Raw genomic sequence first — 57,671 nt, 5'->3', positions numbered from 1 at the left:
TAGGTCAAGAAACCGAATTGATACTGTATATAATGGGTAAGAATATAGCCCGACAAGCCCAATGCGGCAGTTTAGAAGAAGTAAAAGAGTTTTTCGCTCATGTTGGCTGGGGTGAATTAAACCTCGTCCAAGAAAAGCGTAAACGGCTTATTTTTGAACTGGGCGGCGATATCATTCAAGCAAGACAGCAAACATTAGAACAGGTAGATTATGTCTTAGAGGCGGGTTTCTTGGCAGAGTCTGTGGTACAAATCAAAGAAGAAGCCAACGAGTGTGTAGTGGAAACAAAGAAAGATCAAATATTATTACATGTCATACAAAGCTAAAGAGCTGGGTGCAGCATGTAGTGGTTGAATAGAACTTTTCGCATCCATAATCCGGATTAAAAAAGAACAGCGGGACAGATCCACATTAGGACTGCCGCTATTCTTTTTATTCCCCTGTGTAAAGCCTAGCATTGCCCCAGATAAGCAGGAGGACCGTAAGTGCGGACTTTTATTACCTCCATCTGAGACTTCTCAGACATATCCGCTTAAAATCTAAAAGTCTCTTGAAATGAAGGCTGAGAATGACTGCCTCGCGCGATAACTCCCAAAGGCTACAAAATAATCATTTGTGGTAGCTCTATCTGCCCTGCTCCGTCATATTCCACTTTTTAACCAAGTTCACTTATTCCGATTCTTCCTCTTGTAATTGCTGGAGGATATTCTCTGCCACCGGTTTTGGTATGCCTAACCTGGTAATTTCCTCTACACTTGCCTGTTCGATCTCTGTTACTGATTTAAAATGGGTCAAAAGCAATCTCTTGCGCTGTGCACCGACTCCGTCAATCTCATCTAGTTTGGAATGAAAAACGCTTTTTCCCCGTAACTGCCGGTGAAAGGTGATCGCAAAACGGTGAACTTCCTCTTGAATGCGCTGAATTAAATAAAAAGATTGGGAGCGGCGGTCTAAGTCAATCATTACTGGCGGGTCACCATACAAGAGCTCACTTGTCTTATGTTTATCATCTTTTGCTAATCCACACAAAGGAATGTCTAATCCCAACTCATTCTCTAATACATCTAATGCGGCTGACATCTGGCCTTTACCACCATCTACGACAATTAAATCAGGTAAAGGATTATTCTCTTTCAGCACTCTTGTATATCGGCGGCGGATAACCTCTCGCATCGTCTCATAATCATCCGGTCCCTTGACTCCTTTAATCTTGTATTTTCGATATTCTTTTTTCGCTGGCTGGCCATCGATAAAGACCACCATCGCAGAAACTGGATCTGTTCCTTGAATATTGGAATTATCAAAAGCCTCAATTCGATGCGGTGTTTCAATATTTAGTGCTTCCCCTAACGTTTCCACCGCTTTAATAGTACGTTCTTCATTACGTTCAATTAAGCTGAATTTCTCTTGCAAAGCAATTTCCGCGTTTTTCATTGCCAATTCTACTAATTCCTTTTTTCGGCCGCGTAAAGGTATGTGTACATCCACATCTAATAACTCTTTCAATGATTCGATATTAGTTGCAATCGGTACAAGGATTTCTTTTGGTTTTGGATGGTGATGATGCAGATAAAAACTTCCTATGAAACTAAGAAATGCCTCCTCTGCCTCATCAAAAAAAGGAAATACAGATAGATCTCTTTCAATGAGTTTCCCTTGCCGGATAAAGAATACCTGTACACACATCCAGCCCTTATCGTAGCTATAATTAAAAATATCGCGATCAATTTGATCATTGATACTGATTTTCTGTTGTTCCATAACCGATTCAATATGTTCAATCAAATCACGAAATTCCTTGGCACGTTCAAAATTTAATTCTTCTGACGCAGCCAGCATTTTCTCTTTCAGCTCTTTTTTGATCTGATGGTAGCCGCCTTTTAAAAAACTGGCCACCTCTTGTGTGATCTGGCGATACTCTTCCACAGACGGTGGATTATCGGCACAAGCCAAACACTGATTCATATGATAATAGAGGCAATGGCGTCCTTTTGGGTTATTACATTTGCGCAACGGATAGAGCCTGTCTAATAGTTTTTTCGTTTCTCTAGCTGCCATCACATTGGGATAAGGTCCAAAATACTTGCCTTTATCTTTTTTGACTTTTCTCGTAATAATCAAGCGTGGATGCCGTTCATTGGTAATCTTCAAAAAAGGATACGATTTATCGTCTTTCAATAATACGTTATATTTCGGATCGTATTTCTTGATCAAATTCATTTCCAAAATAAGTGCTTCGACTTCTGAACCCGTCACAATGTATTCAAAATTATCAATTTCTTTTACTAATCGCTGTGTCTTCTGATCGTTAGCACCAATAAAATAAGAACGAACACGATTTCTTAACATTTTAGATTTCCCAACATATATAACAGTTCCATGTCTATCTTTCATAAGATAACATCCCGGCTGGGCCGGCAGTACCGCCAGTTTCTCTTTGATATGCGGATTCATGTCATCCCCCCTAACAAGCCGCTTTTTTATTGTCCTGTAATAGAGCAATCATTGAACATAAAGTACGTGTTCAAAAAGTTCGATAAAAAGGACCATCATCGGTTAAGTTCGCAACGTCCTGGGACTGCGGTTACTCGCCCCACCGAAACCATTTGTTGCAGCACCGATACTAGCAAATCGTGTGTGCCGGCAGGCTAAAACCGTGACGTCCTGTCACAACGCCTGCACTAGCACATCCTGTACGTCGAAAGTTCAAGGCGGCGCCGTTTTGAGTAATGGAGTGTATGCCTTTAATACATGAGCAACGGACTTGCACAGGATGTGTTGACTTCTGCGTTACCCACACGATGTGGGTGCTCTTAGCAGAAGTTTCACTATCGCCAACTCCAACATTCGCCGTGCCATTTTTATTGGACTTTTTGAACATTCTTATAAAGGAATTGGGGGAAGACCCATCCTTAGCTGTCCCCCAGTCCCTTTATTATACCACTGCTAAAAAACAATCCCCTATGAGGTTATCATAAGGGATTGTAAAGGTCGTTACGCATGTTTATTGATTAACTCAACAAGTGCTTCTTTTGGTTGGTATCCTACTACTTGATCCACTACTTCTCCATCTTTGAAAAGAAGAAGTGTAGGGATACTCATTACTCCAAATTTACCTGCCGTTTCTTGATTTTCATCTACATCAAGTTTAACGATTTTCACGGTATCGCTTAATTCGCCATCTATTTCTTCAAGTACTGGTGCAATCATTTTACAAGGTCCACACCAAGTTGCCCAGAAATCTGCTAAAACTAAGCCTTTACTTGTTTCATCTGCAAACGTGCTATCAGTTGCTGCTACAATTGCCATTATTATTTCCTCCTTCATCAATCCATTTACCTCATGATTATAGCATCCTTCATAAGATCATCCTAATAGTTTGCTTAAACCGTCATGACATAATAAATACCTACAGCCACAAAGATCACAGCAATAACGATTAAGACATATGCCAAAGTTTTCATGCATCCACTCCTCGGTTAGATACTAGAGCCAATTACATAGGACAGCCCAACAGAAATAATCAGTGAGATAAAGCCTACTGCCCGATTATCATTTGCAAGTTCCTGATCAATTTTATATGTTGGTGTCAAGAATTCAAAAATAAAATAACCAAATAAAAGCAAGAGAAAACCAAATCCGCCCCATGCAATGCTTTCTAAAATGGTATCATTGTGTTCATTCGAATAGCGCAAGATATTGGCAATTCCAAAGATCTTGCCCCCTGTAGCCATGGCCACACTGAGATTTCCTCTTCTAATTTCATCCCAATTCTTATAAGAGGTTACCAGTTCAAAAATAACTAAAAATACGATTAAACATAATATCGCCACACTATACCTTGCCGCAGTTTCTACATAAATGTTTGCCCAAAACTCAGCCATAACGTAGATTCCTCCCTATTTTAATTCAAAGACAGTTACTCCAAGGCCGCCTTCCCCCATCTCCCCATCACGGGCATTGGCAATCTTAGAATGTTTGCGTGCAAAGTCTTTTACACCTTTTCTTAAAGCGCCGGTTCCCTTCCCATGAATAACCGACACTTTATTATAACCAGCCAGGAGGGCATCGTCTATATATTTCTCAAGCCGGCCCATGGCCTCCTCATAGCGTTCCCCGCGTAAATCGAGTTCTGGCTTAACGTGGTATTGTGAACCGCGGATAGTTGCCAGCGGCTTCTCTGTCTGTTGTTCTTCTCTGCGAATAAATAACAGATCTTTTCGTTTGGCCTTTAATTTCATGATTCCAACTTGTACTTGAAATTCCTGTTTACCTGTCTGTTCTATAATCGTTCCTTTTTGATCAAGCGTTAATAGTTTTACTTCGTCACCTGGCTTCAACGTCTTCGCTTTGTCTTCATCCAGCGGACGTTGTGCCTGCTTCTCTTTCTTTGTCAATTCTGGGTTAGCAGCAGACAGCCGTTTCTTCGCTTCAATCCATTCATGTTCTTTCAATTCTGACTGAGTCTCTGTCTGACGGAGTTTCTCAACAATTGCTTCAGCCTCTTCACGCGCCTTGACAACAGCCTTCTCTGCCTTCTCTTCCGCCTTCTTATACAATGTCTCGCGTTCTTGCTCAAATTGCCGCCATTGTTTCTCTATATCCTGTTTTACTTGTGCGGCTTCTTCTAACAAACGATGTGCATCATCATAGTCAAGTTCTGCCCTGCGGCGGGAATCCTCTAAAGAAGCAATCATATTCTCTACATCTTTTGAATCAGCACCGATCAGCTCTTTCGCTTCTTCAATAATCGCCTCCTGCAGTCCCAAACGGCGGGAAATCTCAAAGGCATTACTCCTTCCAGGCACCCCAATCAATAAGCGATAGGTAGGCTGCAAGGTTTGAATATCAAATTCCACTGAGGCATTGATAACACCTTCACGATTATATCCATATGCCTTCAACTCTGGATAATGGGTAGTGGCGATCACTCGAGCCTGTTTAGCTATCACATGATCCAAAATTGACATAGCCAGTGCCGCTCCTTCTTGCGGGTCTGTACCTGCACCCAGCTCATCAAATAGCAGTAATGAATTAGTATCAAATTGGTCTAGAATATCTACAATATTGGTCATATGAGAAGAAAAGGTACTTAAGCTCTGTTCAATCGACTGTTCATCCCCAATATCAGCAAACACATTTGAAAAAACAGCCAATTCACAGCCGTCTAATGCTGGAACATGCAAGCCTGATTGTGCCATCAATGTACAAAGACCTACCATTTTCAAGGTAACGGTTTTTCCGCCTGTGTTAGGGCCTGTAATAACAATCGCCGTGAAGTCCTCGCCCAATTCGACATCATTCGCCACTACTTCCTCTCTTGCAATCAAGGGGTGTCGGGCTTGCTTCATCTTGATAATACCTTCGTTATTCATTTTCGGGCGGCTTGCTTTCATTTTATGGCTCAACTTGGCCCTGGCAAAAATAAAATCTATTTTTGCTAATACCTCGACATTTTGCATTATAAAAGCCTCGTCTTCGGCAATCCGCTCCGTCAACTCTTTTAATATCCGGTCGATCTCACGCTTTTCTTCTACCCTTGCCTCCTGCAGCTGATTATTAAGCTCTACCACTGCTTGCGGCTCCATAAATAAAGTTTGGCCGGAAGAAGATTGATCATGGACAATACCGCCAATCGCCCCGCGATATTCTTGCTTCACCGGGAGTACATAACGGTCATTTCGAATCGTAATAATCGCATCAGATAACATTTTTGCCTTGGTTCGTGTGTATTGATCTAACCGATCCCGGAGTCGATTTTCACTTGTACGAATTTTTGTCCGTAAGCCTCGGAGTTTGTCAGAGGCACCGTCCATAATGTGGCCATGATCGTCAATACAATTCTTAATCTCTCGTTCCAATTCATTCAACGGTACAATCTCTTCTATTAATTCCTCTAGAATTGGCATGTCTATATCTTCTAAATTAGTGATAAAATATTTTAACTGTTTCCCGCCATAAATCGTACTGGCCACATCCAGACATTCATGAGCATTTAATGTACTGCCAATAACTGCTCGCTTAACACTTGGTTTAATATCAAAAATCCCGCCCAAAGGTACATTGCCTTTTAGACGAATAATATGATAGGCTTCATCTGTTTCATCCTGCCATCGGACTACCTGATCAAGGTCACTTGATGGCTTTAATGCATGTACTTTCTCAGAGCCTAATGATGAAGCGGTCTGTTCGATTAATTGCTCCATAATTTTCTTGAATTCCAGCACCTTGAGAATTCGTTCATTCATAGGTCAGGCCCCCTTATTTCTTTCGGTTAAAAAACTGTTCGATCTCTTCCTTTGTCATGGTGTTGATCACTGTTTCTTTGCGAATGTGTCCTCGTCTTGCTGTTCCTACACCGGCAGCCATATCCTCCAGCATTTGATAGCTATGGGCGTCCGTATTAATTGCTAACTTGACACCTGCTGCTTGCGCCTTTTTTACCCATTCTGCCGACAGATCCAATCGATTCGGGTTAGCGTTCAATTCCAACACTGTATTGGTTTGTTTCGCTTTGTCAATTAACCAATCCACATCTACATCATATCCATCACGTCTGCCGAGTAACCTTCCTGTTGGATGGGCAATCATATCTACGTGTGGATTCTCTAATGCCGTTAACAGCCGTTCATGGATTTTTTCTTGAGACTGAGAAAAGCTGGAATGGATTGAAGCAATAACGAAATCCAATCCTTCTAATACATCATCATTGAAATCTAGCCGTCCATCTGGGAGGATGTCCATTTCAATCCCTTTAAAAATACGAATATCGGGATGTTTCTCACTTACCCTGGCAATTTCCTCAGCCTGTTTCTTCAGCCGGGTCTCATTTAATCCATTAGCTACTTGTAAAAACTTCGAATGATCAGTAATCACGAGATATTGATAGCCTTTTTCTTTGGCGCGGATCACCATCTCTTCAATCGTTTGGGCGCCATCACTCCAAGTAGAGTGCATATGCAAATCTCCGCGAATATCTTCTAGCTGAATAAGTTCGATCGGAGCGGCAGCTTGTTCTATTTCATCTGTACCTTCACGGATTTCCGGCGGAATATAATGTAAACCAAAATATTGATAAAAGGCCGCTTCAGAATCAAACGTCTCCACTATCCCTGTCTCGATATCTTCCACACCATATTCACTGATCTTCTTTCCTTGTGATTTAGCTAATTGACGCATCCGCACGTTATGATCCTTGGAACCTGTAAAATGATGCAGAGTACTAGCAAATTCTGGATTGGTTACCAGACGAAAATCAACACTGACAGGATACTCTCCCTGCAATACAATGGACACCTTGGTATCTCCAGAGGCAACCGTTTCCAAGCGTCCTTCTATGGCCAATAATGCTTCTTTTACTTGTTGCGGCTGTTCTGTCGCAATAATAAAATCTAAATCTTTAACCGTTTCACGAAACCGCCGCATACTGCCGGCTAGTGAGTATTGCTGAATCTCTTGGATCGTTTCCAAATAAGCCTCTATTTGCTTTACAAGCTGTGTCACACTGGATACTGGCAGCCGCTCCGGTCTTGCTCCTATATTATTTAGGGCTTCGAGTATTTTTTCTTCTGTTTTCTTTCCAAATCCTTTTAACACCCGGACTTCTCCCTGTTCACACGCTGTACGCAAGGTGGCCTCGTCTACTACACCTAGTTCATGATACAGTCTTGCCAGCTTCTTACCGCCCAGCCCCTGCAAATCAAGTAATGGGATTAAACCAGCAGGCACCTCTTGTTCTAATTGCTGAAGGGTTTCTGAACGGCCTGTTTCTACATATTCATTTATTACAGTTGCTGTCCCTTTACCGACTCCTTGCAGTTTGGTAAAATCATCGATTTCGGTAATGGAGCGATGATCACGTTCCAATGCTTGTGCCGCTTTGCGGTAGGCAGAGATCTTAAAGGGATTTTCCCCCTTCAATTCCATATAGACAGCAATCTGTTCTAATAATTTGATTACATCTTTCTTATTCATATCATTACCTCTTTCCATCATAACTATTGCAAAAAAAATTCATTCTCCTAAAGCTTAGGCTTTTTTCCTACCGTATATGGTTCCATGAATAGCTCAGACCAAAAAAATTTCTTCAAGTACGTGTTCAACAAGTTCGATAAAAAGAACCAGCATTGGCATGATATAACAACAGAACTACCCTTGCTTATGTCTGGCAAGGGTAGATAAGCTAGTCATTATTCAGTGGATCATTCTCAAATAGATATGTCGTCACTTTATCCGTTAACACCGGAGTATGCTCGACAATTCTTTTCGCAATACCAGATTGATCAATATAGTCCTGTACATAAGATACCGGGGCCAATGCAAATATATAAAGCAGAATGAAGACAACCAAATATACTTCCAAGAACCCTAAAACTGCTCCAAGGATATTATTTATGGAGCGAAGGATTGGAATATCGGCTACAAAATCCAGCATAGTAGCCACAATCTGGAGAACAATTTTGGTAACAATAAATAATCCGCCAAATGCAATCGCATTATAATAGGCAGCCTCCAAAGAGATCATGTCACCAAAAATCGCCCAAGTCGAACCAGACATCATCTCTGGATACGGAATCCATAATTCTAATTTTGATGCTACATTGTCATAGTACCTCGCTGCTACTATAAAGGCGATAATAAAGCTTGTTAAGTGCAGAAATTGCAAGATGAGACCTCGTCGCAATCCTACAAGGATCCCAATTAAAAATAAAATAATCAATATTAAATTTACCATGTCAACTTTATTCCTCTTTCTCGTCTAGTAATGATTGCAAGGCTTCAAATTCCGCCTGCAGTTTTATGTAATCGTTCATTGTATTAACTGCCGTTAAAACAGCTAAATTGGTTGTATCTAATGATTTATTAAATTCATGTATCTGACGCATTTTCTCATCGACAAGATTGGCAACATGGCGGATTTGTTCTGCCTTTTCATTACCTTTTATATGATAAGAACGTCCATATATATCAACGGTAGTCCGAGATTTATCTGATTGGGACACCATGATTCCTCCTCTGTGAAAATTACCTTAAGATCCATATTAACATGAAGCATGCAATTAGAAAACTATTTGACTATAAGAGGATGTTCACGCACTATAACATTCTCTGTTATACTATGAGTATGTCATCGATAAGTGAAACCTTCATTACTAATTTTTTCCCTTCCAGGAGGTTTATGAAACTTCTAATGTGTCAACTTCCCTTATCCCCACCTCATTTCTTTGATCTTACAGGAACTTTAAATGGGGGTTTATGGGCATATTAATAAAGTAAGATTGATCGCGTCCGTTTCCTATATCACCAGGATAACAAAAGCAGATGACCTTGATCATTTTCAGTTAGGTTTTACTAATCATATATAGGAAGGAAGAGTTGCTTGTCAAATATCGTTCTGCAATTTTCATTGGATCAAATACATAAGATAAAAAATTACTATCAAGAATATATTATCAAAATTCCGTCAAATAGTCTTTTCCTGGCTAAAAAAAATAATACAACGATTACAGCTTATAAATCAGGAAAAGTTATGTTTCAAGGAGAAGCGGCTCAGACAGAGGCAGACAAATGGGCAAAAACTGCTGTGAATAGGCCAGAAAAGTCGAGAATAAAAACAGTGAATGACCATGATTATGCACCTCCTGCTGCCCTTTTTCAACAAGCACATATCGGAACAGACGAGGCTGGTACAGGAGATTACTTCGGACCAGTTACGGTGAGTGCGGTCTTTCTGACAGAAGACAAGGTGGAGCCACTTCAAGCAATGGGTATTACCGATTCCAAAACAATTAACGATCAGAATATCGATCGCCTTGCCAAAGAGCTGGTCCAATTAAAAATACCTTACACCTTATTAACCTTGGACAACACCAAATACAACAAGTTGCAGCAAAAGGGATGGAATCAAGGCAAGATGAAGGCCATGCTCCATCAGCATGCGATTAATAAGCTGATGAATAAAATCAACCCAGCAGACGTGAAGGGCATTATCATCGATCAATTCTGCCAGCCTGTTTCCTTTATTAAACACATCCGGCAAGAAAATCTCCAACTTGCCAAAGGGACATATTTTATGACTAAGGCAGAGAGCCATTCTACAGCTGTGGCAGCAGCTTCAATTATTGCACGCTCTCGTTTTGTCAAAGCAATGGATCAATTATCAGGGCAATATGGTATTACTATTCCTAAAGGAGCTTCCAGCCGCGTCGATGAAACGGCCGCTTACTTGATTAAAAAAAATGGCTTAGAAAGCTTACATGCTATTGCAAAGATGCATTTTGCCAATACAGACAAAGCATTGCGGTTGGTGAAATAAGGAATGATAGGTTTAATAAAAAGGGCACCAACTAGTGATGATGTACCTTGTCTTGTCGATTGATAAACCAAGACTGTCATTTCACACGTCCCCTACTAATCAATAGCCGAGACTTATCAAAATGTTAGCCATGCTTTCTTATCTTCCTTTTGGTTTGACCCATTCGTATGAGGCCAAAGCTTTATACGAATGGAACGTAATCACACACAAACATATCCATTTATTATAGTTTCTGGATTGGACATGAGGTTTTTGAATACGTACAAAAAATCATTTCATCTCTAAAAAGAACTTATAAAAAAATATTGATCAAGTTTACAGCTAAGAATTTACGTGAATAAAAAAACTATTATATAAATTCAATAGTTTTACTTGTGCTCTCAGCAACAGATTTACCCATAATTCACTCAACAAGATACAGTGCCATATTAATTCCTGAAGATACCCTGCCAGACGATATGATATTACCATCATGTACAACTTTATGTTCTGATAACACGCGAATTTCAGGATACTTTTCTTGCAATATTTTTAAAGCTAAATGGTGGGTAGTCGCTTTCTTTCCATCCAACAATCCCGTTTCGCCTAAAATATAAGCTCCCGTACAGACGGTACATATGTATTCAATATGCTTGTGTTTGACTATCCAATCCTTTATCTTAAGGTTTTTAGAAATATACAGGTAAGCTCTAAGTGTATTGAATACATCGTAATCCATTAATATCAACGTTTTGGGAATTGTTATATGGATAAAAATGTATGGAAAAGGATTATAAATAACATTACTTGAATCAATTTGAACCAGCATGATAGATGTTAGTTGAATACCGAGCTATTCGTTAAATGCACTACCTGAGACATTGACCCTCTTTGATATAAAGAAGTTTACAAATACATAAACAAATAAAGTTCCAATTACAAGAGAGAATATTTTTGAAGTAGAAGTATGGATGAACATTGCGAAATATAGAATAAAAAATTGTATATATAATATAACCGAGACAAACTTTAAGAAAGAATCCTTTCTCTGGGATTTAGAAACAGGATAAAGTAAAATAGTTTGTTTCATCTCATATTGCAAGGGAATTACTTGAAATCCTGTCATAAATAGAATTAGGAGATTAAAAACCCACCCACTTGTTGGCATTGCATAATTAACAAATATGCCAATTACAGTCAGTCTTAAATAAAGGTAAAAGTAATCATTGTATCTTACAAACAAGTGTGAGTATAAATATATGAGTGTACTACTCTGACTATATGGGATACACCTTTTCAGAATCATTGAGAACATTCGTCTACTCCGAAAAGAACGTTTAAGATTAGGGACATCCATGAAAAAGTTAATAAATTTAAAATTTCTTAATAAGGCTCTTTCTTCTTCATCTATTAGCCACTGCCAATTCAAATTTCTTTTTTTTCCTATAAAGTAAATTAAATAGACGAAATTTATACTCATTAAAGTAAGTTCAAAAATCCAGCCATTTTTAAACAAAAAATAACACATTAAATATATTGAAAAAAACTTATTCAACCTATGTAACAAAAGTTGTACATGATTCTCTAACCATTGTTCAATCCACTTCATTAAAATGTTATAAGAAACAATCCCCATTATAACAAAGAAGATTGGAAGACTTATATTCGTTGTGTGTAAAAATAGGGATATTAAAATGATAATTAAACTAAGCGATTTAATTACATCAATAACAATACTATATACAAGTGATTTAATAAAATACGACTTCAATTTCACTTCTAATGGTAACAAAAAGATTATATCTGCCCTTTTGATAAATGTACGAACTTTTGGCTGTATTAAAATAAAGGTTATAAATAATGATAAGATTACTTCAACAGATATTTGAGGAGGTATCCACTGAAGAAATAAATTAAAATAATAGATAAAGATACTACTAATGATTAGAAAAAAATAAACAACACTTTGGCCAATTATTGAATAGTACCTAAACATCTTTCTATAAAATTCCTGAACCCTTAAACCCCATAATGTTTTTATATCGATTAATACCCCATACTTTCTTTGAAAAATATTCTAATGGCACACGAAGATTGTATTCTTTAACATTATTGTTTTTAAAGAATTGAATTGCATACTCGCATAAATGGGGACCAATGGTATGAACCTACTCCATTTTTCTCCGACCTTATTTGAGTTTATACTCCTTATATTCGCTACAAAGAACAAATAATCCTTCATTGACACCTACCCGTTGAACAAGCTTAAAGGAATTTATTGAATAAAAATATCTCAATATGCAATATATCCATACATTTACCCTAATAATACCGAAATCTACATTTATTAAACGGCAAAACAATTATATCTTGAAGAAAAAAAGGGAGTTATTTCTCCCTAAATATTATCTCTGTATCTTCTTCATCGTATATTCGATGTCCATTTTGTTGTCTTTTTACATAAGGAAGCAGGCCGATCTTTTCATAATAACGGATTGCATCATCGGTTAATCCGGTTTTCTCGGTAACTTGCTTGATAGAATAAGTACCCAAATCATCACCCATTAACTTGATTTTTATTGCATTTAAGATTTCTATACGTAGTATGTTATGCAACCTACAAATAGATTTTAATTAAAATCTAATCGAGAAACTCATTTTTGTAAATATCATACAGTCGATTAAGCACCGTCGCCTCATGCTCCGAGAATATGATCGCAGTTTCTTTGCCCTTGTTTATAAAAACCCCTGTAACTTCATTCTTGAAATCGAAAGCAGCATCGTATAGGCGGGATGCCCCTTTGCTTGCGGGACCAAAAATAAGGTTCCTTATTGGAAGGATAAGCCAAACAATATCAGCATAAGCAAGCAGCTGCCTAATAAGCTGGCAGCTAATTTATTCCACAATAAATGCCGACCTTTTTTAGATGCATAAATAACCAGCTGGCTTTTATGATCATATTCATAATTAGCGATTAATACAGTCAATAAAGTAACAAGCAAAGTTCCTTGTAAAGCAATTGTTTTGATCAATGTTCGGAATAATTCACTATGCATGTGATAATTACCGAGAAAAAACCATTGCTTATATTCATTCGTTTCCACAATTTCTGTATAACGTGTCTGCCATCGATTAAATTGGTCTGTCATATAATCAGCCAGCCAATTTGGCAGCTGATGTGATTGCAGGAATTCATCACGTAATTCCGCGATAGAGATGCTTAAATAGTCAGATTCCATCGCTCGTCCCGCTTGGATGTAATTAGTAAGCAGAGCAGTCTCATGACGCCGCTGCTGGTCCGTTTCTGAGACCTGTTCACCATCTCCGGCCGCCAGCTCTTCCAGCAATGATTCGATCTCTGAATAGCCAAGTAACCGAAGTTGGTCTGTTACATCCTGCTCCAACTCCTTTAGTGTCTCCTCTTGGACAAGAACTCCGTATTGCTGGACAATCTTATTAGCTACTTTCAGATCATCCCTTTGATAAGCTTGATCCATAATTGTTAATATATTGACAGCTAAACATAACAGCAGCAAACCAATCATTACAGGTGAAAATAATGCTTTCTTCATCTCTAACCCAGTAATAGCCATTTATTCATCCTCTGGGCTCTCATCAGGATAAGAAACAAGAAAGACATCTTCCAATTGCGGAGATACAGGCTGCCAATCAGCTGCCGGCTCTCTGTCTGCCATAAAACGAACCAGCATTTGACCATTTTCCTGTTTTTCAGCTATCGTCAGATATTGTTTCCGAAAACTTGTTAATTGTTCAGGTCAATACAGTTTCAAACACTTTCTGATCCAATGTACTGCAAATCGAAGCTGGGTCTGCTTTATGCAAGATTCGCTTATTTTTCAGCATAATAATTTGGTTGGCAACTGACTCAATATCCGAGACAATATGTGTAGAAATAATGATAATCCGCTCACGAGACAAATCTGCCAGCAGATGGCGAAACCGCGCCCGTTCTTTTGGATCTAATCCAGCTGTTGGTTCATCCAAAATCAGAATATTTGGATCTGCCAGCAATGCTTGAGCTATATCTACCCGCTGGATCATCCCGCCAGCGAATTGCCGCATTTTTTTATGTTTGACCTCTGTCAAGGCAACCATTTGTAATACTTCGTCAATCCTTTGATCCGCTATCCGCTTGTCCATTCCCTTTAATGCGGCCAAATAGCGTAAATATTTCTTTGGCGAATAATGTTTATAATAACCAAATTGCTGCGGCAGATAGCCAATTTGCTCACGATAGGACTCACCTAATGAGGTGATCATTTTTTGATTATATAGAATTGTGCCAGTAGTTGGTTCCATTAATGTAACCAGCATTTTCATCAGTGTTGTTTTGCCCGCACCATTAGGGGCAAGCAAGCCATCACACCCTTCCTCTGTATATTCGAAATATGCCTCAGAAAAGTTTTAAATTTTTTTCAAGTGGGTTCAAAACCAATATATCCTGATAGACATCGCTGCCCATGAGTCGCCCTACTAATTTGGATCAGAGTTTTCATATAAAATGTTTGGCAAAAAGAATACCTCTCCATAACAAAAAGCCCTGTACACATTATTAGTATACAAGGCTTTTCATTCATAGAATATACCAAAACTTACCTTTTGATATCATTCACTTCTTTAATTTTCTCCATCGCTATTTTCGGTTCACGGTTTTCATACAGCAAACCGTTGACTTCCTGCTGGACATCAGTAGTTTGTGTATAGCAATAACCAGAGATATAAGGAATTGCTTTGATCGCATTGGTAATGTCACGATATCGGTTCAAAAATGCCTCTTCTGAGCTTACTTGATTCCCATAACCCCAGCCGCTTTCATGCTGAAAGGCAATTCCACCGTATTCGGTTAATATCACCGGCTGGCCTTGATAAGAATAACCTTCTGCAAAGGCATATTTACCATTATTATGCGGAATCTTGTTGCCTAATATCTGTTCCTTTTCTTGGTAACGTTTGATAAATTCCTCACCAAATTCCTCATAATCATGTAAGGCGATAATATCGGAAATCGTATGCTCCCATCCGTCATTTACAATGACCGGCCGTTCCGCATCGATCGACTTCGTCAAATAATAGATCGCCTCTGTAAAGGCCTGTTGCTTCTTGTCTGTAAAAATATTCGCAACACCCCACGATTCATTAAATGGCACCCATGTGATAATAGACGGGTGATTAAACCGCTGTTGGACAATATCAAGCCATTCCCTGGTGAAATTATCAACTGCCTCATCCGAGTATTCATAAGTAGCTGCCATTTCTGACCACACAAGGACACCTTTCTTATCACACCAATACATAAAGCGATCATCTTCAATCTTTTGATGCTTCCTGACACCATTAAAGCCCATTGCCAATGTTTTATCAATATCCTCAATAATCGCTGCCTCAGAAGGTGGTGTAATCGAACTTTCCGGCCAATACCCCTGATCTAATAATAGTTTCTGATAAATAGGAATGTTATTTAATAATACTTGACCATCCTTGATCGATACTTTACGCATACCAAAATAGGATTCCACCTCATCAACCAGCTGATCTCCTACATAAAGCTGGAAAGTAACGTCATATAAATGAGGATGTGCCGGTGACCACAGCATCAATTTCCATTCATGGAATTCAGCCAATACATCTACTTCCAGTCTCGCTTGATTACGCTGCGGGAAAACAGACGCTTTTTTTATCAGCTGACCATCAAAGGAAATTACACTGTCGATCCGCCAATCATCGCCTGCCTCACCCGCTAATTGATAAGTAAAGGAGATCGAATGTGTATCAATATTCGGTTCCATCTTCACATGTTCTATACGTTGTTTCGGTACACATTCAATCCAGACCGTTTGCCAGATGCCTGTGGTTTGTACATACCAGCAGCCAAAATTCTCTTTGATCCAGCGCTGCTTACCGCGTGGTTGATAACAGCTGTCGCTGTCCTCTACCTTGACGACGATTTGATTGGTTTGACCTGTTTTGACCTGATTGGTAATATCAAATGAAAAGGCCGCATTTCCTCCTCGATGCTCTCCAACATAGCTTTCATTAATCCAGACCTTTGTCAGATAATCAGAAGCTTGGAAACGAAGAATGACATTCTTATCTGTTTGCTCTGGAATATCAAAATTACGTTTATACCAGATATAAGGATGAAATGTCTCTTCACCAATACCGCTGGCCTTTGTTTCATAAGTAAATGGCACCTGAATCTGTTGATCAAAGGTTTTGTCTTTAAACCATTGTTGTGTTTCCCCTTGATTCTTATCATCAAAGGCAAATTCCCAAGAGCCATTTAAATTAATCCAATCTTCTCTTTGAAATTGTGGTCTTGGATAATCAGTTCGTTGAAATACTTCTTGTTTTGTCATAATGAATAGCTCCTCCTTTTATCCCTTAATTCCTGTAAAACTTATTCCTTTTACAATTTGCTTTTCAAATAGTAAAAAGGCAACAATGACTGGTAATGATGCTATAGCATTGGCAGTCATTGGTAATACATAGGCTTGTGAATAAGCAGAGTTAAAAACAGGTAACCCTACTGGTAAAGTATACAGTGTCTCTGAAAGAATCGACAGATACGGCCATAAGAAATTGTTCCAAGAACCAATAAAGGTAAAGATACCGATAGCCGCCAATGCCGGTTTAGCCAATGGGAGCACAATTTTGTAATAAAGCTTAAAATAGGAACAGCCATCTATCCTTGCGCTTTCCACCACTTCCTTCGGAACACCGTCAAAGAAACTTTTCAGGATGATGACACCAATTGGTGAGGCCACCATCGGCAAAATCAACCCCTCGTAAGTGTCAATCATATTCATCGCTTTTACAATCTCATATAATGGTATAATGGTCGCTTCTCCCGGTATCATTAATCCTAGTAAGAAAAAGATAAAAATAAACCGTTTGAAGCGGAATTTCATCTGTGAAATAGCAAAAGCAGCCAGTGACGTAATAATTAATGTAATAACCGTTGTAAGAATTCCTACAATAAAACTATTCAATACCCACTGCAATATCATACTGTTCCAAATAAGATCAATATAATTAGCTATGGTAAAAGGCGGTGCAAACCAATCCAACGGATTCGATGTGGCAAATCCATTCGGCTTGATCGATACAAATAACATCCAGATAATGGGGACGATAAAAAGAATCGACACTAGCACACCAATTGCTACCTTTAATCCACGATAAGGGTCACGGTTTCTTAACAGCAACTTGGAATTACTCATTTAGTTCTCCTCCGATCTTTGATAACGAAGTTGAATTATCGAAAGGATTAGCAAGATAAAAAACAAGGCATAAGACATGGTAGCTGCATATCCTAAATTATTCTGTGTAAAACCAGCTTCATAGATATATTGAATCAATGGCCTGGTTGCCCCGCCAGGTCCACCGCCAGTAATCAGCAAGATTTGGGCAAATACTTTGTAAGAAGCCAGAACTTGCAGTAATAAAATGACTTTGCTAATAGGTGTTAATTGTGGAAGCGTAATATATTTAAATTGTTCCCACCTTGTCGCACCATCTATTTCACTTGCCTCATATAAGGCCTCCGGTATATCTTGCAAACTAGCTAAAAATAAAATCATATTGAAGCCGACCGTCCACCACAATGTCACTACTACGATAGAAACCCAAGCTAAGACAGGATCGGCCATCCAAAAAGGTTCTGCCTCAATACCGAACGATTGAATAATATTGTTGATGAAACCATTGTAAGGCTGAAGCATAAATATCGCCAAGAAAGAAATAACCGACACACTTAAAATACTTGGTAAAAAGAACGAACTTCGAAAAAATGTTTTCAATTTTGTATTCAAATTAGCTAATAAGGCTAACACAAGCGCTAAAATCACCATTGTTGGTGTAGTTAATATTACGAACAATGTCGTGTTTCCCAGCGTACGCCAGAATCTGTTGTCCATCACCATTTCTGTATAGTTAGCTAATCCGACAAAATCTAATTTACCGACCAAGTTCCAGTCATATAAACTCATTTCCAAACCTTTAAAAATTGGTAAAATAGTGAACGTAAAATATGCGATAAAAAACGGAAGGAGAAATGGTACTGCCTTTAAATCTTGTTTCCATGGTTTTTTCATACCTATACCCCTCTCTTTCAATTCTCCAATCATTTACAAAGCGAGATTTCAGTTGATCACGCCCAACTGCCCCACTGCAAGCAACATATTACAAGGTTTCAATCCACCAAGAGGTGTTCATCTCTTAGTACGTCAGCATGAGGCACAACGAGTTGCTAACAATGCGCCAAAAGAAGCTATTCAATTAAATCTTGTACATCTCTTTCTATCCTCTCTATCGCTTCTTCTGGAGTTATATCGCCAGACCAAACTCTATCAAGGCTCTCCTGTACAACGGTTTGTAAACCTCGGGTATAAATAGTCTGATCTAAGAAATTTACATAATCAGCCACTTCGGCATATTGACTTCTATATGGCATCTCTTGAAAGGCTTGCGATTCTATAACTGTATCTTTAGAAGGAATATGTCCTGCCTGAGCCCACATTTCGCCATGATCTGCAGCAAATTCCATAAATTCAAGAGCACCTGTCAATACCTCTTCATTTGGGTGGTTTGAAGCTGGCAGGATAAATGTGTGAGAACTTGCCCATACACCATCCTCATCAAAGACAGTCGGAACCGGCAGCGGGGTAAAGTCAAGTCCATCGGTTGTTTCCCATATTCCAGTTGCCCATACACCAGTCTTAATAACAGCTGCTTCTCCCGACTGAAAGTTTCCATAGAAATCGGCTTGATTAAGTGGAATTACTTCATATTCATGATATAAACCGCGTACAAACTCAGCTGCTTCGATTGCTTTTTCTTCATCAAGCATATAATGGGTTTCATCCAAACTTTCTTCCGATAAGATATGTTCTCCACCTAATTGTGTATAGAAAGCCCACCATAACCAAAATGGATCACTTCCAGCTGTAGAGAAGGCAAATGGGATATGGTTTTCATCCAATTCTTCCTTTAAGGTGACAAAGAAATCGACATAACCTTCTGGTGACATGTCCATTGCTATCGAGCCATCACCATTGAGTAATCCAGCCTCTTCTACAAGTTCATTATTTACATACATAATCATCGCATGGGTATCCATCGGTACGGCAAAGTGTTGTCCCTCAAATATGGTAGCCTGCAGTATATTCTCGTTAAAGTCCTCCCAATGCATAATCCCTGTTGTATCTAACTCACCAATATCAAAGAGCAAATCTTGATGAATAAACTCGGGCAGGACGTAATCGTGTGCAATCGCAATATCTGGAGCCCTTCCCGCTCCCATACTAGTCAATAATTTCGTGTAATATTCATCGAATTCCTGCATAATATTGTTTACATAATACTCAGACTGACTCTCGTTAAATGCATCGACGATTTCTTGCATAAACTCAGCATCTCCACCACCAAACAAATTCCACATGACAATTTCAGTTGCTCCGTCATCTGTTTTGTTCACACCATCTGAGGATAGACTGCTAAAAAGCCAAGAATGAGAACAAGCTGTTAATAATACTAAGCTGCTTACCATAAGACAAATCAATATAAACCGACTTTTCAAAGGTGTTCCCCCCTCTTTTATTACAACTTTTTGGTATTAATATATAAATACAAGAACTTTCACATTGAGTATACGCTTTCAAAACCATTATGTCAATTTAATTTTCAAAAAATACTTATTTAATACAAAAATCTTGTTCTTTATCAGAATATTTTAGATAAAGCAGAATTTTGCCGAACATTCCCCTATTTCTTTTTCCTGCACAGGAAGAAAAGCGCAAAGCGCCCGTTCAGCAACGTACGAACTGGACTGAAGTACAGGAGATAAAGGAAACACCGTGACATTAAGAACCGATGTTGCATGTTGACTTATCGTATGGAGTTGGACGTGACTATCCTTCGACAAATAGGTATCCACCAGCAAGGATTCTATAATTTCTGGCAGTAAAAAAGCACAAAAAGAGCCAGCAGACTCTTTTTGTGCTTATCTATTTCATCCTTATGATAATTATTTATATTGTACCTTCAGTTTAATATCCTGGTTATGATCCCCAAATTGCTTACCAAAAATATTAAAGCCGCCTTTATGAATGGCGTCTTCTTTGATTCCCACACGAAAAGTTACAAAATCGCGATCCATTAAATGCAAATTAGCAACCGCAACATCAGACAGACGAATTTCATCGAGCATTGTTTGCTCCTGTGTTACTTTCCATGTCTTCAAACTGCCATATTGTGTACTGGTAGTCTCCGCCCAATTTTTCGGGTTTAATTTACCTGGACGGTCACCGAAATCACCCGGGCTGGTCCATGTACCAATATCTACTCCATTAATCCAAACCGTAATGTCAGATGGCCAATTATGGTCGTAATTAGGGGCTTCCGAACAAATTTCCAGCGAAAATTGGATATTTTCAATCGTAGCTTGCTTATCAATAATGATAGGAAAGCGATATTCCAAAAAACCCTTTCGCGTCCAAATAATTTGCGCTTCACTTTTAAGCGGGCTGTAAAAATAGACAGGTTCATCTTCCGGAAAGAGGACACCAGTTTGATTCGCCATCCCACATGTAGGTGCTACTTGAAAATCGAAGAATTGACCAATCGGCATCTCCATTTCATAAGATTGTTTCTGATCTAATGATTTAAACTGCTGGTTTAAAATAATATGGATATCATCGAAATTTCGTGTACACACCTTCATCGCCCCGCGACTGGCTGGTCGAAGCTCCGTTTCAATTAAAGCCGACTCTTCAAGCACCTTTACATGAGAGGCAGCAGTAGAAACAGGTATCTCCAACGCCTCAGATAATTGGTGTACATTTAAATTATCCTTGTTCAATAGTTCAATCATTTGAATTCTCACTTTAGAAGATAAGGCATGGGATACCTTTTGTAGTTGTTCTGGATTATTAATTGACAGCTCAAGCACAAGCAACACCTCACCTTTTTAACCGAATTCCCATTCCTTTTTTTGTATTAATATAAATATTTTATATGAAAAGGCTCTATTATACAAGAAATGAAGAGCAAAACAAGAGACCACAGTTCTGACGACTGCGGTCTCTCCACTCAGACTGTACCTTTTACCCCAGCACACCCCACTGATGGCAGTCTCCTTTATGGTAATTCCCTACCCTCGAATAACCGCCTGGTGCCTCTCTTTCACAGCCTCTAAGATGGCTTGATAAGAAGCCTCTACTTCTTCATCTTTCAGTGTTCTGGCTGGATCTTGGTAGAACAAGCTAAAGGCGACAGATTTCTTACCAGCCTCTAAATGCTCCCCTTGGTAAACATCAAAAACTTGAATATCTTTAATTAGTTCACCACCGGCTTGCAAAATGGTTTCTTGCAGCACACCAGCAGGTACAGATTCCTCGATCACTAAAGCAATATCTCTCGTCACACTTGGGAAACGAGGAATTTTCACAAAGCTGGGATCATTCTGATGGATATCTAATATATACTCTAAATCAATATCAAAAACAAAGGTTTCTTTTAGATCGTAGTTCTTTTGAAGCTGTGGATGTATCTGTCCAATAAAACCGATCGGACGCTCTCCAATAAACAGCTGTGCTGTTCTGCCAGGATGCATATCCATTAAACTGGCCTGCTGATAAGTTACCTCCAGATTCAATGTATCAAATAGTGCCTCTAGAATTCCCTTTGCAACAAAGAAGTCGACTGCCTTCTTCTCTTGCTGCCATGGATGCGTGGTCCACTCTCCAGTTAACAAACCTGACAATCGGAGCTTCTCTTCCGGCTGTTTTGTTATTTGTTCTTCTTTTGCAATAAACACACTGCCTATCTCATAATAAGCGAGATTAGCTTGTTTACGAGCTAAGTTATAGGCAGCAGAACTTAACATTTCAGGCAAGCTGCTTAAACGAAGCGTACTGTGTTCTTCGCTCATTGGCATCGCTAGGGGAACCGTAGATACCACCTCATCAGCCACTTCTGGACTCACCAATTGGCTGGCACGTTCTTTACTAGTTAAAGAGTAAGTTACTGTTTCAGACAAACCTGCCCCTTCTAAAAATTTGCGAATATCTCGTTTTAACTGCTGACGTTTAGTTAACCCGCCTGCCTGAACGGCTCCTGTTGGCAAGGTATATGGTAAGTTATCATATCCGTAAATACGAGCAATCTCTTCCAGCATATCTTCAAAAATAACGATATCCTGACGGCGGGTCGGGGCATACACGTTAAATGTCTCGCCATCCTGATCGTAGCTAAAATGAAGCCTGCGTAAAATATCGGCAATTTCTTCATTACTAATCGTTGTTCCTAAACGATCATTAATCGTAGAAGTCCAAATTGTCACTACTTTCTCCGAATAATCAAATGAATCGAACTCGGCCACACCTGACAGCACAGTAGCTCCTGCATACTCCTGAAGCAATTGACAGGCTCGCTGGCCCGCTAAAACTACACGGTTGGGATCGATCCCTTTTTCAAAACGGGTACTTGCTTCACTACGCAGATCAAAATCTTTAGAAGCTTTACGTACTGCCTGACCGTCAAAGTAAGCTGCTTCCAATAAAACGGTTGTTGTTTGGTCTGATACTTCTGAATCAGCACCACCCATTACACCTGCTAAGGCAACGGGGTCTTTTCCATTAGTGATCACTAAATGTTCTGCACTTAGTGTTCGTTTTTGATCGTCAAGTGTGGTAAGTATTTCACCCTCTTGAGCCATTCGTACCACAACTTCACTAGAACCAAACTTATCATAATCAAAGGCATGTAATGGCTGCCCATATTCTAATAAGACATAGTTTGTAATATCAACCACATTATTTATCGGACGGGTACCGGCTGCCATTAAATAATTTTGCATCCATAATGGTGATGGCCCGACTTGAACATCCTTGAGCAAGAAGGCGCCGTAATATGGATTTTGTTGCTTTGCTTCTACCTTTACGGAAACGATATCTTCTGCATATGCATCACTTGTCTGATAATTAGATTGCGGCAAGCGGATCGGCACATCTAAGATAGCTGCCACTTCATAAGCTACACCTAGCATACTGAATGCATCAGCACGGTTTGGTGTAATATCCAACTCAATAATTACATCATCAAGGTTTAAGAGCTTAGTAACATTTGTCCCCACTTCGACATCATTCGGAAATACAAAGATTCCTTCGGCAAATTCTTTCTGAACAAAGCGTTCCTCTACACCAAGTTCCTGCAGCGAACAAATCATCCCATTTGATTCCACTCCGCGAAGCTTAGCTTTTTTGATCTTGAAATTCCCCGGCAGGACGGCACCTGGTTTGGCCACTGCAACCTTCTGACCTTGAGCAATATTAGGAGCCCCACATATGATTTGTAACGTTTCCTCGCCGATATTTACTTGACAAAGGTTTAATTTATCGGCATTGGGATGCTTTTCGCAAGATTCAACATAGCCGACAACTACATTCTCTGCCGGCTTTGCGAAATATTCCAGACCGTCTACTTCAATTCCTGTCTTGGTAATTCGTTCCGCTAAATCTTCGGCAGATATTTGATCTATATCTACATATTCTTTCAACCAGTTTAATGATACTAACATCCTTTTTCCTCCTTACTGCTTATGGTATTGTTTTAAGAACCGGATATCATTGGTATAGAAATGACGAATATCATCGACACCATATTTCAGCATAGCAATCCGCTCTGGTCCCATCCCGAAAGCAAAGCCGCTGTATTCCGTAGGATCATAACCAGCCATTTCTAATACACGCGGATGTACCATTCCAGCTCCTAAAATCTCAATCCAGCCGGTTTTCTTACACACACTGCAGCCTTTACCATTACACACTTTACAGGAGATATCCATCTCCACAGATGGCTCTGTAAACGGGAAAAAACTGGGACGCAAACGAATTTCACGATCTTCCCCAAACATTTGCTTCGCAAAATGGTCCAGCACACCTTTTAAATCACTCATACGTACGTTCTTATCGACTAACAGCCCTTCAATTTGGGTAAACTGGTGTGAATGTGTTGCGTCATCGGTATCACGGCGATACACCTTACCTGGACAAATCATTTTTACTGGACGTTTGTCTTTAATGGCTGTCATCGTCCGCGCCTGAACAGGTGACGTATGTGTTCTCATCAAAATCTCTTCCGTGATATAGAAAGAATCCTGCATATCACGAGCAGGGTGTTCCTTAGGTAAATTTAATGCCTCAAAATTAAAATAATCTGTTTCCACTTCTGGACCTTCTTTTACTTCAAAGCCCATCCCGATAAACAAATCTTCAATCTCTTCTACAATAGTTGTAAGCAAGTGAGCGCCTCCGGTCGGCACTGGGCGTCCCGGTAATGTTACATCAATGGTTTCTGCTGCTAGTTGTTTCTCTAGTTCGGCTGCCTCGATCACAGCCTGTTTATGATTGATGGCCTCAGCAATTGCTCCGCGCACCGTATTGGCAAGCTCACCAATCACCGGCCGTTCTTCCTTCGATAATTTCCCCATCCCTCGTAATACTTCAGTGATAGGACCTTTTTTTCCCAGATAGGCTACTCTGACATCTTGCAATTCTTTTCTTGACGAAGCTTGTGTGACTTTTTCTAATGCTTCTGTTTGTAAAGCTTGTAGTTGCTCTTTCATTCATCACTACCTCCTTTAAAATGTTGGCTGTTTCACCGTTTATGGCTTTCTTTGATTAGCTGCAAACAAAACAAAAGCGCAGAGCGCTCTTACAGATTAAAATCGCGACATCGTGTCGCAACACCTGCATTAACACATCCTGTACGTCACAGCAACGTACGAACTGGACTAAAGCGTAGGAGATAAAGGCAACACGGCGACGTAAGGAGCCGATGTTAACTTTCACCCAAGGGCACGACGAACAAGAGGTTCTAGTATCGGCGTTGGTCACAGGACGTGACCGCCTTTAGCCGATGAAAGGGCGACTAAGCCTCTGACTTCGTCAATCAGCAAGTCTTCTTTATCGTACGAAGCTGAGGGAAGTTGCGCTAGTTGCTGAGCGCTCGGAGCTAGACGTGGCTATTCGTTTGCAAATAGTTATCCACAAGCGAGTATTTTATAACTTCCTAGACAATAAAAAAACCCCCTCCCTCAAAAAAGGGACGAGATGATTATATCGCGGTACCACCCTTGTTGATATAGCACATACTATATCCACTCAAGCAATCAAAATAACGGTATAAACCGGAACACCTTTACTGCTTTACAGCAAGGTCCAAGTGTCAGCTCCAGAGTGAAACTTCGATATGTGATCGTTAGAAACACTCGCAATCCAAGGTGTTTCTTTCCTGTAAACGATAAGCCACATATGTACTAGCTCTTTCACAGCTATTCATCATATTAACCTGTATCTAGTATAAGCAACTGTTCCCTTTGTTGCAAGTTTATTTTCAGAAAAATTTGCCGCTTTACCATATAGAGCGATATTGCATTCTAAAATTAACATCTTTGCAAATGACTGGCTATTTTTTCACCGCTTCATACATAAGAATAGCAGCGGCTATTGAGACATTTAAGGATTCTGCTTGACCATAAATCGGGATCTTTATATGCTGATCAGCCAATTCCATTAGCTGGGGGCTTACTCCAGCTCCTTCATTCCCTACAATAATGGCAAGCTTATCTGGTATGGGAATATCATGATAGTAACGAGCATTATCTAGACCAGTTGACCAGATGGCAACACCTGCCTGTTTAAGCCTGGTCACTTCCGCTAATAAATCGGCTTCTGTAATTTGCAGATGAAAGAGCGATCCCTGGGTAGAACGGATAACCTTATCATTAAATAGGTCAACCGTGCCATTTCCTAATATCACGGTATCAAATCCTGCCGCATCGGCCGTGCGAATCATCGTTCCTAAATTACCCGGGTCTTGTACTTGATCCACTAATAAGGCCCGCTTCACTTCTAAATTGCTGGCGTCTTTCTTTGCAACAACGGCCATTATACCTTGAGGTGCCTTCGTTTCGCTGATCGCCTCCATCACATGGTCACTTACTTGATAATGTGGATAGCAAAGCCATTCTTCGTTTACCTCAACGTCAGCCTGATAGATAATTTCGAGTATTTCCCAATTACTGCAGTGTGCTTCTTCGATTAGATGAAAGCCTTCGATCAGAAAGGCCTGTGCTTGATCTCTCGTCTTCTTCTTATGCAGTTTACGCCAATTTTTTACTTTTTCGTTTTTTACGGATGTTAACATTCTGCTCATTCCCCTTATTTGATATACCTATCATACATATTATGCCCTGTTTCGGTCAAACTAGAAAAAAGTGAAGGTAGGTGAATTTCATGGATTTAAATTTACGTAAAGCAATTATTGCAAATATAAGCGGAAATACAGCAAATGATTTGGAGGCCACTATTGTGGATGCCATTCAAAGCGGTGAAGAGAAAATGCTGCCAGGGCTGGGTGTCTTATTTGAGTTATACTGGAAAGAAGCTGATGAAGCAGATAAGACAGAGGTATTAAAAACGATAGAACACGCTATCCAATAAGGAGTTATTTATGAAACAACGTATCATGATGATACGTTGTTCTTATATTCAAGGTATTATTCATACGATCATTGCTTTTTTTACGAAAAATGGTATATTAGACATAGATAATCTCTATAAAAGGAGTTAAGATCGTGAATATTGACTCAACCAATTTTTTGATGCAGACCCAAGCTATGTCAGCTTTAACACATACACCAGCTACACCAAACACAGGTGAATTTTCAGCTGATTTTGGACAGACGATTCGTCAGATAATGCAGCATAACGCCGGCTTATCAACCATTGATCAGCCTATGTTCCCTACATATATGCCAGCGAATAGTATGATGGAAACCGGCATGTCCATCAGAGACAGGCTTGGCAGTTTCGACACACCAGCTCTTATACAGCAAACAATGCCGGCTGCTCAAACAGCTTCCTTTGAAACCAGGCCAACTCATGCCAGCAATAACAGCCTTGCGGATATGATAGAAAAAGTGGTGGCGCAATTTAATATCGATGCTAAATTAATTGATGCGGTGATTCAAACAGAATCTAATTATAATCCAAATGCAGTCAGTCATGCCGGGGCACAAGGGCTGATGCAATTAATGCCAGCGACCGCTCGCGGACTTGGTGTAACCAACCCATTTAATCCATTAGAAAATATTACTGGCGGCGCCAAGTATTTGAAACAAATGCTAGATCGTTATCAAGGGGATAAGACCCTTGCCTTAGCTGCTTATAATGCCGGACCAGGTAATGTGGACAAATATAATGGCATTCCACCGTTTTCCGAAACACAAGCTTATGTAAAGAAGGTATTAGGTACCTATTTAGGATAGTATAAAAATAATAATTAAAACCAATCTTCTCATAACAACCTGTTTTTTACTACAACACTTCACGAGCAATCCCTCTTTTTCATTGTGCGCTAAAAAATGAGAAGATGAAAGTAAAACCGAAGAGACGTTACTCTTCGGTTTTACTGTTGCTATCTTTGATTCACTTATTATACTATTCCCTAACCTCTTTTCAACCAATTAAGCAAATGTAATCTGCTCTACCGTATCTTTATCTAATTGTTTAATAACCTCCACAATTAGTTGTGCAGCATGTTCAAAATCATCTTGATGTAAGATCGCTGCATGAGTATGAATATAACGGGTCGCGATTGTAATGGACAAGGTAGGCACCCCACTTGCCGTTACGTGAATAGAACCAGAATCTGTTCCACCACCTGGCATAGACGTATATTGATAAGGGATATTATGCTTATCTGCCGTCTCGATCACCAAATCTCTCAGACCTTTATGCGATACCATGCTTGCATCATATAGTACGATCTGAGGACCATCACCGATCTTGCTGTCGGCTTCTTTCGCTGATACACCTGGTGTATCCCCTGCAATACCTACATCTACCCCAAAACCAATATCCGGTTCAATTGTATGAGCAGATGTTTTTGCTCCTCTTAGACCTACTTCTTCTTGAGCAGTGGCAACACCATACACACGGTTAGGGTGTTTCTCGCCATCCAAACGACGTAACACCTCAATTGCGATTGCACAGCCAATGCGATTGTCCCAAGCTTTTGCCAATAAAAGTTTTTCGTTTTTGAGCGGTGTAAATTCAAAATAAGGAACAACCGAATCACCTGGCTTCACCCCAAATTCAGCGGCTTCCTCTTTACTGGTCGCACCGATATCAATAAACATATCTTTAATTTCGACTGGTTTTTTTCTTGCTTCTGCCGAAAGAATATGTGGTGGTTTGGATCCAATAATTCCTGTTACATCTCCTTTTTTTGTTAAAACAGTCACACGCTGAGCAAGCATAACCTGGTTCCACCAGCCGCCAACAGTTTGGAAATAGACAAATCCTTTATCATCGATACGCGTCACCATGAAACCAACTTCATCTAAGTGGCCAGCTACCATGATCTTTGGACCGTTCTCATCTCCTGTTTTCTCCGCAATCAAACTGCCTAGGTGATCATTGTACACTTTATCGGCATAAGGAGTAATCCATTTTTTCATTACCTCACGTGCTTCTTTTTCATCACCAGGAATGGAACGTGCATCCGTTAGTTCTTTTAACATCTTTAATTGTTCGTTATTTGCCATTTTCCTTCCTCCAATCGATTATTAGTAACCTTGATTCTGCCTCTCAAAGTTAACCTTATTCTTATCCATATAGGCCTTTTTTATATCCTCAGGTGAAAAACCAAGCACCTGGCCTAAACTCACATATGTATCAAACAATTCTTGATAAGCTTCCAATGATTGCTTTGCTTTTAACTGAGTAATCGATTGGAAGATTTGATGGAATAATACGGTTTCATCTTGATCGGTGTCCCATTCTTTTGATTGATAGGCCTCTACACCGAGATCTAATCCCAATGACAGAATAAAATGAATACCGTCTACATATTCCTCTGCGATGACTGATTTCTCGCTGGCAGGTTTAAGGCTCCAATACTTGAAACATCTTGTTTCATTAGCAAGCTCTCCTACCTCAACGAGTAATGCTAATACCTTTTTATCAAAAACATTTTCATTTTGCAAATCGTGTTGTGTTACAATATACTGGTCGAGTTCTTTTTGCATCTCAAATAATGGTTGCCAATTCATAATATTCTGTTACTCCTTTACAGCTTAACAAGTTATAAATACAATACTTTTTCATTATAACATGTTTCTTTTATTTTTTTGAAACCTATGCTTGTTTGAATACGTAAATAAACTAACGAGTCCTTTTCTTGTGAGGAGTGTGAAAAATGATTATCATTCTTTTTCGGTTATTAATCTTAGCAGCTATTATTATACTCATTTATACTGTTTATAAATATTTTGGGAGCGCTAATCGTAAATTAGCGATAGCACAAAAAAAACATCAGTTTTATTTTCTGGATCATAACGACGATGTCAAACATAATTTCTTCATTACCTACAAAGGTTATCAATTTGAAGGAGAGAAATATTTAGGGGCAACAGATGAGGCATTTGAAGTGATTAATATTGTGATGCATGTAAAAAACCCTGACAATCTTCAGGGTTTTGACCGGCAGGATATGTACTTTTTAGAAGAAGAGATTTTAATTCGTTATCCTCATGCCAAAATTGAATGGAGATATCCAATGAACAAACTGCTGCTCAAATAACACTAAGTAGCAGTTTCAGAGAAAAATTGTTGCCATTTGATGATGGCTTGTTTTCTTCTGACAAGATAGGTCAGCAGGAGCATAAAAGCTACAATTGGGATGGCGTAATAGATCGATACGGTTTGAATCGACTGCCCTAATAAGGTATAGATAATGGCAACTGGAATGACTGATATAAGCGTTGTGCGCAAATAGCAGGCAAAATTAGTTGATTTCTTATAGATGCAAAAAGAAAGCAAATGAAAATGTACAAATGGCAGCATTCTTAGAATCATAATTTGAAACGTATTCAAATTTATTTGGTTTTTCAGCCATTTCTCTTCAATCTTTTTACAATGTTTCTCTAACATCGGCAAAAGTTTGATCAGAAAATAGAAACTAATGCTGGAAACCATTAAACCAATGATGGAATAAATACTTCCTGCCAAGAAACCAAATAACATCCCTCCTGTTACACAAACCATTAATACCGGAACAAACAGGATTGGACGCAACAGATGTACGAGAATAAATAAAATAGGTGCCACTAACACATAACTCTCCTTCACCTGTAATTGACTGATAAGTTCCACCGCCATTTCCATCACCCCTTCCCTTTATTCTATGAGGAGGGAGAAGCTATTATACCACATGATGCTTGTCTGCTCATCTTAGATGGGATAACTTCTAGCCAAGAAAGACACTCGTTACCCTTCATTTAAAAAAGTAAATAATCAATCCTATTTGCAAGATAGTTAACAACGGTAAGCCGATGCGAAACTGCACATGTTTCGTCTTATGCCTGAATTGAAACATGGCTAAGGTTGCACCAAATGCACCGCCAATCAGTGCAACAAGCCACAAGTTTTTTTCTGGTATACGTCTTTTTTGTTTTTGTGCATTTCGTTTGTCTCTTTTCATCATAAAAAATGCAATATAATTAATTAATGCTAAATATATAATCATGTTTCGCCATCCTTATGGTTCATTATTGCTTGATAGATCGCTTCTGCCTCATGCTCTGATGATCGGTTAAAAATAATCGTACCCTTCTCTGTTTCCAAATAAATATATGGTGCCTGATCTCCGCTAATAAATAAGGTAACCGTTGAATCAAATTCTTCAACTAGGAACCTGCCCTTTAAATGATTAGTCATAGCAAAACCATTTGTCTTAACCGTAACAGTAGGAGGCTGATCAGATACCTCTGCTGCATGGACTTCATCCCAGCTAAGTTGCTCTCCATACATTCCATCTATTTGGATCCCTTGATCATCTAGCGTGATATCTGTAGTTACATAGCCATAACCAAATACTCCACCAGTAAATAGGAGAGTAGCCAACGATATACTGCCCGTTATCCAATAGTTTTTCTTACGTTTAGCAGGCACTTCATAGCGATTGATCCAAACGATTCCGATCAATACTACTAATAGAAACAATCCCAAGCCAACAGAAAGGCCATATGGAACTTGGAATATGCCTAATATATAGCTAATTAAAAACAAGAAAAAGCTATATGTTAACAATTTACCTAATGCCTCTACATAACCATTCTCAATCAAGTATTTCTGTTCTTCTTCTGATCGGTTAGAAAAACCATTAATTAAGGAAAGTTCCTTTTTCTTGGCAACTAAAAAGGTAAGTCCTCCATAAATGAGCACACCCCACCCCATTAAAATAATAAAGATAATTTGGCCTTTATCCATCATACTCCCCCGCTTTCTTTCTGTTCCTTATTATACGATTAAGAATACGGTTGGGTTTCATTTCCGCTTTAGATCGATTCTTATGGACTAAGGAGCTTGCCTTTTCGCTTTTCTGTCCATTAGAATCTATCCAGAGAGCCCTGTTCACAAACTTTTGCCTCTACAGCATGGAATGTTACTGTTTAAGCTTATTCCGTTTCTGTCTTCTATGTACAAGAAAAAAAGATAGCCCTAGTTATGAGGCTATCCTTTTCAGCTATTATTTTAAAGCTGCTTTTGCTTGTTCTGCTAATTGAGCAAATGCTTTTTCGTCGTTAATGGCTAAATCTGCTAGCATTTTACGGTTAACTTCTACATTCGCAAGTTTTAAACCATGCATGAAGCGGCTGTAAGAAAGATCATTCAAACGAGCAGCTGCATTAATACGTGCGATCCATAATTTACGGAAATCACGTTTTTTCTGACGACGGTCACGATATGCATACTGACCTGATTTCATTACTTGTTGTTTAGCTGTTTTAAACAGCGCATGTTTCGAACCATAATATCCTTTAGCTAACTTTAATATACGTTTACGACGCTTACGTGTAACTGTTCCACCTTTAACACGTGCCATGTTAAACCCCTCCTATATAAATCAACGAATCTGTTGTAAATGGTCTGTTGTTAATAATGCACCTTATTTAGGCAGCATTTGTTTAATACGTTTGTAGTCTCCTGCAGAGATGATCGCTGCTTTACGTAATTTACGCTTCTGCTTTTGAGACTTGTTTGCGAACATATGGCTTGTATAGGCATGGGAACGTTTTAACTTCCCAGAAGCTGTTCTTTTCATTCTTTTAGCTGTACCGCTATGTGTTTTCATTTTTGGCATGATAACTTCCTCCTTGAAACTAAAATCTATTTAACTAACGCTAATAGCGAGTTATTTTTTTTCGGTTACAGGTGCAAGCATAAGGAACATACTGCGCCCTTCCATCTTCGCCTTTTGCTCCACTGTAGAAATATCTTTACATGCTTCGGCCATACGCTCTAGCACTTTTTGACCTAGCTCCTTGTGCATAATGGCACGTCCACGGAAACGAATAGAGACTTTTACTTTGTCACCTTTTTCCAGGAATTTTCGTGCATTACGAAGCTTTGTATTGAAATCATGTTCTTCAATACTTGGGCTTAAACGCACTTCTTTCACATTAATAATTTTTTGTTTCTTGCGTGCTTCTTTTTCTTTCTTTTGCTGCTCAAAGCGATATTTACCATAATCCATGATACGACACACTGGCGGTTTTGCCTTTGGCGCCACCATCACTAAATCAAGGTTTCTTGTTTGAGCAATGTCTAAAGCTTCTTGACGAGATTTTACCCCTAATTGATCCCCGTTAGAATCAATGAGACGAACTTCACGTGCACGAATATTCTCATTGACGTTCATATCTTTGCTAATAATCAGCCACCTCCGAAATATAATAAAAACGTAATGAAACATGATCAATGTCACTAGACAAGTTCCATTTTTCCATAAAAAAAGCGTCGGTACACATACTGCACCCACACGTCCTCATTTCATTACTAAATGCTCGGATCTGATACCTGTCAACTGCTCAAGCGTCAATCAGGTGAGAAGCGGGCGCTTCTACTTGTCTCTTTAGTGATCATATTTAATTTACCTAAACTAGCTTATCATGCAGATACTTTCTTGTCAACCTTTTTTAAACACCCTGTGCTTTTTTCTTTCTATATGTCCAATGTGCCAGCGGAATCACTGCCATGTTAACAGCAAAGACATAGGCAGGAAAGAATAAAATAAAAGGAATTAACAGGAGACCCATTCCTGGACTGGGGATTTCCCCTGGGTTTGTCATCGGAAATAAGTTTGCTGTTATATAGATAAATAATATAAAATAAGGCAGCCAAAGAAGGATAGTCCAAAACTTGATATAACCTTGTTTGAACCATCTATATGTTAAAATCAATATTAAGATCGTGCTTATTACGATAACAGTAATGGAAGAAATGATTAAAGATATATATGCTTCTCTGTCATCCCAAGCCATTAAACTGCTTATTCTGTGGATGTTGACCAGCAATTCATGGGAATAAATAATAATATAGCGTATAACATACTCACCACATTCAAACGTAAGAATGACTTCAATGTAACCATCCTTCCTAATGTAATTTCATTTTACTGTAAAAAAAGATAAACGCTATTTTTCTGTATAAAATGCAGAAGTCAGATTTTTTTCAATTAATCTAAGCCCGCTACATGCCCTGTGTTATTTATAGTGTCAAAGATAGTGTATACTAAAATATATACCAGAGGGGAGAGTGGTATATTGCGTACAAGCAAATGGATTATGCTGGCATTTTTCTTTTCACAATTTGCTGGAACCATGTATTTTGTGATTATCACTTGGCTATTATATCAAATCACCAATGATTCGCTGTATACAGGACTTTTAGTTGGGTTTGGATTTCTGCCTTCACTTGGATTAAATTTATTCTTTGGTGTCTTAGTTGATCGATGGGATCGGAAAGTCCTCGTTATTCTAGCAACAGGTTCCAGTATGATAGTGATGGCAAGTTTACTCCTTTTATTCCTATTTAACCAAATCGAACCATGGTACATCATTGTAGCGCATATGCTCTTACAAGCAGCAGGATCATTATTTCGTCCGGCCTTTCAAGCACTAATTGCCGAATGCTTTGATAAAGAACAACTGCCAAAATTGTTTTCGCGTTCTTCATCGGCCTCCATTGTGGGCGGGCTGTTAGGTGCTGCCACAGGTGGAATGATAGTAAGTGTTACTTCAGAGATAGGCACATTAAGTTTAGTAATCATTAGTTATATCATTGCTTTCATCGCGGTATTACAAATTAAATATGAGAGAAAGCTAAGGAAAAATCACCATGAACGTAAATCTGTTATTACTGATTTATTGGATGGTTTTGTCTATGTTCAAAGAAATCGTTATTTAATTGGGCTGTTTATTCTGATGTTTACCGGACAGCTTGTTTTTCACTCAAGCTTAGGTTTCCTGTCTGTTTACACTGTTGATTATCTGCTTGCTTCTGCAACCATTTATGGTTTATTAGACGCAACCATTTCAATTGGTGGTGTAACAGCTGGCATATTAGGAACATGGTGGTGGAAACGAAGTAAACAGTATGTTGCTCTATACTCACTTTGTTTAGTATTAGTTGGTCTTTTAATAGCTGGCAAAGCTTCAAGTATCTTTCTCGCATTTTTAGGTGTATTCTTAATTGGACTTGGCACTACATGGATTAGAGTGTTACTTCAAGCTGTACAACAAATGGTGACAGCGTCTAACTATCATGGAAGAATGGCTAGTTTCAGGATGGTTTGTAATCAGGGTTCTGTTGTAGTAAGTGCACCTATTCTTGGTTGGATAGCTACCACTTACGGAGCTAACATGGTTTACTTAACTCTACTGTTACCAGTTATTATTTGTATTGTATTTGCAAGCTTTCAGTTGAAACAGGAACCATTCAAAATGGTCATGACAGAGAAACATTCCTTATAGAATATAAAAATATGTACCCGAACGAAACAGCCGCATACTTCTATGTTTCTTTTATGAACATTAGCACAGGCGCTAGGTTCTCGCAATATCACTGTGAATTCCGTTATGCCTGGAATTATAGATACAGATTCTACGGCACACTGGCTGCACACACCTGAGGGTCAAAAAAATGCACAAGAGATGAGTGCCTTGCAGAGGGAAGGAAAACCAGAAGAAGTGGCCGGTGCTGTCTCTTATCTTGTCAACAGCAAGGCAGACTTCGTTACTGGACATCATTTGGATGTTACCGGCGGTGCAAAGCTGTAATAATAATAACTGTACCTATCTTAATTTTTTTAAGCAATGAGTGAGAACCAACATACTTAGTTCTATGATATTTTCCTCAAACCAAATATAACTAAAATTCCGCTGTATCTTATAACGACACAGCGGAATTTTCCTTTACTTTTTACGCAATACTTTATTTTGAATCTCGTCGGTAATCAACGCTTGGAAGTCATTTAATGGCATAGTTTCTGAATTTTGTTCTCCATAACGACGCACATTAACGGCTTGGCTTTCCATTTCTTTATCTCCTACAACTAAGGCAAATGGAATTTTGGCTGTCTGGGCTTCACGGATCTTGTAGCCGATTTTCTCATCACGATGATCCACTTCAACTCTTACCCCTGCTTCACGTAATTGAGCTTCTACCTCTTTGGCATAATCAGCATGAGCTTCTGCTGAAACTGGGATAATACGTGCTTGAATTGGTGCCAGCCATGTTGGGAAGGCTCCTTTGTATTCTTCCAATAAGAAAGCAACAAAGCGTTCCATAGTAGATACAACACCGCGGTGGATAACCACTGGCCGATGCTCTTTACCATCTTCACCGATATAAGTCAGATCAAACTTCTCTGGTGAGTTAAAATCAAGCTGAACAGTGGAAAGTGTTTCATCTTTACCAAGTGCTGTCTTCACCTGCACATCCAACTTTGGACCATAAAAGGCAGCCTCTCCTTCTGCTTCCACATATTCTAAATTCATATCGTCCATCGTTTCTTTCAATAGGCCTTGCGCCTTTTCCCACATTTCATCATTATCGATATATTTCTCTGTATCCTTTGGATCACGATAAGATAGGCGGAAATAGTATTCATCAATACCAAAGTCCTTGTAAACGTGTTCCACAAGTTGTACAACACGAATAAATTCTTCTTTCAATTGATCTGGGCGTACAAAGATATGGGCATCATTAAGTGTCATCGCACGAACACGCTGCAGACCGGCCAAGGCACCTGACATCTCATGGCGATGCATCATACCCAGCTCCGCAATACGGACAGGCAGGTTACGATAGCTGTGCAATTCATTTTTATAGATCATCATATGGTGCGGACAGTTCATTGGACGAAGAATTAATTCTTCATTATCCATTTTCATTGGCGGAAAGTTATCTTCACTGTAATGTTCCCAGTGTCCGCTGGTCACATATAATTCCTTGCTGCCCAATATTGGTGTATAAACATGATCATAGCCTAATCGTTCCTCTAAATCTACAATATAGCGTTCAATAATACGGCGTACAGTTGCCCCCTTCGGAAGCCATAACGGTAATCCTTGCCCAACTTTCTGGGATACAGTAAAAATCCCCAGTTCTTTTCCAAGTTTACGGTGGTCGCGTTCTTTCGCTTCCTCCCGCATCCGCAAGTATTCATCTAATTGGGCTTGCTTTTCAAAAGCAGTTCCATAAATACGCTGCAGCATTTTATTATTGCTGTCCCCGCGCCAATAAGCGCCAGAGATGCTCAATAACTTAAAGATCTTAATCTTGCTTGTCTGTGGAACATGTACCCCGCGGCAAAGATCGAAGAATTCACCTTGACGGTAAATAGTCACTTTTTCATCTTCGGGAATGGCATCCAACAATTCTAATTTCAAGTGGTCGCCAATCTCTTCAAATAAAGCCCTTGCCTCCGCACGAGTAACTTCTTCCCTGACTACTTCTAAATTCTCATCAACAATACGTTTCATTTCCTTTTCAATACGTGGTAAATCTTCTGGTGTAAGGCTTTCTTCCATATCGATATCATAGTAAAAGCCATTTTCAATGGTAGGCCCTACACCTAATTGGACATTGTCATACAAGCGTTTAATCGCCTGTGCCATTAAGTGAGCAGTAGAGTGGCGTAATATATCCAAGCCTTCCTCTGTTTTAGGTGTAATAATCTCTATCGCACCATCGATTTCTAACGGGGTGCGTAAATCATATAATTCTCCATCTATTTTTACTGCTAACGCCTGCTTCTTCAATCCCGGCGAGATAGAAGCAGCGATGTCTTCACCAGTGGTACCTTGATCAAAGGCCTTGATTGTTCCATCTGGAAATGTAATATGAATTTGACTCATCTTTAAGACACTCCTTCTTTTCATTTCAAATTAGTTAAACAAAGAAAAATTCTCGCTAGGACAGGTGCCGCTGTTTTTCATACAAACAAAAAACACCCATCCCAATACGCGTGTGTAATGGGACGAGTGTATAACCCGTGGTTCCACCCAAATTCCTGTACTATGTACAGCTCATTGAATAATCGATAACGATGATCAGTCGCTGCTAAATACTAGTTAGTTCACGTTCCTTAACAGTGCTCCGAGGTGGTAATAGACTGCGGTCATATAGGAAGCTTTCAGCGGGTACTTCCTTCTCTTTTCATATGCCATACAACCTATCTTGTCCTCTTCGTTGCCATTGATGTATTAATCATAACATATATTATAGCTAGAATGGTGAAAAAAATCAAGAATCTTTCACCAATGGAAAAGGGAAATACTCCCTGTCATAGAATGAGGTCTTTTCCTGGAAGATATTCATAATGGTATGTGTACGCGGTTCATAAGGGTCTTCACCATAAATAAAGATTTGATTCGGGCTAAGCATAATTAATGGCGAAATATCCCATTCCTCCTGTTCCAAACCAAAAATAAATAAGGGAAATAATGATTGCAGCTGTTGAAAATCCTCACGAGTGTATCTCTCTCCATTATCTTGATAAATTTGAAACTGCTCCCCTTGCAACACATGGACTGCCTCTACCTCCGGGATCTTTCTGCTGATAAAATCCCGAATCGACTGAATAAAGTCCTGATACTCCTCTTCTCGTTTAAATTCATCAATGGCAAGTCCTACTAAATCTGTCAGCTGTTCATAATAGTAATATAATCGAAACTGAACAATCGAATCAAACAGGATTTTTTCTTGATTAACCTGTAGTTGAAAAATAGCTGTTAACGAATCACGCAATTCATGACGGTGAACTTTATCCTCATAAAAGGCTTCATCCTTTTCCAATAACGAGACAGCTATCGACGTGATTTTATCTATCTCTGCCTCCATTGAAAAATGATACTTTTTTTGAAGTACATGCTGAATCATGCCCATCTCCCGACATTCAATGAATACCTGAGTTAATAATCGAGCAATAAGATTTCTTTGATCCTCTCCTTCCATTTCAGCGGCTGGCACAGCCCTTATCGTATTCTTTTTATTTCGTTTGCGTAAAGCTGTCCACTGGTCTGCTTCTTTTACAAGCCGATAAAACAAAGCGGCCTCTTGCTCTTCTAAGAAATTGACCTCAAATACCATTCTCTCATCACCCTTATCACCTTCAAACTGGTATATTATATGGGCGGAAAGGTAAAAAAATAACTTCTGTCCTTCGATTAGACAGAAGTTATTGCAATATGCGCTTTTTCTAGGCAGCTTCACCTTTTATTTACGGTAACGCTGTTTTAACTCAAGCGGCTGGCTAAGCTGGTTAATCCGTTCCATAATCCGTCCAGCCTTAATGGTCTCCACATCACCCCGGTTGCTAGTAGCTAGATGTTCCTCTAATTGTTGTAAATTATAATTGGAGGAAAAAAAGACAGGCAGTTCTTCCATCATACGGTACTGTAAGATCGCCCCTAATACCTCATCACGAAACCATGGTGAAATCGATTCGGCTCCAATATCATCAAACATCAAGACAGGCACTTGTTTAAAGCGCTCAATCTTAGACTGCAGGCTAGAATCTCCAATCGAGGCCTTTATCTCCCGCACGAATTCCGGCATATAAATCAAGTCTGTTCGGACATTATGCTGCTTTAATTCATTGGCTACCACACCTAAAATATACGATTTGCCGGTTCCGAACGGACCGTGGATATACAAGCCCGGCTGATAAGTCCCCTGAGAAGCCGCCTGCACAAAGGAAATAATATGCTTCATTATATCCTTACGTTCAAAGGAGGAAAAGTCCATATCTGACAATTTAGCCTGTTTAATCTGCTTCGGAATATACAAACTGCGAACAAGTGATTCTTTCTGCGTTTGCTCTTCCTCTTGCCGTTTATTAGGACATTTCTCATACCTCAGTGAAATATCACTGCCAGCCGCATCTAAATGTGGTGTATATCCCTTGAGGATATTAATGCAGCCATCTAAATTCGGACAATCTTTACAATTCTTAGACGCTTGCTGGTATTCATATAATTTCATCAGATGTCGATTGATGTCCGTTTCATCAATCTCGACATTCTCACTCAACAATTCTTTAATTTCCGGGTCATTTAGCACCTGGTTACGCAGAGCTGTAAATTGATCTTTTACCTTTTTGTTTTCATTCATCCATCTGTTCATGGCGGATTGGATAGGTTCCATGATTATCACCTTTATTCTTGGTTAGCTTGTTGCGCCAAATATTTCGCTAACATCTCATCTGCTTCCTTGGCAATTCGTTCTTTATCTTCATCACTCAACGCCTGTTTGGTTTGTTGTTCTTGTTCTTCTTTCTGCTTCTTATACCAATCAGGCACTATATCTTTCCTGTTACTTTTAGCGTTATAACGCTGATTGTTTCTTGTATTGGTTGACCACTGCTGATATTTCTTATTTTCCGATTTGGCCAAAGTCATTGCTTGACGCACCGTTTTCACATTTTTCCGGGCCCAGTGACTGGCAATGGTTTCTAAATAATTTTTCGATAATTTCATGTCTGTCTTTAATAGTACATAGTGAATTAGCACATTCATAACACCCGGATTTAACCCTTGACTAGTCATCACATCACTAATAATCCGTAAATCATGTTGTGTAGCTTGACCACCATCTGATAAATCTTCTAACAATTTCTTAGGTGAAATATGCTCCAGCATATCAATAAATTGTTCCTCTTTGGTCTGAAGTTTCGGCTTAGCAGCAGACGGAGCCACTTTCTCTTGGTCTGTTATCTTGGCTGCATGAGGGGCAGCATGATGAACAAGATCCATACAGGCCTGCTTAAACTGGTCAGTCTGAAGCTCGTTCTCCTCATTAATCGACCAGATCAAAGCCTTCTCCATATCTTGATTATGAAGGTCATAAGCCACATACATCTGATTAATCAATTTTTTATGCTGAGTCGTTAAAATTTGATCCACTGGAAGCATTCGCTGTCTTAACACCTGCTCCAGCCATTCAAAATCTACCTTGCTCTCCATCGGAATGGATGCTTCCTCTTCCTGCTGCTCTCTTTCGGCAGAGGTAGAAGCAGCAGATGGGCCAGCCATTCGGAACACTTCTTCAAACTTGGCGGTTGTCTCTTTCTCATTTACTGTTTGGATTTGTTTGCCAAGGGCCTGTTTCACCTTCTTATACTTCTCACTGCCCAGCTGATGGTATAGCAAATGACTTAGAAAATGATCGGTCAAAAAACGTTCTGGTGAAAGTGGCGGATGTAAAACATAATGAAAGGCCTTCTGACCTTGATACTCATGTTCAAACGTCTGCAGGAGTCCAATAGCTTCCAATTTTCGACGAGCTCGATAAATTCGATCTAATGGCAAAGCTAGGTATGTCATTAACAAATGATGGGTTTGATAATTCTCTGCCAAGGAAGATTCCGTATACAGTGTCTGATATAGAGATAGGGCCTCCATTCCAATTAAAGGCTGATATAAGTGTGTTAATGAATGGCTGTATGATAAGGGAAGATCATTAGACAGTTCGACTATATATAACTCTGATGGCAGAATTTTCCCGATATCTCCTAGTTGCATATACATAGTCCCCTCTTTGCTAGCCTTATTTCTTATCTGTACGGATTAAATCCTTTAATTCATCCAAAAACACACTGACATCCTTAAACTGCCGATATACGGAAGCAAAACGAACATAAGCTACCTCATCAACAGAAACCAATCGATCCATGACCATCTCGCCAATTTCATCACTTTTGACTTCAGATGTACCACGATTCCTTAATTCCTTTTCAATTTCAAGGGCAATATTCTCTAATTGTTCGAGCGCCACTGGACGCTTTTCACAAGCCCTAATAAGCCCTCGCAAGAGCTTATCTCTGCTATATTCTTCACGTGTTCCTTCTTTCTTAACCACAATTAAAGGAACCTCTTCAATTCTTTCAAAAGTGGTAAACCGAAATTGACACTCTTCACATTCTCTGCGGCGTCGTATCGTGCGACCTTCTTCTATTGGCCTTGAGTCTAACACTTTCGTATTCTTATAGTGACAATGAGGACATCGCACAAACCATCACCTTCATTCCTTTTATTCTGTCGTTCCTACGAAATCTAATTCTTTCTTAATGGTATCATACAGCTTAGGAATCAACCTATGGCTGTAGCCAAAATCAAATGGTATAGCCGACTCTGTAGTCGCCGAAATATCGATTGCTGTACGATATGGCTTTACCATAATAATGGTCATAATCACAAATACTTTTCGGCCTGCCTTATAGTTAAAGCTGATTTCTCCGTGATCTTTAGAAACACCAACAACTTGGCATTCCTTCATATTATTAAACAATGGCTCCAGTTTATCAAAGGCTTTATCCTTTGTTGTTTTAAAATAATGTGTTTGTAAAGCTGGATCCCAATGCTTATCTCTTGTTTCCGAATGATTATTAAAATTCTTATTTAACGTCTCTTTAAATCCCATTTACGCAAACACCCCGATATGTATATTTTATTTACTCTATATTGTAACACGTTTTGAAAAAGAAAACGATTAAAAGAAAAAATGGGAGCAAAGAAGTGAATACAATTTTAACGGAGCGTTGTGGCTGTTCTTACTCCTCTTTGTAATTCTTGTTTTGAAACCTGTTTCGGCTCTAAGGACTCCTTCAGCCTCTCTACGATTTGGTGTGGATCTATTTGATTGCCGCAAGTATAGACATCAATACTTGCATAGCCGTGCTCTGGGAAGCTATGTACCGTTACATGTGATTCCGAAATGATAACGACACCGCTCACCCCTAATGGGGCAAATTGATGAAACGCAACCTCCCGGACTTCCGCTCCTGCATGCAGAGCTGCATTGACAAAGATTTTCTCTAACTGTTCCAAATCATTTAATATATCCACATTACATTCCCATAAATCCGCAATCACATGCCTTCCCAATGTATCCACAGCTATCTCTCCTCTTCCTATGTTATCTCCCAATCTTGCAGAACAGCGGCCAGCTGATCCCATGTTTCTGCAATCGTGCCGCTGTTATCAATTACACAATCTGCCAGCTGCTTTTTCTGTTCGAGATCCATTTGACTGTTCATTCGCTGTTCTGCTTCTTCCTCTGACAGTTGATTTCGCTCCATCAGCCGTTGTTTTTGGACTTCTTTAGTTGTCGACACAACCATCGTACGATCTACTAAATAGGTCAAATTATTTTCAAATAATAGCGGGATATCTAACACAATAGTAGTATATCCATCCGCTTGCAAGGCTGTCTTCTTTTCCTCCATACGCTCTCGAACAGCCGGGTGTACAATCGCATTCAGCTGCTGACGTTTAGATTTATCAGCAAAAATAATTGAGCCCAGCTGTGCTCGATCCAGACTGCCATCAGATTGTAAGACTTCCTGCCCAAATATCTGAACAATCTTGCGGAGTGCTGGTTCACCAGGCTCAACTACCTCTCTAGCGATTATATCGGCATCAATCACAGGGATATGATAGTTTTCGATCAACATCTTGCTGACGGTTGATTTACCTGTTGCAATATTTCCTGTTAAACCTATAATCACTTCGATCACCTCTTTTCCTAGCTTGTCCCACAGCAGTAGGTATGATCTACCTACTGAAATTCCTGATTAAACAAGTACCACTTTCCAAATTCCAATCAAAATCAATAAGCAGCTCGGCAGAAATGACAGACGTTTCAATAAACGACTGCTGGAAAAACACTGCCCTAACTTAATACCTCCAAGCAAACATCCTACCGTTACCGTAAAGACAATCAATGGTGTCGTCCATGGAGAGGCACCCAATAAATAAATACCAATCCCTGCACCGAACGAATCTAACGATAAGGCAATACCGATAAAAATAGATTCGACCCCATTAATATTACCAGACTTATCGATATCTGCCGTCATTGGCTTTTTGAGAATACTGATAAAAATAGGAGGTGCAGCCTTGCTCTTTCCCTCTCCTATCAGTGAAAAAAACAGAAATAACCCTACCACAATGAGAATAACTCCTCCGGCTATTTCTGTATAGCGTACAGAAATAAAGGTGGATAGCACCGTTCCGGCAAACATAGAAATCATAAAAACCACCGTAACAGTCAGTGATATTTTCAACCATTCCTTAACTGGCAGTGCTATCCCCCGTAATCCATACGTAAACGCCACAAAAAAACTATCCATGCTAATTGCCATAATAAGTAATAGAAGCATCATCTGTTACCCATTCTCCTTTAACAGACTGTTTAGCCATAGTATATGGAGAAAGAATGACAGACGTTCGCCCAATTATTTTCGTCACTGGGGGTTTCTACTTTTGGATCTTATATAGGCTTATACTTGCTTCTATTCATCATAAGATAGGCTGGCAGCTTGGGCAATAATGTGTGCCCCTGCCGCCTACTTTGATCTTCATAATCATATCGCCGCATGCTGTGCAAGCCTTGTTATTTTGCCCATAGACATGCAGCTTCTGCTGGAACATACCGATTTGCCCTTGTGAATTCACATAAGACCGAATCGTCGTTCCACCTTGCTTGACAGCATCCTGTAACGTCGTGACCGCCGCTTCTTGAATAAGCAGAATTTGTTGATCCGATAGCTGAGCCCCTTTTGTCAGCGGATGGATTCCAGCTAAGAACAGTGTCTCATCTACATAAATATTACCCAACCCTGCGATCACCGATTGGTCAAGCAGGATATTCTTAATATTCCTGTTGCTGCGCTGTACCTTTTCCCTAAAAAGTGAATAGGAAAACTCCGGTTCTAACGGATCGGCAGCTACGAGTAGCAACGGCTTCTGCTCTAATTCTGTCCCTTTCTTGTACAGGTGCATTGTCCCAAATTTACGAACGTCTTGATAGCGCAGGTCAGTCCCATCTGTCATACGGAAGATGACATGTGTATGCAAAGCTATTTCCTCTTCATTAGGAAAAACCCCATATTTTCCTTCCATCCGCAGATGGGAGATCAGCACATGCTCATCTAGATCAAATAGGAGAAACTTCCCCTTTCGTCTTATATCATGGATGGTCTGTCCTTGGGCTAATTGCTGAAATTGAACTATATCATCAGGTTCTTGAATAATTTTTGCCCAATGTACTTCCACCGAATCAATTGTTTTTCCGATAACTAATTCCCTCAATGTCTTTCTGATGGTTTCTACCTCTGGTAATTCTGGCATTTCTTTAACTCCTTATTTGGCGTCATACCACGTATCGCCATAATCTACATCAACTTTCAATGGAACAGATAGTTCCACTGCCTCACTCATCACTTCTTCAACCAACTCTGAAATAGCAGACAATTCTTCCTCTGGCACCTCTAGAATTAATTCATCATGTACTTGTAAAAGCAATGTGGCTTGATATTGATGTTTTTCTAATTGTTTATCTAATTCCAGCATCGCCCGTTTAATAATATCGGCGGCACTTCCCTGAATTGGGGTGTTCATCGCCGTACGTTCTGCAAAACTTCGCTGGTTAAAATTGCGGCTTGTAATATCCGGCAAATAACGGCGTCTGTTCATAATCGTAGTGACATAGCCATTTTGTTTTGCTTCTTGAACAATGTCTTTCATATATGTCTGTACACCAGGATAACTGGTGAGATAACGATCAATAAATGACTTAGCCTCTTTACGAGTAATCCCTAAGTTTTGTGACAGACCATAATCACTAATACCATAAACAATGCCGAAGTTAACTGCCTTTGCCTGCCGTCTCATATTGGAAGTTACTTCTGCTCCTGTTACATGAAATACATCCATTGCCGTTTGAGTATGGATATCTTTGTCCTCTTTAAAAGCAGCTTGCAGCCTTTCATCTTTCGCAATATGGGCCAACACCCGCAATTCAATCTGTGAATAGTCGGCGGCAAGGATCTTCCAGCCTGGTTTAGAAGGGATAAATGCCTGACGTATTTTCCTTCCTTCTTCAATTCGGATCGGAATGTTTTGCAGGTTAGGATCAATTGAGCTTAACCGCCCAGTCTGAGTCAGTGCCTGATTAAAACGAGTATGAATTTTACTTGTATCTTTGTGAATCACCTTCGATAAACCAGCGATATAAGTCGAATCTAACTTTTTCAACTGACGATATAATAAAAGCTTATCAATAATCGCATGTTGACCCTGTAGTTGTTCCAACACATCAGCAGCCGTTGAATAACCTGTTTTCGTCTTTTTAATCGCTGGCAGGCCAAGTTCATCGAACAGAATAGGCCCCAGCTGTTTTGGGGAATTAATATTAAATTCCCTGCCAGCTAGTTCATAGATATCTTTCTCTAATTGGTCTAATTTCTCCGTTAATTCCTTACCCATTTCTGTTAAGCGTGACTTATCTACCTTCACACCGGTTGCTTCCATCTTTCCTAACACCAACGCAAGCGGTAATTCCAGATCAAGCAGAAGTGGTAGCTGCTTATTATCTGTCAAAGCCTGTTGCATTTGATCTTTCAGGAGATAAATCATTTGTGTCTTCCTTACGATATGTTCCTGCCAGCTGCTCTCCTCTTCGGGTAATCCTTTTTTAGCCCCTTTCCCATAAACATCCTCGTCAAAATGGATATTCGTTTCTCCCATGCGATGACTAATTGCAGGAATATCGTGATTATTCTCGGAGGGATTAATGAGATAAGACGCTAATAACGTGTCAAACACAATCCCATCAATATCTATATCCAACCGTTTTAACAAAACAAAGATTTTTTTGGCATCAAAGACATACTTCTTTTGACTGGCATCTGCTGCCCAATCACGAAATACATCTGAGGTTTCCAGCAAATGAATCGGAATAAAGAAGTTACCTTTCTCATTACTGATGGCTGCTCCTACCATTTCTTCGGTGTGATAATTATCACCCAAGATTTCGATCTCAAAGGCATCTTCGCCAGTAAACATATCTGTGCGTATTGCTTCCACTTTCTCAAACGATATATCTGTTAGCTTTTGGGTATCTTCTTGAGTCTCCTCCCCTTGTACTCGATTAATCAGCGATTGGAAACCTAGTTCTTTAAATAACTTCTCTACTTTTTGATCTTTATAATCAGTTAATTCGGTGTCTTCAATAGTGACCTCAATTGGAGAAGTTTGATCAATCGTCGCCAGTTCTTTACTCATAAATGCAGCATCACGATTATCTGCTAATTTTTCTTGCAGCTTCTTACCTGATACCTCATCCAAATGATCGTAGAGATTTTCTAATGTTTGAAACTGTTTTAACAGCTTCACGGCTGTCTTCTGACCAACACCAGGAACACCTGGAATATTATCTGATTTATCACCCATTAACGCCTTTAAATCAACGACCTGATCAGGGGTAATTTCCATATCCTCTTGTAAAGTTTCTTCGGTATAAGTCATCATATCGCTGATCCCTTTTTTCGTTAAGCGGACTTGAACATGATCAGAAACAAGCTGAAGTAAATCTTTATCTCCAGAAATAACTTCTACTTGCCACCCTTTTTCATTCGCCTGTTTGGACACGGTACCAATGATATCGTCTGCTTCATAGTTTTCTAACTGATAATGCTTGATTTGGAAGGCATCCAATAATTCACGCAAAATCGAAAACTGTTCTCTTAATTCAGTTGGTGTCTTTTCACGTCCACCCTTATAATCTTGATATGTTTTATGACGAAAAGTAGTTTTTCCCGCATCGAAAGCCACCAGCATATGTGTAGGCTTCTCTTGCTCTAACACTTTGAGCAGCATCGTAGTAAAGCCATAAACGGCATTGGTATAGACACCCTTATCATTATTTAGAAGAGGTAAAGCAAAAAATGCCCGATAAGCAATACTATTGCCGTCCACTAAGATTAGTTTATTGGTCATATTCCTGTCTCCTTTATGTTCTCTTGTATAGTTTATTCTATCATGTTTAGAGATAAGCTGCACAACAGGGCCATTCATATACAGATAAGCCGGTTTAACAAGCGCTATGTATACAAAATGTCCACCAAAGTAAATACCCTAGTAGAGGGAAACAACTAGAGAACCAGGTATCTCTATCTATATGCATTTTCTTTAGTTTTTCCGAATTGGTTGAAAAAACACGCTGGTGATAGATGAGTTTTGGCAGAGTTTTTTTAGTATTGGCTGCAGATAGGCAGGAGACTTTCTCAAGAGGTGTAATAAAACCAGGGGAAAACTGACGGCTGCATAGGGGGTGAAAAGGCAAATAAGAGCTATATGTCATGACAAAGACTTACAAGGTGTACTACATCAGCAGGATAAATGGCGAATAAGGAGTACCTTGTCTTTCACCATTTATCCGGGATGACCACTCGAAAACAGGAACCTTTACCAAGCTCACTCTCCACCGTAATATGGCCGTGGTGAGCTTCTACAATGTGTTTCACAATAGCCAGCCCTAAACCAGTTCCTCCTGTACTGCGGCTTCTTGCCCGATCCACGCGATAAAATCGTTCGAACAGGCGCGGTAAAGCTTCTGATGGAATACCAATACCGGTATCAACTGCTTCTATTACCGTATAATCTTGATCTCGGTAGAGCCTTAATGTCACTTTGCCTTGTTCTGGCGTATAATTGACGGCATTATACATTAGATTTAAGACGACCTGCTGTAATAAATCTGGATCCCCATAAAAAGCCAGTTTATCTTCTAAGTAGATCTCAAACTGTAATTGCTTTTTGTTCGCTTGTTGTTCAATTAAAGACACACTGGTTGTGAGCCATTCTTCAGCCTCAATCCACTTCATTGACAGCTGTAATTCGTCTTTCTCAATTTGAGAGAGTTCTAATAAATCATGAATCAATGACTGTAAACGAGAACTTTCTTTTAAAATAATCGAGAGGAATTGCTTTTGTGTTTCTTTGTCGGTAATCTCTTCGTCCAATAAGGTCTCTGCAAATCCCTTAATCGAAGTGATTGGGGTCTTTAACTCATGTGATACATTAGCAACGAAATCTTTACGTACCTGCTCCACACGCTTAAGTTTAGTAATATCATAAAAAACAAGTACAGACCCTTTCAGCTCTTTCGCCTCATTAATAACAGGCGCCCCGACAATTTCGATATATTGTGTCTCTCCATTCATGATATGAGTAATGCTGTTCTTCATCTTTTCTTCATACAGAAAAGTTTCTTTCACGACTTTATGAATATCTTTATCTGTTAATACGTTATAATACAGGTAGCCTACGCAATCATTTGGTGAATAACCAAACATCTCAGAAAACTTTCGGTTAACCAAATGGACATAACCTCTTTCATCAATTAACATCAATCCGCTTTCCATATTATCCATTACCGTTTTCCATTCACTTGCCTGTACCTTTTGTTCAATCGATATCTCTTGTAAATGACGTGCCAGCGTATTCACCGCATTCCCTAGCAATTGGGCATCTCCATAAGAGGGTACATATATACGTGCATTGTAATTTCGATTGGTTAATTCTTTGGCAGTCGTCAAAATCGACTGGATCGGCCGAACGTAATTCACATATATGCTATACACCATTACGGCCAAAATAATATAGCCAATGGTTAAAGAAAATAGAACGATTAATTTTTCTTCGGTAGAAGAGAATTGTAAGATAATCATTCCTATAAAAATAAAGATCAGGGCTATAATCGCCATATACCGCAAAAAAAGGGTATGTTTTTTCTCTATGTTCATACGTTAGGTTCCTCCATTTTGTAACCTAAACCTCGGATTGTTTTAATATAAACCGGCCGTTTCGTATCTGGTTCAATCTTCTCACGTAAATGACTAATATGGACATCAACAATTCTGGTATCTCCAACAAAGTCATAATTCCAAACTGCACTCAATAATTGATCCCGAGAAAGGACACGTCCTTTATGTTTGACTAAGTAATATAATAGTTCAAACTCTTTTCTGGTAAATGATAACGTCTGATCCTTAATCGTTGCTTCATACTGCTGTGGATAAACAATTAAATCGGCTACCTTGATAAATGGCTCTTCTTCAGTTTGTTCTCCTTGTTTACGTGTTCTTCTTAAAATAGCCTTAATGCGTGCTACCACTTCTTTTGGGCTAAATGGTTTCGTTAAATAATCATCTGCCCCCAGTTCCAACCCCAATATGCGGTCCAGCTCATCACCTTTTGCCGTCAGCATTAAGATGGGAGTATCGATCTTATTTTGACGCAGTGCTTTACACACTTCTGTTCCTTCCATACCAGGAAGCATTAGATCCAAAACAATCAAATCAAATTGACCAGAGCTGGCTTTGGTAAAGCCCTCATTACCATCATATGCTACGTCTGTTTCAAAACCGGCTCTTTCAATATTATATTGCAATAAAGTGACAATAGATTGTTCATCATCCACAATTAATATCTTTTCTCCCATAATTATCCCTCACTTTTTTCTCTATCTTACTTCAATCATACACGGTGCTTAAAGGAAAGTGAACAACTTCATCTATATCTGTATGTAAAAAAATATTCATGTTAAATTTACAATGATTTAACAATTGACAGAAAGCGTTTGCTCCTATTGCGCCGTCCAATTATGCAGTCGATTAGCTTATTAATGATCAACGTTGTGACTCTGTATATGCGTATAACTTATTCTGCCTGTTATCCTGTTATTTCATTCACTTTTTAAGTGTTGAACTATAACATTGGTTAAATTATTAAGTGGTGTGCATTAAAACCTAGAGAAGAACTAGCTTAGCTTTTGCTTCCTTTCTCAATAAAAAGTCACTACCCATAAAAGGATAGTGACTTTTCTATTAAGATAAGATCTGCATTACTTGTTTGACAGAATCAACAGACTTGTCCAGCTGCTGCTTTTCTTCCTCTGTTAACTCCAGTTCAATTACTTCTTCTACTCCGTTGCCTCCGATAATAGTCGGTACACCCAGATAGAGATCACTATACCCGTATTCTCCTTCCAAATAGGCGATCGTTGGCAACACACGGCGTTGATCTTTGAGGATAGCTTCAGCCATTTGCACAATAGAGGCCGCTGGGGCATAGTATGCACTGCCATTACCTAAAAGCTGGACAATCTCACCGCCGCCTTTACGTGTACGCTCAATGATCGCTTGGAGTCGATCAGGTTTGATTAATGTCTCAATTGGGATACCGCCTGCATAAGAATAACGAATCAATGGTACCATATCATCCCCATGTCCGCCTAAAACGAAACCTGTGATATCTTTCACCGATAGGTTTAATTCTTGTGCTACAAAGGTACGGAATCGAGCCGTATCCAGTACACCCGATTGCCCGATAACACGCTGTTTACTGAATCCTGTTTCCTTAAAAACGGTATATGTCATTGCGTCTACAGGATTCGTAAGTACGATCACCGTGGCATTAGGGGAATACTTGACAATATCGGCTGCAATAGATTTCATAATTTCTGCATTAGTACTGACTAAATCGTCACGACTCATGCCGGGTTTACGCGCTATGCCGGCTGTAACCACGACAATATCAGAATCTGCTGTCTCGGAAAAATCTGATGTACCTGTGATAGCTGCATCAAAGCCCTGTACGGGGCTAGCTTCCAGCATATCTAAAGCCTTCCCCTTAGTCGGGCCTTCCATAGCGGGGATATCTACCAAGACGACATCTGCCAGTTCCTTTTGTGCGGTCATAAGTGCGGTTGTTGCTCCGGTAAAACCACTGCCTACGATAGAAACTTTTTTTCTCTGATTAGCCATGAGCGAAATATCAGCTCCTTAACCCATGTTCTTGATTAATTCATCTGCAAATTCAGAAGTTTTCACCTCTGTTGCACCATCCATTAAACGAGCGAAATCATAGGTTACCACTTTAGAACCAATCGTTTTATCCATAGAGTTAAGGACTAGTTCAGCAGCTTCTCTCCAGCCAAGGTGTTCAAGCATTAATACACCAGAAAGGATAACAGAAGATGGGTTTACTTTATCTAAACCTGCATATTTAGGTGCTGTACCATGAGTTGCTTCAAAAATAGCGTGACCAGACTCATAGTTGATGTTCGCACCTGGTGCAATACCAATACCGCCAACTTGTGCAGCAAGGGCATCAGAGATATAGTCACCATTCAGGTTCATCGTAGCTACTACATCAAATTCTTTTGGACGAGTAAGAATTTGTTGTAGGAAAATATCTGCAATTGCATCTTTTACAATAATGCGGCCTGCAGCTTCTGCCTCTGACTGTGCTTTGTCAGCAGCTTCTCTGCCTTGTTCTTCAGCAATTCTATCATATTCTGCCCAAGTAAATACTTTATCGCCGTATTCTTTTTCTGCTAATTCATATCCCCAGTTCTTGAAGGCACCTTCTGTAAATTTCATGATGTTTCCTTTGTGAACTAGTGTCACACTTTTACGGCCTTCATTAATAGCGTACTCAATTGCAGCACGCACAAGACGGCTTGTACCTTCTTGTGATACAGGTTTTACACCTAAACCAGAAGTTTCAGGGAAACGGATATTGGTTACTCCCATTTCATTTTGAAGGAAATCAATCACTTTCTTCACTTCATCTGTACCTTCTTGCCATTCAATACCAGCATAGATGTCTTCTGTATTCTCACGGAAGATAACCATGTCTGTATCTTCTGGATGTTTTACAGGAGAAGGCACTCCTTCAAACCAACGCACAGGACGAAGACAAGTAAATAAATCTAGTTTTTGACGTAAAGCAACGTTCAAAGAACGGATACCTCCACCAATTGGTGTAGTAAGAGGGCCTTTAATGGCAATTTTGTACTCGCGAATAGCGTCTAATGTTTCTTCTGGCAGCCATTCACCAGTTTGGTTAAATGCCTTTTCACCAGCAAGTACTTCTTTCCATTCAATAGCTTTCTCACCATTGTATGCTTTCTCAACTGCAGCTTCTAACACACGGCTAGACGCTGCCCAAATATCTGGTCCAGTACCGTCACCTTCGATAAAAGGGATAATTGGTTTATTAGGTGTTTGTACGACACCATTTTCTACTGTAATTTTTTCTCCCATCTTTACATCCTCCTAGTTTACAAATTATTTATAAATCATTTTCATAGAGAAAATGTTTAACGCTCGTTAATATCAACGTATACCTTATGAGTCGGCCCTACATACTCAGCTCTCGGGCGGATTAATCGGTTATTCTCATACTGTTCTAGTATGTGTGCAATCCAGCCGGAGAAACGGCTGATAGCAAAGATAAGCGTGTATAAGTCACTCTTTATCCCTAAACTATGGTACACGGAAGCGGAGTAGAAATCAACATTTGCCGGTAAACCTTTTTCTTCCTTGATATAATTTTCAATCTTTACCGACATGTCATACCATTTTTCCATCCCATGTTGTGCCGTTAATTCTTTCGACATCTTCCTTAAATGTTTAGCTCGCGGATCGCCGGATCTATAGACACGATGCCCCATTCCCATAATTTTTTCTTTATTAGCCATTTTCTCTTGTACATAAGGAATCGCATTGTCTACTTCACCAATTTCCAGCAGCATATCCATTACGCGTTCATTAGCCCCGCCGTGAAGCGGTCCTTTTAAAGCACTGATTGCTGCAGTAATACCAGAATACATATCTGATAAGGTTGCTACACATACGCGCGTCGTAAAAGTAGATGCGTTTAATTCATGATCCGCATGTAGTACAAAGGCCTTGTTCATAGCCTCTACTTCCAGATCTTCCGGTTCCTTTCCATTAAGCATGTATAGGAAGTTAGCAGCATAACTTAAACCTTTTTTCGGCTGTACCACTTCCTTCCCATCACGAATGCGTGAAAAGGCAGTTACTAAGGTGACTATTTTAGCTTGAAGACGAATCGCCTTACGTGCATTCGCCTCTTCACTCATATCATCAGCTTCTGCATCGTAAATGCCAAGCAAAGATACTGCTGTTCTTAATGCAGTCATTGGATGTACACTATGTATATCATACGATTTAAAATGCTCAATAACGGCTTCAGGTATTGTCATATTTTCATATAGCTGTGTTTCTAGTTCTGTTAATTCCTGCTTGTTTGGAAGTCGTTTATTCCAAAGCAAAAATATCACTTCTTCAAAGCTTGCATGCTCCGTTAAATCATCGATGGTATAGCCGACATAGGTAAGTTGATCATCAATAATGGAACTGATTTGTGATTCAACTGCTACTACACCTTCTAGTCCTTTCGCTGCTGTCATTACATCCCTCTCCTTTTCTTATCCAAATTACTATTCCTTAACGTTTTAAGCAAATTATGACAATTGCTTAGAACATCCCCATGCTTATTATAAACAAAGCAAAAAATTAAGTAAATGAAAACGATTAAAAATCCACATAAAATACTCGCTTTTGTCATAGCTTGTACAAATACTCAATCTCTATCATACCATAATTCTAATATTTTTTAAAAATAATCTATATAAGCGCGTGTTCAAAAAGCTAGGTAAAAAGGATCATCATCAGGTTAAATTCCCTTACTGTCAACTCCAACATTCGATCTGCCATTTTTATTGAGCTTGTTGAACAACCTATATAAGGAAAGGCTTGACTTCCATGTTATCTAAACAAATCACTCTGCGTTTGCTTAAGCTAGCTGCCATTGTTAGTTTTTTATTTTTAGCGCTCTATGGGCTGTTTACCTACCTACTTCCGTTATTACTGGCAGGCTTGTTTTCGTTAATCATCTACCCTATGATTCAATGGCTGCATGTACGATTTCGACTCCCTTATCTGTTAAGTTGTGTCATTTGTATTTTGACATTAATTACTGCCGGCGCAACACTTATTATTTGGTTAGGTTTAGAACTAATCCAAGGGATAACCTATTTATCGAAATCTCTTCCCTTCTACTTACAGCAGCTGCTAGAACATCTGTCTCAAGTGTTTCAAAACTGGATTCGTCCTTTTCTGCAAACATGGAATCATTATATGGAGGCATTGCCGAAACAACAAAACCTTTTGCTGGAGGAACAATTTGCCGAATTGAGTACAACACTAACCGGTTATTTTTCTGCCTTTTTAGAGGAACTGTTAAACAGACTGATGGAAGGAGCCATGTATTTACCTGGGTCTGTGACGATTTTTATGTTTGCTTTGCTGTGCACCTTTTTCATTTGCAAGGACTGGAACAGGGCTCATACTTTCTTAACCCGGCAATTTCCTTCGTCTATGCGTCTGATTACCTTGTTGTATTTTCAACTCAAAGGACAAGCCTTTCTGTATATCAGAGCACAAATACTGCTTCTGTTAATTACCTTCTGCTTCATTGTAGCAGGGCTCTTTATTTTTCAAGTACCTCATGCGATATCGATTGCTTTGCTTATTGCTATCGTTGATCTACTGCCTATCCTGGGAACGGGTGCTGTATTTGTGCCGTGGAGTTTATATTTATTTATATCGGGTAATAATGGTTTGGCAATTGGGCTATTCTGTCTGTATTTACTTATTTTATTACAAAGACAGCTATTAGAACCAAAAATAGTCGCCAATGCTTTGGGAGTGTATCCCATCATCTCTATTCTTACCATTTATTTGGGGTACCAGATGTTTGGTTTGGTCGGAATTTGGGCAGGGCCTCTCCTACTCTTTGTCGGAACAGCCTGCTGGGAAATCAGGTTATTTCATATGATTTATCATTATGTTAGATACAATCAGTTTACCATCGATAGAACCTGACATTCCCTTTTTGAGCCCATTTGATCAAGAGGTTGTGGAACATATTTTTAAATGGTCGTCTTGTCCATGGGATTAGCAGGATGAATCCAAATAAGTCAGTAACAAAACCAGGAATGATAAGAATAATCCCGCCTAATAGGATGCATAAACTATCAAAAACACGATCATTCGGTGCATAGCCTCTTCTCATATCTTCTTGCATTTTGCGCACATTCTCTAAACCTTGTCTTCTCGCAAGCCATAGACCTAATAGACCAGTAAGCACAATGAGGAAAGCCACCCATAACGGTCCGATATAATGACCAATCCAGATGAAAACGGCTATCTCTATTGCTGGAACAATAATAATTAATAATAGCAGCCACCTTAGCATGCTATTCCTCCTTTTCTCCGATTCCATATCATTTTATCACGGCACGGACAAATGTCACCACCGTAGCTTGCTTTTGGTAAAAAAAGGAGAAGAAATTTTTCTTCTCCTCCTTTGCTTTACTTTACCACGACAACTTCCTTCGGGTTAGCCATATTGCCTTGTTTTTATTTACTCAAAAAAACTAATGGCTAACTGGTAAAGCGGCCTGATTACTTCATTCCTTAATATGATTCGCTGACCATCAGTGAAACAGCCACTGATTGTAATCTCAATTTATAGTACACTGGCGTGCCCAGCGTAGATGTCACCTTTTTTGGAATCGATGGTGATATCTTGTCCATCCTTGATAACCTCAAGTGCATTATTTACACCAACAATTACCGGTATATCTAAACTTAGTCCAGCAATTGCCGCATGAGAAGTAAGTCCACCTTCTACAGTAATCAAACCAGCCGCTTTTTCTAAAACTGGTATCATATCCTTATCTGTACTATAAGTAACGACGATATCATCACTCTTCACTTTGCGTTTCGCCTCTTCTGCATCTTTACAGATAACAGCACGCCCGTAAGAACTTCCTTTGCCTACACCTTGTCCTTTGGCTAATACATCACCAATCACATGAATCTTCATCAAATTCGTTGTACCACTTTCACCAACTGGTACACCAGCTGTAATGATCACACGGTCACCACGTTTAAAGTAGTCGGTTTTCAAACCTTGTTCAATTGCTTCTGCCAACACATCATCTGTCGTATAAAGCAATGTGCCAACAATCGTTTCGACACCCCATGCCAGTGCCAAACGACGGCTGACTTGCTCATCGAATGTCACCGCAACAATCGGTGCTTTTGGACGATATTTTGAAATCATTCGTGCCGTAAAACCACTTACAGTTGGTGTAAGGATAGCATCTACATCTAAGTTCATAGCCGAATGGTTTACCGACTGGCTAATAGCATCCGTAATCGTTATTTCTGAAGATTTGGAACGAAGGTCAAGTACCGCCTTATGATCAATAGATGTCTCAGCCTTCTTAGCAATGTTACTCATGGTTTGAACAGCCTCAACAGGATAGTCCCCTGCTGCTGTCTCACCCGACAACATAATAGCGTCTGTACCATCTAAAATCGCATTAGCAACGTCTGATGCTTCTGCTCTAGTTGGACGAGGGTTACGCTGCATAGAATCTAACATTTGTGTAGCTGTAATAACTGGTTTACCTACATTATTACATTTGAAGATCATTTCTTTTTGAACCAATGGCACATCTTCCGGCGGTATTTCCACACCCAAGTCACCACGTGCAACCATTAAGCCATCACTTACCTGTAAGATGGTATCTAAATTATCAACACCTTCTTGATTCTCAATTTTCGGGATAATTTGAATATGAGTGGCATTATTCTCTTCTAGTAATCCTCTGATTTCCAGAACATCTGAAGCACGGCGAACAAAAGAAGCGGCAATAAAATCAACGCCTTGTTCAATTCCAAATTTGATATCGGCTGCGTCTTTTTCTGTAATTCCAGGCAATTTCACACTAACATTAGGCACGTTGACACCTTTTTTGTTTTTTAGTATACCGGAATTTAAAGCCACTGTCTTTAATTCATTGCTGTCTTTAAGAATTTCTGTTATTTCAAGCGCAATTAAACCATCATCTAACAGTAATTTAGAGCCTACTTCTACATCATTAATTAACTCTGGATAGGTTACAGAAATATGTTCGTGATCTCCCTCAATCTCGTCCATAGACACGTAAACAGTACTGCCTTTTATAATATTGGCTGCACCGTCTTTTAAAATACCTGTACGGATTTCAGGACCTTTTGTATCCAATAAAATAGCAACGGTTTTACCTAATTTCTTCGCTGCTTTACGGATATTTTTAATTCTTGCACCATGTTCTTCAAAATCACCATGAGAAAAGTTCAGCCGTGCGACATTCATACCTGCTGCCATTAACTGTTCTAATTTCTCTTCTGATTCAGATGCTGGACCGATCGTACATACGATCTTTGTTC

At 39.4% G+C, this 57,671-nt stretch carries 54 protein-coding genes, 1 pseudogene and 3 other annotated features (2 of these 58 cut by a window edge); of the genes and pseudogenes, 8 read left to right on the top strand and 47 right to left on the bottom strand.

Features of this window, described 5'->3' with window-relative positions; genetic code table 11:
- A protein-coding gene (locus JOD18_RS09835; protein ID WP_204668847.1) for a DUF2507 domain-containing protein crosses the window boundary here: on the top strand, nt 1-326 show its 3' portion. It extends 100 nt beyond the left edge of the window; the window shows 326 of its 426 coding nt (coding positions 101-426); its start codon lies beyond the left edge, outside the window; the stop codon is at nt 324-326.
- Nucleotides 327-669: 343 nt separating this feature from the next.
- On the opposite strand, the gene uvrC is transcribed toward JOD18_RS09835, so the two are convergent.
- From uvrC to zapA, 7 genes are all read right to left on the bottom strand, one after another.
- On the bottom strand, nt 670-2,454 hold the full coding sequence (gene uvrC / locus JOD18_RS09830) for an excinuclease ABC subunit UvrC (RefSeq protein ID WP_204668846.1): 1,785 nt from the start codon (nt 2,452-2,454) through the stop codon (nt 670-672).
- Nucleotides 2,455-2,994: 540 nt separating this feature from the next.
- A complete protein-coding gene (gene trxA, locus JOD18_RS09825) occupies nt 2,995-3,309 on the bottom strand; it encodes a thioredoxin (protein ID WP_204668845.1) in 315 nt (104 codons plus the stop codon).
- Between the two features lie 170 nt (nt 3,310-3,479).
- A complete protein-coding gene (locus JOD18_RS09820) occupies nt 3,480-3,884 on the bottom strand; it encodes a DUF350 domain-containing protein (protein ID WP_204668844.1) in 405 nt (134 codons plus the stop codon).
- A gap of 15 nt (nt 3,885-3,899) precedes the next feature.
- On the bottom strand, nt 3,900-6,248 hold the full coding sequence (locus tag JOD18_RS09815) for an endonuclease MutS2 (protein ID WP_204668843.1): 2,349 nt from the start codon (nt 6,246-6,248) through the stop codon (nt 3,900-3,902).
- Between the two features lie 13 nt (nt 6,249-6,261).
- Nucleotides 6,262-7,974 (bottom strand): DNA polymerase/3'-5' exonuclease PolX, encoded by a 1,713-nt coding sequence (gene polX / locus JOD18_RS09810; protein ID WP_204668842.1) that lies wholly within the window; start codon nt 7,972-7,974, stop codon nt 6,262-6,264.
- 208 nt (nt 7,975-8,182) lie between these two features.
- The gene (locus JOD18_RS09805) at nt 8,183-8,734 is read right to left on the bottom strand and encodes a CvpA family protein (RefSeq protein ID WP_204668841.1); all 552 of its coding nucleotides are present in this window, start codon (nt 8,732-8,734) and stop codon (nt 8,183-8,185) included.
- 7 nt (nt 8,735-8,741) lie between these two features.
- Complete coding sequence (gene zapA, locus JOD18_RS09800) at nt 8,742-9,002, bottom strand: cell division protein ZapA (RefSeq protein ID WP_204668840.1); 261 nt, start codon at nt 9,000-9,002, stop codon at nt 8,742-8,744.
- A gap of 377 nt (nt 9,003-9,379) precedes the next feature.
- Here zapA and rnhC point away from each other — a divergent pair, with 377 nt between their 5' ends.
- Nucleotides 9,380-10,315 carry a ribonuclease HIII gene (gene rnhC / locus JOD18_RS09795; protein ID WP_204668839.1) on the top strand — a complete coding sequence of 312 codons (936 nt, stop codon included), beginning with the start codon at nt 9,380-9,382 and terminating at the stop codon, nt 10,313-10,315.
- Nucleotides 10,316-10,718: 403 nt separating this feature from the next.
- On the opposite strand, the gene JOD18_RS09790 is transcribed toward rnhC, so the two are convergent.
- The 13 genes from JOD18_RS09790 to JOD18_RS09730 form a co-directional block, all read right to left on the bottom strand.
- Nucleotides 10,719-11,033, bottom strand: coding sequence for a DJ-1/PfpI family protein (locus JOD18_RS09790; protein ID WP_204668838.1), 315 nt, complete (start codon nt 11,031-11,033; stop codon nt 10,719-10,721).
- A gap of 114 nt (nt 11,034-11,147) precedes the next feature.
- Entirely contained in the window at nt 11,148-12,335 is a 1,188-nt protein-coding gene (locus tag JOD18_RS25000) for an ABC transporter permease (protein ID WP_420827794.1), read from the bottom strand.
- Between the two features lie 347 nt (nt 12,336-12,682).
- Complete coding sequence (locus tag JOD18_RS09780) at nt 12,683-12,847, bottom strand: MerR family DNA-binding transcriptional regulator (RefSeq protein WP_239588036.1); 165 nt, start codon at nt 12,845-12,847, stop codon at nt 12,683-12,685.
- Between the two features lie 276 nt (nt 12,848-13,123).
- Nucleotides 13,124-13,888, bottom strand: a complete 765-nt coding sequence (locus JOD18_RS09775) for a hypothetical protein (RefSeq protein ID WP_204668837.1) — start codon at nt 13,886-13,888, stop codon at nt 13,124-13,126.
- 178 nt (nt 13,889-14,066) lie between these two features.
- Entirely contained in the window at nt 14,067-14,672 is a 606-nt protein-coding gene (locus JOD18_RS09770) for an ATP-binding cassette domain-containing protein (RefSeq protein ID WP_239588035.1), read from the bottom strand.
- A 236-nt stretch (nt 14,673-14,908) separates the two neighbouring features.
- Nucleotides 14,909-16,672: a glycoside hydrolase family 2 protein gene (locus JOD18_RS09765; protein ID WP_204668836.1), complete on the bottom strand. Its 1,764-nt coding sequence runs from the start codon at nt 16,670-16,672 to the stop codon at nt 14,909-14,911.
- Nucleotides 16,673-16,690: 18 nt separating this feature from the next.
- Nucleotides 16,691-17,536 carry a carbohydrate ABC transporter permease gene (locus JOD18_RS09760; RefSeq protein ID WP_204668835.1) on the bottom strand — a complete coding sequence of 282 codons (846 nt, stop codon included), beginning with the start codon at nt 17,534-17,536 and terminating at the stop codon, nt 16,691-16,693.
- Nucleotides 17,537-18,409, bottom strand: a complete 873-nt coding sequence (locus tag JOD18_RS09755) for a carbohydrate ABC transporter permease (RefSeq protein ID WP_204668834.1) — start codon at nt 18,407-18,409, stop codon at nt 17,537-17,539.
- A gap of 176 nt (nt 18,410-18,585) precedes the next feature.
- Nucleotides 18,586-19,893 carry an extracellular solute-binding protein gene (locus tag JOD18_RS09750; protein ID WP_239588034.1) on the bottom strand — a complete coding sequence of 436 codons (1,308 nt, stop codon included), beginning with the start codon at nt 19,891-19,893 and terminating at the stop codon, nt 18,586-18,588.
- A 447-nt stretch (nt 19,894-20,340) separates the two neighbouring features.
- Nucleotides 20,341-21,264 (bottom strand): ArsR family transcriptional regulator, encoded by a 924-nt coding sequence (locus JOD18_RS09745; protein WP_204668832.1) that lies wholly within the window; start codon nt 21,262-21,264, stop codon nt 20,341-20,343.
- Between the two features lie 201 nt (nt 21,265-21,465).
- Nucleotides 21,466-23,892, bottom strand: a complete 2,427-nt coding sequence (pheT, locus tag JOD18_RS09740; protein WP_204668830.1) for a phenylalanine--tRNA ligase subunit beta — start codon at nt 23,890-23,892, stop codon at nt 21,466-21,468.
- A 12-nt stretch (nt 23,893-23,904) separates the two neighbouring features.
- Complete coding sequence (gene pheS / locus JOD18_RS09735; RefSeq protein WP_204668828.1) at nt 23,905-24,939, bottom strand: phenylalanine--tRNA ligase subunit alpha; 1,035 nt, start codon at nt 24,937-24,939, stop codon at nt 23,905-23,907.
- 475 nt (nt 24,940-25,414) lie between these two features.
- Nucleotides 25,415-25,654 (bottom strand) — a binding site (T-box leader).
- 127 nt (nt 25,655-25,781) lie between these two features.
- Nucleotides 25,782-26,522 (bottom strand): TrmH family RNA methyltransferase, encoded by a 741-nt coding sequence (locus tag JOD18_RS09730; RefSeq protein ID WP_204668826.1) that lies wholly within the window; start codon nt 26,520-26,522, stop codon nt 25,782-25,784.
- Nucleotides 26,523-26,611: 89 nt separating this feature from the next.
- Between JOD18_RS09730 and sspI the strand changes: the two genes are divergently transcribed.
- Together sspI and JOD18_RS09720 are read left to right on the top strand one after the other, a co-directional pair.
- Nucleotides 26,612-26,818 carry a small acid-soluble spore protein SspI gene (sspI, locus tag JOD18_RS09725; RefSeq protein WP_204668824.1) on the top strand — a complete coding sequence of 69 codons (207 nt, stop codon included), beginning with the start codon at nt 26,612-26,614 and terminating at the stop codon, nt 26,816-26,818.
- A 131-nt stretch (nt 26,819-26,949) separates the two neighbouring features.
- Nucleotides 26,950-27,645, top strand: a complete 696-nt coding sequence (locus JOD18_RS09720; RefSeq protein ID WP_420827793.1) for a lytic transglycosylase domain-containing protein — start codon at nt 26,950-26,952, stop codon at nt 27,643-27,645.
- Nucleotides 27,646-27,843: 198 nt separating this feature from the next.
- Here the strand turns inward: JOD18_RS09720 and JOD18_RS09715 are convergent, their stop codons facing one another.
- Both JOD18_RS09715 and JOD18_RS09710 read right to left on the bottom strand, forming a co-directional pair.
- Nucleotides 27,844-28,926 (bottom strand): M42 family metallopeptidase, encoded by a 1,083-nt coding sequence (locus JOD18_RS09715; protein WP_204668823.1) that lies wholly within the window; start codon nt 28,924-28,926, stop codon nt 27,844-27,846.
- Nucleotides 28,927-28,947: 21 nt separating this feature from the next.
- Nucleotides 28,948-29,433, bottom strand: coding sequence for a dUTP diphosphatase (locus JOD18_RS09710; protein ID WP_204668821.1), 486 nt, complete (start codon nt 29,431-29,433; stop codon nt 28,948-28,950).
- Nucleotides 29,434-29,579: 146 nt separating this feature from the next.
- Between JOD18_RS09710 and JOD18_RS09705 the strand changes: the two genes are divergently transcribed.
- Nucleotides 29,580-29,963, top strand: coding sequence for a sigma-w pathway protein ysdB (locus JOD18_RS09705; protein ID WP_204668819.1), 384 nt, complete (start codon nt 29,580-29,582; stop codon nt 29,961-29,963).
- 2 nt (nt 29,964-29,965) lie between these two features.
- Here the strand turns inward: JOD18_RS09705 and JOD18_RS09700 are convergent, their stop codons facing one another.
- From JOD18_RS09700 to JOD18_RS09670, 7 genes are all read right to left on the bottom strand, one after another.
- The gene (locus JOD18_RS09700) at nt 29,966-30,541 is read right to left on the bottom strand and encodes a TVP38/TMEM64 family protein (RefSeq protein WP_204668817.1); all 576 of its coding nucleotides are present in this window, start codon (nt 30,539-30,541) and stop codon (nt 29,966-29,968) included.
- Nucleotides 30,542-30,656: 115 nt separating this feature from the next.
- Nucleotides 30,657-30,908: a DUF1294 domain-containing protein gene (locus JOD18_RS09695; RefSeq protein ID WP_204668815.1), complete on the bottom strand. Its 252-nt coding sequence runs from the start codon at nt 30,906-30,908 to the stop codon at nt 30,657-30,659.
- Nucleotides 30,905-31,651 carry a DUF3784 domain-containing protein gene (locus tag JOD18_RS09690; RefSeq protein WP_239588032.1) on the bottom strand — a complete coding sequence of 249 codons (747 nt, stop codon included), beginning with the start codon at nt 31,649-31,651 and terminating at the stop codon, nt 30,905-30,907. Before JOD18_RS09690 ends, JOD18_RS09695 begins: the two co-directional genes overlap by 4 nt.
- A 259-nt stretch (nt 31,652-31,910) precedes the next feature.
- On the bottom strand, nt 31,911-32,267 hold the full coding sequence (gene rplT, locus JOD18_RS09685; RefSeq protein ID WP_204668813.1) for a 50S ribosomal protein L20: 357 nt from the start codon (nt 32,265-32,267) through the stop codon (nt 31,911-31,913).
- Nucleotides 32,268-32,330: 63 nt separating this feature from the next.
- Complete coding sequence (gene rpmI / locus JOD18_RS09680) at nt 32,331-32,525, bottom strand: 50S ribosomal protein L35 (protein WP_204668811.1); 195 nt, start codon at nt 32,523-32,525, stop codon at nt 32,331-32,333.
- Nucleotides 32,526-32,576: 51 nt separating this feature from the next.
- Nucleotides 32,577-33,083 (bottom strand): translation initiation factor IF-3, encoded by a 507-nt coding sequence (infC, locus tag JOD18_RS09675; protein ID WP_204668870.1) that lies wholly within the window; start codon nt 33,081-33,083, stop codon nt 32,577-32,579.
- An 83-nt stretch (nt 33,084-33,166) separates the two neighbouring features.
- Nucleotides 33,167-33,296 (bottom strand) — a sequence feature (ribosomal protein L20 leader region).
- A 64-nt stretch (nt 33,297-33,360) separates the two neighbouring features.
- Complete coding sequence (locus JOD18_RS09670) at nt 33,361-33,705, bottom strand: hypothetical protein (protein ID WP_204668809.1); 345 nt, start codon at nt 33,703-33,705, stop codon at nt 33,361-33,363.
- 282 nt (nt 33,706-33,987) lie between these two features.
- Between JOD18_RS09670 and JOD18_RS09665 the strand changes: the two genes are divergently transcribed.
- Together JOD18_RS09665 and JOD18_RS09660 are read left to right on the top strand one after the other, a co-directional pair.
- A complete protein-coding gene (locus JOD18_RS09665; protein WP_204668807.1) occupies nt 33,988-35,196 on the top strand; it encodes an MFS transporter in 1,209 nt (402 codons plus the stop codon).
- 69 nt (nt 35,197-35,265) lie between these two features.
- Nucleotides 35,266-35,502 (top strand): annotated as a pseudogene (locus tag JOD18_RS09660) (SDR family oxidoreductase); the annotation flags it as partial.
- A gap of 135 nt (nt 35,503-35,637) precedes the next feature.
- On the opposite strand, the gene thrS reads toward JOD18_RS09660, so the two are convergent.
- The 16 genes from thrS to citZ form a co-directional block, all read right to left on the bottom strand.
- Nucleotides 35,638-37,584 carry a threonine--tRNA ligase gene (gene thrS, locus JOD18_RS09655; protein WP_204668804.1) on the bottom strand — a complete coding sequence of 649 codons (1,947 nt, stop codon included), beginning with the start codon at nt 37,582-37,584 and terminating at the stop codon, nt 35,638-35,640.
- Between the two features lie 115 nt (nt 37,585-37,699).
- Nucleotides 37,700-37,928: a binding site (T-box leader), on the bottom strand.
- Between the two features lie 44 nt (nt 37,929-37,972).
- Nucleotides 37,973-38,818: a putative sporulation protein YtxC gene (locus tag JOD18_RS09650; protein ID WP_204668801.1), complete on the bottom strand. Its 846-nt coding sequence runs from the start codon at nt 38,816-38,818 to the stop codon at nt 37,973-37,975.
- 126 nt (nt 38,819-38,944) lie between these two features.
- Nucleotides 38,945-39,874, bottom strand: a complete 930-nt coding sequence (gene dnaI, locus JOD18_RS09645; protein ID WP_204668799.1) for a primosomal protein DnaI — start codon at nt 39,872-39,874, stop codon at nt 38,945-38,947.
- An 11-nt stretch (nt 39,875-39,885) separates the two neighbouring features.
- Entirely contained in the window at nt 39,886-41,250 is a 1,365-nt protein-coding gene (locus JOD18_RS09640) for a replication initiation and membrane attachment family protein (protein ID WP_204668798.1), read from the bottom strand.
- A gap of 25 nt (nt 41,251-41,275) precedes the next feature.
- Nucleotides 41,276-41,737 carry a transcriptional regulator NrdR gene (nrdR, locus tag JOD18_RS09635; protein WP_204668796.1) on the bottom strand — a complete coding sequence of 154 codons (462 nt, stop codon included), beginning with the start codon at nt 41,735-41,737 and terminating at the stop codon, nt 41,276-41,278.
- Between the two features lie 21 nt (nt 41,738-41,758).
- Nucleotides 41,759-42,148: a cytosolic protein gene (locus JOD18_RS09630; RefSeq protein ID WP_204668794.1), complete on the bottom strand. Its 390-nt coding sequence runs from the start codon at nt 42,146-42,148 to the stop codon at nt 41,759-41,761.
- Between the two features lie 107 nt (nt 42,149-42,255).
- Entirely contained in the window at nt 42,256-42,621 is a 366-nt protein-coding gene (gene speD, locus JOD18_RS09625) for an adenosylmethionine decarboxylase (RefSeq protein ID WP_338029514.1), read from the bottom strand.
- 17 nt (nt 42,622-42,638) lie between these two features.
- Entirely contained in the window at nt 42,639-43,241 is a 603-nt protein-coding gene (gene coaE / locus JOD18_RS09620; protein ID WP_204668869.1) for a dephospho-CoA kinase, read from the bottom strand.
- A 60-nt stretch (nt 43,242-43,301) separates the two neighbouring features.
- Nucleotides 43,302-43,892: a sporulation membrane protein YtaF gene (gene ytaF / locus JOD18_RS09615; protein WP_204668790.1), complete on the bottom strand. Its 591-nt coding sequence runs from the start codon at nt 43,890-43,892 to the stop codon at nt 43,302-43,304.
- A gap of 136 nt (nt 43,893-44,028) precedes the next feature.
- Nucleotides 44,029-44,859 carry a DNA-formamidopyrimidine glycosylase gene (gene mutM, locus JOD18_RS09610; RefSeq protein WP_204668788.1) on the bottom strand — a complete coding sequence of 277 codons (831 nt, stop codon included), beginning with the start codon at nt 44,857-44,859 and terminating at the stop codon, nt 44,029-44,031.
- A gap of 12 nt (nt 44,860-44,871) precedes the next feature.
- Nucleotides 44,872-47,508 carry a DNA polymerase I gene (gene polA / locus JOD18_RS09605; protein WP_204668786.1) on the bottom strand — a complete coding sequence of 879 codons (2,637 nt, stop codon included), beginning with the start codon at nt 47,506-47,508 and terminating at the stop codon, nt 44,872-44,874.
- Nucleotides 47,509-47,936: 428 nt separating this feature from the next.
- Nucleotides 47,937-49,316, bottom strand: coding sequence for a two-component system histidine kinase PnpS (pnpS, locus tag JOD18_RS09600; RefSeq protein WP_204668784.1), 1,380 nt, complete (start codon nt 49,314-49,316; stop codon nt 47,937-47,939).
- A complete protein-coding gene (locus JOD18_RS09595) occupies nt 49,313-50,014 on the bottom strand; it encodes a response regulator transcription factor (protein ID WP_204668783.1) in 702 nt (233 codons plus the stop codon). Before JOD18_RS09595 ends, pnpS begins: the two co-directional genes overlap by 4 nt.
- A 385-nt stretch (nt 50,015-50,399) precedes the next feature.
- Nucleotides 50,400-51,338 (bottom strand): malate dehydrogenase, encoded by a 939-nt coding sequence (gene mdh / locus JOD18_RS09590; RefSeq protein ID WP_204668781.1) that lies wholly within the window; start codon nt 51,336-51,338, stop codon nt 50,400-50,402.
- An 18-nt stretch (nt 51,339-51,356) separates the two neighbouring features.
- On the bottom strand, nt 51,357-52,622 hold the full coding sequence (gene icd / locus JOD18_RS09585; protein WP_204668779.1) for an NADP-dependent isocitrate dehydrogenase: 1,266 nt from the start codon (nt 52,620-52,622) through the stop codon (nt 51,357-51,359).
- 56 nt (nt 52,623-52,678) lie between these two features.
- Nucleotides 52,679-53,794, bottom strand: a complete 1,116-nt coding sequence (gene citZ, locus JOD18_RS09580) for a citrate synthase (protein ID WP_204668778.1) — start codon at nt 53,792-53,794, stop codon at nt 52,679-52,681.
- A 355-nt stretch (nt 53,795-54,149) separates the two neighbouring features.
- Between citZ and ytvI the strand changes: the two genes are divergently transcribed.
- The gene (ytvI, locus tag JOD18_RS09575) at nt 54,150-55,271 is read left to right on the top strand and encodes a sporulation integral membrane protein YtvI (protein ID WP_204668776.1); all 1,122 of its coding nucleotides are present in this window, start codon (nt 54,150-54,152) and stop codon (nt 55,269-55,271) included.
- Here the strand turns inward: ytvI and JOD18_RS09570 are convergent.
- Both JOD18_RS09570 and pyk read right to left on the bottom strand, forming a co-directional pair.
- Nucleotides 55,252-55,644 (bottom strand): FxsA family protein, encoded by a 393-nt coding sequence (locus JOD18_RS09570; protein ID WP_204668774.1) that lies wholly within the window; start codon nt 55,642-55,644, stop codon nt 55,252-55,254. The genes ytvI and JOD18_RS09570 overlap by 20 nt on opposite strands.
- Before the next feature lie 273 nt (nt 55,645-55,917).
- Nucleotides 55,918-57,671, bottom strand: partial view of a pyruvate kinase gene (pyk, locus tag JOD18_RS09565; protein WP_204668772.1) — the 3' portion only. Its footprint extends 7 nt past the window's final position; only the last 1,754 of its 1,761 coding nucleotides appear in the window; its start codon lies off the right edge, out of view — the gene reads right to left on this strand; its stop codon occupies nt 55,918-55,920.

The organism is Gracilibacillus alcaliphilus, from assembly GCF_016909015.1.
Classification (GTDB): domain Bacteria; phylum Bacillota; class Bacilli; order Bacillales; family Amphibacillaceae; genus Gracilibacillus; species Gracilibacillus alcaliphilus.
The sequence above is the reverse complement of the archived record's forward strand: the minus strand, read 5'-3'. Positions and strand labels throughout refer to the sequence as shown.

Bases quoted from the DNA above. Each gene is read 5' to 3' on its own strand.
- uvrC (WP_204668846.1), bottom strand. From the start codon at position 2,454: ATGAATCCGCATATCAAAGAGAAACTGGCGGTACTGCCGGCCCAGCCG.
- trxA (WP_204668845.1), bottom strand. From the start codon at position 3,309: ATGGCAATTGTAGCAGCAACTGATAGCACGTTTGCAGATGAAACAAGT.
- JOD18_RS09820 (WP_204668844.1), bottom strand. From the start codon at position 3,884: ATGGCTGAGTTTTGGGCAAACATTTATGTAGAAACTGCGGCAAGGTAT.
- JOD18_RS09815 (WP_204668843.1), bottom strand. From the start codon at position 6,248: ATGAATGAACGAATTCTCAAGGTGCTGGAATTCAAGAAAATTATGGAG.
- polX (WP_204668842.1), bottom strand. From the start codon at position 7,974: ATGAATAAGAAAGATGTAATCAAATTATTAGAACAGATTGCTGTCTAT.
- JOD18_RS09805 (WP_204668841.1), bottom strand. From the start codon at position 8,734: ATGGTAAATTTAATATTGATTATTTTATTTTTAATTGGGATCCTTGTA.
- JOD18_RS09790 (WP_204668838.1), bottom strand. From the start codon at position 11,033: ATGGATTACGATGTATTCAATACACTTAGAGCTTACCTGTATATTTCT.
- JOD18_RS09775 (WP_204668837.1), bottom strand. From the start codon at position 13,888: ATGGCTATTACTGGGTTAGAGATGAAGAAAGCATTATTTTCACCTGTA.
- JOD18_RS09765 (WP_204668836.1), bottom strand. From the start codon at position 16,672: ATGACAAAACAAGAAGTATTTCAACGAACTGATTATCCAAGACCACAA.
- JOD18_RS09760 (WP_204668835.1), bottom strand. From the start codon at position 17,536: ATGAGTAATTCCAAGTTGCTGTTAAGAAACCGTGACCCTTATCGTGGA.
- JOD18_RS09755 (WP_204668834.1), bottom strand. From the start codon at position 18,409: ATGAAAAAACCATGGAAACAAGATTTAAAGGCAGTACCATTTCTCCTT.
- pheT (WP_204668830.1), bottom strand. From the start codon at position 23,892: ATGTTAGTATCATTAAACTGGTTGAAAGAATATGTAGATATAGATCAA.
- pheS (WP_204668828.1), bottom strand. From the start codon at position 24,939: ATGAAAGAGCAACTACAAGCTTTACAAACAGAAGCATTAGAAAAAGTC.
- JOD18_RS09730 (WP_204668826.1), bottom strand. From the start codon at position 26,522: ATGTTAACATCCGTAAAAAACGAAAAAGTAAAAAATTGGCGTAAACTG.
- sspI (WP_204668824.1), top strand. From the start codon at position 26,612: ATGGATTTAAATTTACGTAAAGCAATTATTGCAAATATAAGCGGAAAT.
- JOD18_RS09715 (WP_204668823.1), bottom strand. From the start codon at position 28,926: ATGGCAAATAACGAACAATTAAAGATGTTAAAAGAACTAACGGATGCA.
- JOD18_RS09710 (WP_204668821.1), bottom strand. From the start codon at position 29,433: ATGAATTGGCAACCATTATTTGAGATGCAAAAAGAACTCGACCAGTAT.
- JOD18_RS09705 (WP_204668819.1), top strand. From the start codon at position 29,580: ATGATTATCATTCTTTTTCGGTTATTAATCTTAGCAGCTATTATTATA.
- JOD18_RS09700 (WP_204668817.1), bottom strand. From the start codon at position 30,541: ATGGCGGTGGAACTTATCAGTCAATTACAGGTGAAGGAGAGTTATGTG.
- JOD18_RS09695 (WP_204668815.1), bottom strand. From the start codon at position 30,908: ATGATTATATATTTAGCATTAATTAATTATATTGCATTTTTTATGATG.
- JOD18_RS09690 (WP_239588032.1), bottom strand. From the start codon at position 31,651: ATGGATAAAGGCCAAATTATCTTTATTATTTTAATGGGGTGGGGTGTG.
- rplT (WP_204668813.1), bottom strand. From the start codon at position 32,267: ATGGCACGTGTTAAAGGTGGAACAGTTACACGTAAGCGTCGTAAACGT.
- rpmI (WP_204668811.1), bottom strand. From the start codon at position 32,525: ATGCCAAAAATGAAAACACATAGCGGTACAGCTAAAAGAATGAAAAGA.
- infC (WP_204668870.1), bottom strand. From the start codon at position 33,083: ATGAACGTCAATGAGAATATTCGTGCACGTGAAGTTCGTCTCATTGAT.
- JOD18_RS09670 (WP_204668809.1), bottom strand. From the start codon at position 33,705: ATGGCTTGGGATGACAGAGAAGCATATATATCTTTAATCATTTCTTCC.
- thrS (WP_204668804.1), bottom strand. From the start codon at position 37,584: ATGAGTCAAATTCATATTACATTTCCAGATGGAACAATCAAGGCCTTT.
- JOD18_RS09650 (WP_204668801.1), bottom strand. From the start codon at position 38,818: ATGGTATTTGAGGTCAATTTCTTAGAAGAGCAAGAGGCCGCTTTGTTT.
- dnaI (WP_204668799.1), bottom strand. From the start codon at position 39,874: ATGGAACCTATCCAATCCGCCATGAACAGATGGATGAATGAAAACAAA.
- JOD18_RS09640 (WP_204668798.1), bottom strand. From the start codon at position 41,250: ATGCAACTAGGAGATATCGGGAAAATTCTGCCATCAGAGTTATATATA.
- JOD18_RS09630 (WP_204668794.1), bottom strand. From the start codon at position 42,148: ATGGGATTTAAAGAGACGTTAAATAAGAATTTTAATAATCATTCGGAA.
- ytaF (WP_204668790.1), bottom strand. From the start codon at position 43,892: ATGATGCTTCTATTACTTATTATGGCAATTAGCATGGATAGTTTTTTT.
- mutM (WP_204668788.1), bottom strand. From the start codon at position 44,859: ATGCCAGAATTACCAGAGGTAGAAACCATCAGAAAGACATTGAGGGAA.
- polA (WP_204668786.1), bottom strand. From the start codon at position 47,508: ATGACCAATAAACTAATCTTAGTGGACGGCAATAGTATTGCTTATCGG.
- pnpS (WP_204668784.1), bottom strand. From the start codon at position 49,316: ATGAACATAGAGAAAAAACATACCCTTTTTTTGCGGTATATGGCGATT.
- JOD18_RS09595 (WP_204668783.1), bottom strand. From the start codon at position 50,014: ATGGGAGAAAAGATATTAATTGTGGATGATGAACAATCTATTGTCACT.
- mdh (WP_204668781.1), bottom strand. From the start codon at position 51,338: ATGGCTAATCAGAGAAAAAAAGTTTCTATCGTAGGCAGTGGTTTTACC.
- icd (WP_204668779.1), bottom strand. From the start codon at position 52,622: ATGGGAGAAAAAATTACAGTAGAAAATGGTGTCGTACAAACACCTAAT.
- citZ (WP_204668778.1), bottom strand. From the start codon at position 53,794: ATGACAGCAGCGAAAGGACTAGAAGGTGTAGTAGCAGTTGAATCACAA.
- ytvI (WP_204668776.1), top strand. From the start codon at position 54,150: ATGTTATCTAAACAAATCACTCTGCGTTTGCTTAAGCTAGCTGCCATT.
- JOD18_RS09570 (WP_204668774.1), bottom strand. From the start codon at position 55,644: ATGCTAAGGTGGCTGCTATTATTAATTATTATTGTTCCAGCAATAGAG.